Here is a 57,671-nt window from a genome sequence, read left to right as displayed (position 1 = left end):
AATGAACAAGCATTTTTAGATGCCCTTCAAGCTGATTTAGGTAAACCGGCACAGGAGGCATGGATAACCGAAGTATCCTATGTCACCGGTGATGTTGATCATGTTTGTAAACGACTCAATCGTTGGGCAAAAAAACGTTCAGTGGCAACCCCAATTGTTGCCCAGCCAGGACGTTCTTACATTCAACCTGAGCCGCAAGGTAGTATCTTGATTATTGGTGCTTGGAACTATCCAATGCAACTGATACTGGCACCGTTGGTAGCCGTAATAGCAGCCGGTAATTGTGCGATGGTGAAACCGTCCGAACTTGCGCCAGCAACATCACAACTTTTAGCCAAACTCATTCCACAATATTTAGATAAGCAAGCATTTTCCGTTGTCGAAGGTGCTGTCGAAGCAACAACAGCATTACTTGCCTTGCCGTTTGATCATATTATGTATACGGGTAATGGTCAGGTCGGGCGTATTGTTATGGCCGCAGCAGCAAAACATCTTACCCCAGTAACATTAGAGTTAGGCGGTAAAAGTCCTGTTTATGTTGACGAAAGTGCCGATCTCAATATTACCGCGCAAAGAATTGCTTGGGGAAAATGGATGAATGCAGGACAAACTTGTATTGCACCAGATTACATCATTACTTCAAAAAACATGATTGCACCATTAGTAACGGCGCTGAAAAGCCAAATAACAAAAATGTTTGGTAAAAATCCCCAAGCAAGCAAAAGCTATGGCCGTATCGTGAATGAACGCCATGCTAAACGCATTAGCGACTATTTATCAGATCTTATCATCGAAGTGGGCGGCGAATTTGACATTGAACAGCGTTACATTGCGCCAACCATAGTGGTTAATCCTCCACTTGATAGCGCCTTAATGACCGATGAAATATTTGGCGCTATTCTGCCTATTATTGCTATTGAAGACTTTGACAGCGCTAAAGCTTTTGTGAAAGCACGTGACAAACCGCTTTCGGCTTATATTTTTAGTAAAAATAAAACGCAGTGCCAAAGCTGGGTAAATGAAATAAGTTCAGGTAGCCAATGTATTAATGATGTCATTATGTTTAATGCCGTTCCTGAGTTACCTTTTGGTGGTGTCGGTCCCAGTGGTATGGGGCAATATAGTGGTCAAGCCGGTTTTGATAATTTTAGTCACTTAAAATCAGTATTAGTTCGACCATTTATCAAGGATTTACCTGTTAGGTTTGCACCATACAGTAAGTTAAAGTTTAAGTTTCTTCGTTGGATCCGCTGAGCGAGATTCAATAATAACAATGGTTTGTTGAAAGTGTATTTTTATCAACTCAATAGGCCTTGGTTATTAACTCCTTGCTATTAATTTTTTACTCTTAAATATTAGAAATTGAGAACCGTGTGATGAAATATGTAAAATTAGGTAGCAGCTCATTAGAGGTGTCGGCTATTTGTTTGGGCAGTATGACTTGGGGTTTACAAAATAACCAGTCCGATGCTGATGCCCAGCTCGATTATGCTCAACAACAAGGTATTAACTTTATTGATACCGCCGAAATGTATGCTGTGCCACCGACGAAAGAGACCTATGGAGCAACAGAGGCCATTATTGGTAATTGGCTCAACGCCAAACCCTCTCGTCGCGAAGATATTGTTTTAGCCTCTAAAATTGCAGGACCTGGATTTTCTTATATTCGCGATGGTAGCAAAATTTCAGGCGCCAATGTTATTACTGCGGTTGAAACCTCGTTAAAGCGTTTACAAACTGATTATATCGATCTTTATCAGTTACATTGGCCTAATCGTCAGTCTCCACATTTTGGTGAACATTGGCCAAATAAAATTAACTATAGCCAAGTCGATGCCGAGCAACAAAATGAAGAAATGCTTGATATCCTTCAAGGCTTAGAGCATTGCGTTAAAGCGGGAAAAATTCGTTATTGTGGTTTGTCAGATGATACCCCTTGGGGCATTAATCAGTACTTGCGTCTCAGTGCTGAACATAACTTACCGCGTATGGTTTCAATACAAAATGAATTTAGCTTATTACATACCAAAGATTGGCCGTATCTTATAGAGAATTGTATTCACGAAGATATCGCTTACTTGCCATGGTCACCTTTAGCAACAGGTTTATTGACGGGTAAATATCTAAATGGACAACGTCCAGAAGGTAGTCGTTTTACCCTGATGCAACGTAATGGGCTGTTTCGAGATACCCAACATACCAACGCAGCAGTTCATGCATATGTAGCGTTAGCCAAAAAACATAATATCTCGCCAGCACATCTAGCGTTAGCTTGGTGCGATCAAGTCGACGGAGTCACGTCTACCATTATTGGCGCAACCAACATGCAACAGCTCAAGCAAAATATTGCTGCTTTTAAACAGCCCTTAACAGCTGAAGTGCTTGAAGATATTAATCAAACCTTAAAACAGCACCCATGCCCTTTTTAAAAACTAATACCAATTCTACTAAGCGCTGAGAGAGAAGAAACTTAGTAAAATTGCTATAAAAATATTGCTTGGCTAGCTAGCAACATGGCTTTACTTATCTTGCGAATAAACAAAAAGGCCATACTTGAAAAAGTATGGCCTGATAATACATCTTAAATGCTATTTAGTACTATGATACTATTTAAGCCACTGATTTATAAGAAAGATAATAACTCTTCATCTAATTGCATTAAGGTTTTAGGATCTGCCATCATAGTCACAGCTAATGATTTAGTACGCGGTAATAAACGTTCAAAATAAAACTCTGCTGTTTTGATTTTTGCGCGATAGAAATCTCTATTCTCAACATCAGTGGCTAGCTTTTCGTAAGCGGCCTGTGCCATTTGTGCCCAAAAATAAGCCATAACGATATAACCTGAATACATCAAAAAGTCGACTGACGCTGAACCAACAACATCACGATCTTTTTTAGCTTTAAGTCCTAAACGAATGGTGTATTGTTGCCATTTCGCTACTGTGGTACTTAATGGCCAAATAAACTTATTCATCTGACGCTTATGCGGGTTGCTCGATATCATGCTTTGATCTTTACAGAAAATGAGCACCTCTTTGGCAAAAGCATTTAATGATTTACCACGGGTCATTAAAATTTTACGACCTAATAAATCAAGTGCTTGAATGCCAGTAGTTCCTTCATATAATGTTGAAATACGGGTATCACGAACAATTTGCTCCATGCCCCATTCTTTAATGAAACCATGACCACCAAATATTTGTAAACCATGGTTAGCACTTTCAGAGCCTAACTCAGTTAAAAAGGCTTTTAAGATTGGGGTAATAAAGCCTAAACGGTTATCCGCTTTTTTACGCTCTTTATCTGTTTTTGCATTTTCAATTTCATCAACTAATTTTGCTGTATAGTAAATCATGGCTCGGCCACCTTCACTAATCGCTTTTTGCGTCATCAGCATTTTCCGAACATCAGGATGACAAATAATAGGGTCAGCCACTTTATCAGGATGTTTAGTGCCTGATAATGAACGCATAGATAAGCGCTCTTTCGCATAAATCAATGAGTTTTGATAAGCTAATTCAGCAGCACAAACCCCCTGTAAAGCCGTACCAACACGTGCGGTATTCATAAAGGTGAACATACATTCTAAACCTTTATTTTCAGGACCAATCAACACACCTTTAGCATTATCAAAATTAAGTACCGCAGTAACAGAAGCCTTGATACCCATTTTATGTTCGATAGAGCCACAAGATACATTATTGAACTCGCCAATAGTGCCTTGCTCATCAGTTTGCATTTTTGGCACGATAAACAATGAAATACCTTTAGTGCCTGCTGGTGCACCCGGCAATCTTGCTAATACAATATGTATAATATTGTCGGTTAAGTCGTGCTCACCAGCCGAGATGAAAATTTTCGTACCGGTAAGATTATATGTACCATCACCATTTGGCTCAGCTTTAGTTTTTACTTGCCCTAAATCTGTACCACATTGTGGTTCAGTTAAACACATAGTACCGGTCCACGAACCTTCAATAAGGCGTGTTAGGTAAAGCTCTTTTTGTTCATCCGTACCGTGAGTATGAATAGTATTCATTGCACCATGACTTAAACCTGGGTACATCGCCCAAGACCAGTTAGCTGTGCCCATCATTTCAGACATCACCATACCCAATGACGCAGGTAAACCTTGACCACCATGCTTAACCGCATGTGGTAAGCTCGGCCAACCACCTTCAACAAATTTTTGATAAGCTTCTTTAAAGCCTTTAGGTGTGGTCACAACACCATTATCAAAGGTACAACCTTCTTCATCACCGCTTTGGTTTAATGGTAGTAGTTCATTTTCACTAAATTTTGCACATTCTTCCATAATGGCGTCAACCAAATCTGGTGTCGCTTCTTCAAATTCAGGATGCTTTTGGTAGTGCTCATAATAATTAAATACATCTTCAAACAAAAATTTGATGTCTGCTATCGGTGCTTTATAACTTAGCATGGTTAACTCCTAACACTTTTAATAATAATTTTTTTGCATTGCTGCATAAGTGCTAACGAGTATACACAGATATACACACTGGTCCAACCACTATTTTTAATCTTAATGCAATTAACGACAAAAGAAAGACATTCAACTTTAGAAACAATCACTTGGAATGCATTAGATATAACTAAACAACGCTACAACACTACTTTTTATATTAATATATTGATAAAAATACCGCTAATATTAATATAAACAAGAAAAAATCATTTTGCCATAAAGCTTAAATAATGCCTTTTAAGTGATTAACTTTGATTCTATTAGCACCATAGCCTTGTGCTTTAGAAAACTATTTTATCGGTAAATAAATATCCGTTATCGTCTCTGCTTCACTCACATCAGGATATAAGCTCACCCGTTCTAAAAATAATGGAAAATCTCTCAGCGCTTTACCTGAGCCCTGTAACCAGCGAGTATATAAATACTGAATGGCCGGCGCTAAGCTATCATCACTGCCTTGATGTCGTATCTTCACACATTGCCCTGCCGGTATAACATGATGAATAACACCTTGTTGATTTTCTGTCACCTCGGTATATATTTCACATGCAATATCAAAGCGATAGCTATCTGGCGCAGTAGTAATAGGGTCATCGTAAATAAGATTAAACGTTTTACTTTTATTGGCTGGTAAGCCGTTTGCTTTGCGCCAAAGAATGAACTGGGCAATGCTATTACCTAGCAAACTCGGTGAAGCCCTATGTTGCAAAACAGCTATTGACGTTTCCGGGAAGCTTACTAGCGTCACTTGAAAGTTCTCATCTTTTGGCATTATTTTGTTCCTTATCGTCAATACACTTTGATAATGTTCGTGCCATGGTGCCCAATTAGGCGCTTGCCTAAACTTCATCGGGCTTTGCAGAAAAACACGTTTAAATGCTCACGAAAAGGCTGCCGCACTGTCATAACCGGCCATTAGCGCTATACGCTGGTCACCTCCTCGTCTTGATGATGCTCAAGGTGTTGTAAAATAATCTTAAACTTAGCTAAATATTTTTCCACTAATCTAGTTCCATACCGTTCTTTGAAAACAATTTTATCTAAGCAGAACAATGATTACTTGATATATATTGCTAATCTTCAATCAGCCAATCTTGGTAACATTGCATAAACAGTTGCCAAAAATGCTCAGCACCTGAGATGTCACTCAATTCTTGCTATAATTTTGCTAAAACAACTTTATCAACAATACTATTGTGATCTGGAACAAATTGCGCCTGCATTTGTGTGCCATAATTTGATAACAGTTGCAGGCATAAAATGTACGCCTCAAGGCTTTGCGCTACTAAGCTTTGCTCCCAACCTTCATCACCTAAAAACCCAGTGTAAACAGGAAGTTCATCCTGCAAAGTATCGACAAAATACGGATCACCTAACTCGGTATCACGGGCAAAAACCTGCCATGAGCTTTGCCACCTGCCCTTACTTTCGGCTGTTGATTCATTCACTACCAATTGATCTGATGCATTAGTACCAAAACCTAACTGTGCTGCCACTAATTCATCTAGCGATGTTATGTGTTTAAAACCTTGAGGACCAAAAAAAACCTCAGCATTATCTAAAGTATCTAACATACTTACGAGTTTCTGTGCTGTCATAGCTACCTGATTAATATATAAAAAGAAACGATACACAAATTTACTTATTCTAAAATCAACCAGTATAGTTGCGCAATTAAAGTCATATTATCTCACAGCCAGGGACATTATAAAAAACTGTATATTTGGTTTGGATCTTGCTTAAAGGTAATATCTCCGTCAATTTTTTGAAATAATCATATGATTAACAACATAAATTCTTACAATTCGCTAGTCAATACGTCATCAACAAGCACCAGTACATCTGAAATTGATAGCATAATAGCGCAACATAAAGAAAGCACGGCAGAGCAAACAGCAACGGTTGCTACCGATCAAAGTAGTTTATATTTATCAAGCCGAGCCCAAAAAATAAATGCGCTGAGTAAAGAGTTCTTTAGTGGTGACACTTTAAAATTTGACGACGTAGAATCACTAAAAGAACGTGTTTATCAACTAGGGTTAATTTCAAAAGACGAATATGGCAAGCTGACTAATACTTCATCAGATATTGATACAAGCTCTCTTAGCAATGAAAATTCGAGCTTAGGCCTAACTCAGTATATGGGCGATTTGATCACCCGTTTACAGTCAGATGATAATAACGAGACATCAGATGCTGAGTCCGAAGCACAAAGAAGCGAAACATTATCCATATTAATAAAAGCGCTAGAGTCGGCAAAAGAAGTAATATCCAATGTAGAAGAGGCAAAGCGTGAAACCGACTTTAAAGCAAGTTTACAAGCAACCTTAGCGACGCTTAAAGATACCATTGAAGATCCCGCTTTTGAAAAAATTCCTTTAGACGATAAAGTTGGCTTAACTAAGGTTTATCAAACATTAGAGATAGTTGACCAACTTTCCCCTCAACGACTCAACAATGACAGGCTTAACAAGTACATTGATTTATCATTTAGTTAACCTCAATATTGAATAGCAGTAAAAATTGATAAACCGCTACAATGCGCCGGTATGGTTTCAATGAAAAACTATCATGGCTCGTGATAAATCTACAGTCATAAGTAAGACGACTTACATTTCATTTAAGCAACGAAAGTGCTTAACATCATAGCTCTAATATTTTAGCCCCTAGTATATTTCACTCATTATTTTTAAAAACACTTAACACGCGACCAATCACTTGCGCTTTATCTATTGGGCCAATTTGCTCGACTGATATACTTCGAGCATCTTCCCCTTTTAACCAAATAAAGCCATGATGATCAACCAAAGCAACCGTTTTCACGATTAAGCCATAAGTGCGGTGCTGAATTAATATTTTCTTCCCTTCACCTAAAAAAAAACCAACAAACCAACGACTAGCAAAAATATAACTTTCATTGGGAATATTCGGCGACATACTATCACCTTGCACCTTAAAGAATGTAAAACCTAACATTTTGCCATCTCCTTACTATCCTTAGACTTAACAGTTCACTTTTTCAGCGTTTAAGTGTCAAAAGAATAGGCGAACGCACAACTAAAATTGTAAAAATCATCGAACTTTTTAATAAATTTATATGCCATTGGCTTATGCCTTATCAGGTTTTGATAAAAAGAGTTAAGATACTGTTAATGTAAAGTTTGTACTTCAAACTCTGCGGTTTTTTGCAAATGCTCAAGCTGTGCTAAACAATGTTCACAGCTGGGATGTTTTTGGGTAAAAAACATAATAGCCTGCAAAGTGGTTTTTAAAGCAGTAAAGGCCAACGTTCTTAATGAGTCACTTGCACTTTCATCTTGGCTGGTACGATGAACTTCTTGATAGGCTTGTAATAAATACCCGATAGCTCTTTCATGATCCCCCTGTGTTTCAAATAATGTTCCTAAGTTATGGCAAGCACAAACCCATGCCATTAATAAAGACTCGTGCTTTTCACCACAGTCCCATCGCCCTGCTAATTGGCTATAAGCCGATTTATAGTAAAGTTCAGCTTTGACCCACTGCTGTTTATCAAAGTAAGTATTACCCTTTGTCAGTAAATTTTGCCAATTCATCGATAAATTCCTACTGTAAGGTTAAGTTAACTTTAAATTAAAGTAAATGATAATCATTACCATTAACATAATCAAGATAAATTTTTCGATATAAAATAATGTTAAATACTGAACTCCGTGTAATATTTTGTAATTTATGAAGCCACTATAATAAAAAAAATGTCAATAAATCATAATCGTGACTATAATTTTCAGGAGATGAATAGTTAATGGAATAACTTTGAAAAGATTTAAGCTAAACCAGCAGATTGTCTACCTTATGTTTTTAGTATTAATCATGACTAATACCTTATCTTATGCCAACAATAAAACACTTTATGCCAGTGTACCTGCCTTTCCTCCTTTTAATGGTTTTGTTGAAAGTAAACATTGTGCTGGTGTAAATATGCTAGCAATTCAAGCAGTAATAGAAGGGTTGCCAGTAAATATTGAATTTTCTTCCTATCCATACGCAAGAATTCTGCATTCATTGAAAACCGGTGAATTAGATTTAGCACTCATTTTAAAAAATAGCGGGCTTAAAAAAAATGTTGTCTATATTGGTCCACTTTCTTACATAAAAATTGTCTTGGTCACTCCTAGTAATATCACTATTGAGCGCTACGAAGACCTTCATCAACTCAAAAATATTGCGGTGATAAGAAACACACAATTTAATAAAATATTTGATCAAGACAAAAAATTGAAAAAAATCAAAGTCGATAACTATAAACAAGCCGTTAGCTTGCTAAAAATGAATCGTATTGATGGTATCATTGGTTCAAAGATAGGCCTTGAATACAGCTTACGCCTACAAGGTATGGATAGCAGCTTAGTCACTAATACTTTCGATTTAGACCGTCATGAATTAGGTTTACACTTAGCAAAAAAGTCACCTTTTATCACCTTGCAACCTTTATTGACAGCAGCTGTAGAAAGACTTTATCAAGAAGACTTTCTTTATCAGATTTATCAATATCAGATTAACCATTGCTTGCCTTCAAAAGGCAAGTCACACTCGGGTAACTAATCTAATACCAATTTTACTAAGTTTCTTCCCACTCAGTGAAATTTAAAAGCTTTAGCGGCACAGGTTCATCGTTCCAGACTGAAGCTAAGTACCTACATCCATGCAGGTAAGGCATTGGTTGAAGATAAGGGTTACTCTCGACAACTGCTCCTGCGTTGTTCTAATGACTCACATCCCTGTGAGAACCTTATCGAAATCAATAACACGGCCTGTAAAGCTTTTAAAATCAGCCTTCGGGAGCTTCCTTAATAAACTTGGTATAAGCTCCAGATTGTAAAAATAACGGTAAACCTTGTTGACAATATTGGGCTATCATTCAGCGATAAAAAAAGACCGCAAAGCGGCCTTTTATTTAGCAAAGTGAGAGATTAATTAGCTAATGTATCGGCAATATAGCGATCAACAAAGCGCTCTAAGATATCTAACGGTACAGCACCATTTTTTAGCACTACATCATGAAAATCACGTAAATCAAATTTATTACCTAAAGCGGTTTTAGCTTTTTCTCTCAACGCTAAAATTTTCATCATCCCCACTTTATAGGATGTTGCTTGCCCCGGCATCACAATATAACGCTCAATCTCAGAAATAACATCAGATTGCGCCATGCCCGTATTGCTTTTCATGTAATCAATAGCTTGTTGTCGAGGCCATTTTTTATAATGAATGCCGGTATCAACAACCAATCGTACCGCTCGAAATAATTCAGCTTGTAAGCGGCCAATATTATCAAAGGAATCATCTTGAAAGCCCATTTCCCATGCTAAGTACTCACTATAAAGTGCCCAACCCTCAACATAAGCGGTAAATGGTGAAAACATTCTAAATAGCGGTAATCCTTCTAGCTCCATCGCCACCGCAATTTGAAAGTGATGTCCAGGAATGCCCTCATGATAAGCCAGTGTTCTCATGGAATATTTTGGTGTTGCTTTAATATCATACAAGTTTGCAAAGAAACGTCCCGGACGGCTGCCATCGATCGCTGGCTGTTGATAATAAGCACCCGGGGCTGTTTTCTCTTTAAACTCAGGAATACGGGTGACTTCCATACCTGCTTTAGGACGAATTCTAAAAACGGCATCCAAGCCGGTGTCTATTTCATCAAGAATAACTTGATAATCTTTCAATATTTGCGCTCGTCCTTCATCACTATCCGGATAATAAAAGCTATCTTGTGCCGCCAAAGATTCAATCGCTGCAGAAAAGCCTTGTGAAGTGTCATAACCTTGCTCAACTAAGATAGTCAATATTTCATTTTGAATACGCTCAACTTCTTTTAAACCAACATCATGAATATATTGCGGCGTATAATTTGTTGTGGTGAAAAACTGTAATGCACTGGCATACGCCTTATCACCATCAGGTAAACGCCAAAAGCCATCATCGTTTGTTGCCTTTGCCTGCAAATTACTAAAGTAGGTAATTAGCGACTGATATGCTGGGTGTACGAATGTCTTGATGTTATTTTTTGCTTTCGCTAATAACTGCTGTTGTTCATCAGCTGAAATATTTTCACTATCTGACATTTTCTTTGCCAATGAACTATAGAGAATATTTTCTTCGATAGGCTTATCAACAAAGTTATTCATCTCTTCTAACACGCGTTCAATAACAAACGCTGGAGGAATAATGCCTTTTTCTTCTCTAAGCCTTATGCCTTCTAGTTCTTGGTTAAATTTATGTTTAACTTTTTCTAAACGAGATAAGTAGTTTTCAGCATCTGCAACACTATTGACTTGATGTTGAGCTTCCATAAAGCTTGGATAGCCGTTTTGAATACCAAACAATTGATTTACCGGGTAGTTATGATAACGAAATTGCTCGGAATCTTTGGCAAAATCTAGCAAATATAAGGCAATTTTTTTTGAAAGACGGTCAGCCTCAGTTAAATTTTCATCGTCATAGGCATTTAGCGTTTTGTGTACGGTCTTCAGTTTGACATACATCTCATCAGCTTTTGCCAAACTTGCATCATCTAACTCTGCATTATGCCCGGTGATACCTATAGATTCTAGGAAGCCTAGCGAGGTTAAAGTTTCAGGACTTTCAAAGGCCATTTTTAAAACTTCACGATCAACAAATGAGCGAAACCTGATAGGTTTATCAGCATTCCACTCATAAGCAGCAAAACTGCCAGCAAGTACGGTAATGATTAGTAGTAAAAACCCTAGCCATTTAAATATTTTTTTTATCATAATTTCCTCAAATTAAACTAGTGATTTAGTTTTGAAATTAGATGCTTATTATCAGCATGTTATTATTATACTTTTGACGTTAACAAACTAATAACAACAAGTAAAAGAAAATGGAAAAATAGTGATGTTGGTTCGCAGCGGCTCAACTACTTATTGTTGCGCCTTTGACATAACTGACTTTATTTCAAAGTAGGATGTGAACTAAGCTCGGAAGAGGCTAAGTAACTTTTTGCAATAGTAACAAAAACCCATGTTAAGGTTATTGGAAACAGCAGGATAAATAAATATTTTCCGTACATTAATGGCACAACAACAGCAAAGGCTAAGTAAAAAGCATAAACCGCCAGCTGTAATTTACATTGTTTAGCAAATTGAAAAGCTGAGACAAAATTACCGACTACCCCCAAATTTTTCAAACGGGCAATTAAACACGGTAATAAACCAAGAGTCAGTGATAATAATGAGAAAAACCAAGCCAAAAACACATTAAACCAATAGAACTCTTGACTAAGACTGGTCGTTTTTTGACTGTTAATATTAAAAGCTTTGGCTAAAAATGAATTGCCATCAACATAAATGCTATAAATCGCAATCGCATCTGTCATCCAAATTAAAAAGAACGCCCCTTGTACAACAGCAACTAAGCCAACATTAACAATTAAGCCTGTCGCTTTGATTTTATTACTTTTATCCGAATTAACGCTTAATAATGGATGTAATGCTAGGCTTACCAAAGGAGTAAATAAGATAAAACCGGCACAAAAAGAAATATACATCGACGCGAGTTCATAGCTATTCAAAAAACGCTCGATAACTTGTGCAATAGCAAAAATAATAATCGACGCCAATAAAATTAAAAAACCACTCAGTAGGCTATTATTTAGTGTTTGCTTTGTTGGTGACATGCAAAAGACTCATAGGAAACATCTCGCTATGATAACGGATAATTAGGCTAAATTTATTGATTTAAATCGTAAATATACCGGTATAAAGATTTAATACCGAATAGACATAGCTGGCGTAGATTAATACCAAGTTTATTAAGTTTGTTCCCCACTCAGAGCTTAGTAAAATTGCTATAACTTATTTCGCTAGTGATGCTGACAACCATGAATTTCAATTTGTAGCACACTGGTACTGACATCAAATTGCTCTTTCAACACTCGTTCAACTTGAAAGCGGCAAATTTCATCATGTTTTTCTAATGTACATTTATGTTTAAGGACAATATGAGCACCAACTACCACCTGACCATTATCACTTTTTACAATTAAGTTATGCACATTATCAATGTGTTCAATAGCTTGTAAAGCCGCTTCAATTTTTTTCAATGCCGGCAACCGTATCCCGTTGAAAAATAAACCTTTAACACATTTATAAAGCAGTTTAGAGCCAGTATAAAGCACAAAAAATGAAATTAATATACTTGATAGTGAATCAACAATCGTCCAGCCCGTCACATGAATAACAATACTGGTAACAAAAGTCACTATGGTCGAGAGGAGATCAAAAAAGGTATGCAAAAACACCGCATAAACATTAACACTGTCTTTGCGGCCCTTATATAAAACATAAGCCGATGCGGCATGGAATAAGAAACCTAACGAGGCAATTGCTGACATAACAAAGGTGTTAATTTCATGCTCATCATGGTGCTCATGACCAAACAGTCTTTCCGCACCTTGCAATAAAATCCAGCAACTGATCAATAAATACAGACAACCATTGATCAAACCACCTGAGAGCTCTAAACGACGATAACCATCGCTAAAGGTTCGTCCAAACTTTATCGCTAATGTCGAAGCAATTAAAGCAATAAACAATGAACTATTGTGAACAAATAAATGCCCTGCATCCGCATAAACAGCTAAAGAGTTTGCGTAAAAAGCGCCGACAAGTTGTAACACCATAAAGGCACTAGTGATAGCAAGTGCAATAAGTAAACGGCGTTGTGATGATTTATGCGTGGTTAAAGTCGTCATGGAAAAGCTTAAAATTCTCATTAAAGGGGATGAATTACCGAGCAGTTACTTTTCTCAGCTAAAAAGCGCTGTCATTGTAGTCTTAATTGCACTAATTAAATAGTCACCACAATAACAATGCTAATCCACTGGCATTTTATAATGCTTAATAGATAAATTACTGAGCCCAATAAGCTTGATCTAAGCTATCTTCTCGCTCGGGTAAGCCACGAGACAAACGTGGTGAATGCTGCACTAATACTTCATAACTGGCTCGGTTAGCATATTTACTCATTTGTGATAGCGAGGAGTAAGTTAAAGCCGGTTGCTGGTGTTTGCTTGAATTTGCCACAGTATTTTTATGATAAACATTAGCACTTAAGTCATGCAATATCGCGGCAAGTGCAGCATCGCCAGCACCATTAGTATTTTTAATGCGTTCAGGTCCGCCCATATACGGTGCTGAGTGGGTATATATTCGCATTGGCTTTTGGCAATCTTTCAATAACATAGGGCGAGAATATTCATAACGATTAAATTCTTCAATTTCAGCTGATATTAGCGGATATTCACTTTCGCGTTTAAACGGCTCATCAACATAACCAGCCATATATAAACCATCTTTACCGGCAGTACAGATAACCATATCAACCCAATCAAGACATTTATTGGCCGCAAGTAGTGGCTCTTCTATCCCGGTGATCGCTAAGGCTTCTTCTTCATTCATGGTCAGTATGTTGACATGTTTTTGTACAAAATCACGCCAAAACTCAGGTTCTTCTTCAATGAGGAATTTAGTCCCTAAGGTCAATACCACGGGGACGCCAGCCGCATTAGCACATTTCACTGCTTTAATTGCGGCTTCAGTCATGGTATCACCTGGTTGTGTACGCATTAAGTACGAACTTATCACCAGTGCTGATGCACCTGAAATTAACGACTCGTCAATAGAGTCAGGACGTAAGCGGTTAATCAAGCCCGCATTAATACCAAACGTGCGCTCTCCGGTATCATCAATCAACGTAAAACAACGACCAATAGGGCCATCAACCGGCTGCAGGTAATTCAGATCAACACGTGAAGAGGTATTACTAATAAAGCGATAAGCGTAATCACCAACATGAATATTTTCAGACATCACGCCAAGTAACACCGAGCGATCATCTGCTAAGACAGAATAATTATGCATGGTGTTGCCTATGGTACCACCGGCAAATTCGTAATTAATTAACGCCTCATCTTTTAAGCGTTTGTATAAGCGTTGCGTTACTTCGTCTGAAATGACCTGTGACATGCCTCGTTGTAGATCAAACTCATCCAAAAACGCTTGCTCAACTTTGGCTTCAATATCCACTAAAACCTGATCGATACCGACAATATAGTTTTTATCAGCTTGTGAGCTAGGGTTTACTTGGTTTGTTAACGGGTTTTTATTATCTACAGGGAAATAATGTCTATGCTGACGGCGTCCGGGGAACTTCATGAAGTAATACACGGTTAATGACAAAAAACGGATTATAGCGCAATGCGATTTGGTTTGACCAGAAAACATCGCCTGAAATTACCGAGAAATACTGAGAAATAGTGAAAAGTTAAGCTTAATGGTTATTCATCAGCGTTATCTGTGCTCAAAATAGCGTTTAAAAGCGCAGTGTAATAATAAAATAAGTCAGCATTATTGCTATCACATGCGCTTTACACAACGAAGGTTCGGGTCTTAATGCATTAAATAGTCATCATACGACTGCATTTCTTGCTGCATTCTTCTTTGCTCCTTAAAAGCCTCTATTTCACGCCATTTACGCTTAGATTGCTTGTTATTTTTTCGCTGCTGATTATCAAAATAATCATCGAAGTCATTAACATTTTCTTCCGGCCATTTTTTAGTTTGCATAACAAATACTCATATTGATCTTGATAATTTGCTATAAACTAATAAATTTATATGACGGTTATTTGAATGAAAAGTGACAATTTGATTAAGCAACTCAGCTTTTGTTGCGAGTTCGCAATAGCTATAACGTGTTGGACTGCTGATTTGGGCTAGTACTAAAAGCACAGAAAGTTTATGCTAATAATGAAGTCAAAGCAAAACGACTTTATTTAACATTAAATTTGATCTTATCCTGAGTAATCAGCCGTTATTATGCTTAAAATGACTCATGTAACTTGGACTTGGGATAATGGATATGCGAAACACAAGAGTACGGCAAATTTTACAGTGACTTAAACTATCTTTATAAAAAATAAATGCCTAGTTTATTATCAATGCTATAAGTTTTATCTGTATCAAGAAATATTTGTCTACCTAATAGCGAGCTATGAGTAGCAAATTTAACGTAAAAACAGGCAAAAGCTATAGTATTTAAGCGCTGAGCTAAGCCTTAGCTCAGCTTGTATAATGTTAAATAATAAGAAAATTAAATCTAATGGAGACAATAAATGTCGGATAATAAACAATACCGTTTAGTTACTCGCAGTGATTTCGATGGCTTGGTTTGCGCTATTTTACTCAAGCATATTAATTTAGTTAACGACATTCTCTTTGTTCACCCCAAAGATATGCAAGACGGAATTATTGCCGTAGGAGCTAACGATATTTCCACCAACTTACCTTTCGTTGATGGCGTTCATATTGCTTTTGATCATCATCACAGTGAAACCTTGCGTAATGAAAAGAAAGACAATCATATTATCGACCCAGAAGCGCCATCCGCTGCCCGCGTTGTTTATGATTATTACGGCGGTACAGAAACTTTTCCTGCTAGCTGGGAAAGCATGATGAAGGCAGTTGATAAAGGTGACTCAGCTCAGTTTGATATGGAAGAAGTACTACATCCTAAGCGCTGGGAATTACTGAATTTTATTATGGACTCGCGCACAGGTTTAGGACGTTTTAGAGATTTTCGAATCTCAAACTATGAACTGATGATGGATTTAATTGAGTTTGGTAAAGATCACAGTATTAATGAGTTACTTGAACTGCCAGACGTAAAAGAGCGTACTGAACTTTACTTTGCTCATGAAGAAAAATTCAAAGCACAAATTAAGCGTTGTGCAACGGTGCATGGCAACTTAGTGGTATTAGACTTAAGAGATGAGGAAATTATCTATTCTGGTAATCGTTTTGTTATATACGCCCTATTTCCACAGTGTAATATCTCAATTCATATTATGTGGGGATTGAAAAAACAAAATACTGTTTTTGCCACCGGAAAATCAATTTTTGACCGTAGTTCAACAACCAATGTTGGCGAATTAATGCTGAAATATAATGGTGGTGGTCATAATGCTGCTGGTACTTGTCAGGTACCACATGAGCAAAATGAAGCATGCCTAGCTGAACTCATTTCAGCGATTAACGCTGACAGCTAACAGTAATTAATAACTCATCATAAAAAGCCTTCGAGACATTCACCATTGTTGTGTCTCAAAGGCTTTTATATTGCAAGGTTAATAACTTACCCTGATTAAACAGTAACTTTAACGATAATTAAAAGCGATAAGTTACGTAAGCACCGGCGACATGGTCAAAGCTATGATCAACTCTATAGCCATTTTCTAAGGCATCAAAATTAGAATAACCAGTAAATACCCCAACATCAGTACTTTTACTGTAAGCATAATTTAATCCAACACTAACTTCATGAGCACTATTTTGAGTAAAGTCGATTAAATCACGATACGTATAGTTTGCACTCGCGGTCCAATTTTTTGCGACATTTGCTTGCACACCGACAGAGTAACGATATTCATCTTTATTTTTTAGCTGCTCTTCATCCCACTTGACGTAACCTAAAGAGAATGTCATCGCGATATTTTTATCAAAAACATACTTAGCATTTAAATCCACGCCATAAGCGATTGCATCACCATTAACATGTGAGTCTTGATAACCTCTGACGCCTAATCCTACCGCCAATTCCAAGCCCAAATTATTATCAGGGCGAGCCAATACTCGATAATTCAAGCCGTCTAAACCTAGGGTTAAATCGTCGGTTAGACCGTAAGCGGCATTTAAGCTAAGTGCACCACGACTATCGTCTTTTTCTTCACCCCACAATAATGCACCACCAACTGCGATAGTGCCATCGGTTAAGGTAAGTGGTCTTAATACTGGGTTTTTGGGATACTCTGTTTCAGCAAACGCCGATGAAGACGCTAAAAGCAATGCCATGCTGATAAATGACTTACTGATAAGGTTATTGTAAATTAATCGTTTGTTCATGAGTGTTATTCCCTGAGTTTAATGTCTTGTTTATTTATACCGCCATAATAAAGTCTTGTTGCGTTCGATTCTTTATGGCTTTTGTCTGGGAAATGTATAGCAACGTCAGAAACTGTAAGCAGGATGTGTTTTTGTGTTGATTGTCTTTATAACGGTAATGAAGAATTTGCGCAGAAGGCTACTAAACTGCCTGACATGATGGCGCGACTACACTCATAGTCGCATCATACAATTAATGAATTTAACACAGAGAAATAATGTCAATTAAATTCATATCTACCGGTATTTATTATGAAAGCATCAAGGAACAAATCAGGCAGCTATGATGCCTGTGATTTTAGATAAAGTTATTATGGGTAGACTGATAGGTTATAAAATATGGAGAATTTAAGCTTCAATCCCCCAACCATCGGTATAACCTTTAAACTGAGTGACTATTTCTTCAAACTGAGCTTCTAGCGCAATAATGGCATCATAAAGAGGCAATACTTTTATTGAACAAGCTAAAGCCCACACTTTTGGATTGTCATCAATATGAACATCAGAAATAATAGCAGGCTCTACTTCAGCAAGATGGGCTGCCATAGCCTCCGCTTGTTCTTGTGATCCGAATAAGTGATAAAAAACAACCGTATGAATTACCGTTAAATCGATACCTGCCTTTTGCATTTCAAACAATACTTTACCTGTTTCATCTTTTGGGAACTTCATATTACTCTTCAAGGGTATAAAATTAATGACGGCATTATAAACGGCAATGATTAAAATGAATAGAAAACAAAATCTATTTAATGGTTGTAGTCGGCACGCCGATGCCAAACCAGTTAGCTGACTCCAAAGGCTAAGTTAGTGTAAGTGGGCTCTAATTTAATAAATTGAACAGCTCGGAGTTTAATTTATCTGCTTGGCGTAGCGGTGGCGACAACACCCAGAGGGCCGTTACACGCCAAAAGCCCCTCTGGACTCCCCGTGGCGCCCTGCTCAACTAAAGCTGAAATCGTAATTTTTGCCGTTATCGATTCTTGACGAATGCTCGTCCCTGCGCGACGTCAGTTCCAGCCATCCATGGCTGTCATCGATTAACAGCTATTAAAAATTACAATTTCAATGCTGAGATGGGACTCAGAGATCGTTGATAAGACAGAAACTCATCTACCATGTAGAGCAGCACAAAAGGTTGACACAAACTCTTAGTCTACTTTGGGAAAATGCTGAGTAAATAATCAATATCAGCTATTGCTGGCAGGACGCCAGCAAAGTGAAGTAGCACATTGATTATGTTCAAGGATAAACGGTAACGTGCGGTGCCATGGATGGCAAGGAGCGCAGTGCCATCAGCACTGGTACGTCGAAGAATATTGGTCGTCATGGAGGCAACACGTTTAATGTTGCAGCGCCAAGGGAGTCCAGAGCCAAAGAAGTATGAGCGGCGCTAGTCTCACTTTTCTTTTTTGGTGTCGTCGCCACCGCGACAACTGTCGGTTAGCGTGCATGAAGCCTTAATGTGTATCTGACCCTACTTATACTTGAGCTTATGAACTATGAGCAGGCAGATTAAATTTATCATAAACATATTGCCGATTAGAGATTGGATAGCCCTGTTCTTCTAGCCATTGAATGGCCATTTCGGCATTGGTAAAAACGCATCTTTCATAGCCAGAATCGGTATGCGGGATAATACGCTCTAATTGCGATGTTTTTAGAAAACTTGGAGAGTAGACATGGCAATCCTTAACACAGCCATTATCTTTAAACCACTGACAAAGCTCTGCAACATGAAATTCTATTGCTGGAATACCGAGTTGCCATTGCTCAAAAATTGATATTATTGCCCACTGCTTATTTATAAGGGGTAGCGTTACCTGTTTAAATTCTTTGCAAAAAGTAACGATAGCCTCTTCATTCCAAGCGTCTGCAAACCAAATAATGACAACATTATTATCAATTTTTATTTCCCATCGTCCGTGTACTGAAAGCATAATTTGACTATAAAATAACCCTATAATGTTAATTTCTAGCACGCTAAATGATATTTTTCAAGTGACAGTAACTCTTAATTTGATGCCATTAGAGACGCTAATCTTGCGCTAACCTATAGATAAAATTCTTACTAGACCATTAAAAAGCTACCGATAGTGGGGTAAACAGGGATCCTGCTAAAAACTTTCCAACTGAGAAGGGCTCTAGCGATCATTGCAGTTTTGTTACCTAAATAAGCAAGAGGAGAGCTTCGTACGATGAAACAAGCGCCAAGTCTGCTTCATTAAACGCCGGAATGATGAACGGTAAAGCGCGATGCCATGGATGGCAAGGAGCGCAGTGCCATCAGCACTGGTACGTCGAAGAATATTGGACGTCATAGAGGAAACACGTTTAATGCTACAGCGCCGAGGGAGTCCAGAGCCAAAACAGTAAACAAACTCCACCCCATTAATTTAGAGTGAGTGTTCGTTTAATTTTTTCCCCAAAAAAGGCTAAATTAGAATAAGTGGGATCTAGTTTTATAAATTGAATAGCCTGGAGCTTAATTTTTCTGCTTGGCGTCGCGGTGGCGACAACACCCAGAGGGGCGTTACACGCCAAAAGCCCCTCTGGACTCCCCATGGCGCCCGACACAGCAAGACATTCCAACAGAATTTAGGCACGAAGTTTATACCTGCCGAAAATCGTCCCTTCACACGGCAGTCTACGCCATCCATGGCTCCGATAAACATCGTACTTATCTAAATTCAATTTCCATTGCTGAGATGGGATCAAGAGTTTGTGAGTTCTATGGTGTAGTTATTTAGCAAACCGGTTTATTGAAATATTAAAGAATAAACTCTACAGATAAACCAAACGCTAAGTCTGCTTCATTAAACACCGGAATGATGACCAATATTCACGTATCACTGGCATGGATGCCAGTGAAAGCGCTGTAGTGCCGGGATGCACGTTCAGCGCTGGTACGTCGAAGAATATTGGACGTCATGAAGGACACACGTTTAATGTAGCAGCGCCGAGGGAGTCCAGAGCCAAAGAAGTATGAGCGGCGCTAGTCTCCCCTCTCTTTTTTGGGTGTAGTCGGCCCCCCGACGCCAAACCAGTATGCGCCCCCCAAAAGGCTAAATTAGAATAAGTGAGATCTAGTTTTATAAATTGAATAGCTTGGAGTTTAATTTTTCTGCTTGGCGTCGCGGTGGCGACAACACCCAGAGGGGCGTTACACGCCAAAAGCCCCTCTGGACTCCCCATGGCGCCCGACACAGCAAGACATTCCAACAGAATTTAGGCACGAAGTTTATACCTGCCGAAAATCGTCCCTTCACACGGCAGTCTACGCCATCCATGGCTCCGATAAACATCGTACTTATCTAAATTCAGTTTCCATTGCTGAGATGGGATCAAGAGTTTGTGAGTTCTATGGTGTAGTTATTTAGCAAACCGGTTTATTGAAATATTAAAGAATAAACTCTACAGATAAACCAAACGCTAAGTCTGCTTCATTAAACGCCGGAATGATGACCAATATTCACGTATCACTGGCATGGATGCCAGTGAAAGCGTTGTAGTGCATGGATGCACGTTCAGCACTGGTACGTCGAAGAATATTGGACGTCATGAAGGACACACGTTTAATGTTGCAGCGCCGAGGGAGTCCAGAGGGAGGCCGGCGATAGCCTCCCTCTGGGTGCAGTCGGCACCCCGGCGCCAAACTGATGAACAAACTCCAAGCCGATCAATTTACAGTGAGTTACAGTGAGTGTCCCTCTAATTTCTAGAGTTAGAGTGGCTGTCCCTCTAATACTTTTTGGGTGTCGTCGCCACCGCGATAACGGTAGATAAGAGAATATAGACATGATGGTATTTAAATGAAAATCAAATGTACCTGACCCCTTTGATTACAAGCAATTAATTTAGAATGGGTGATGAGATGGACGCTCCCAATTACGGCGTCAATGCGCCAAACTGGTTAAAAACAATCAGTTAATTTAAGGAACGTCCGTCATGAAAGTTAGCACAATATCAATTGATTTAGCAAAAAACGTTTTTCAACTCATGGGGTTTACTGAGGCTAATAAAGGCGTTTTTAATAAGCGCTTGAACCGCGCTCAACTGAAGCATTTTATGCAAATGCAACCCCCATGTCGTGTTGTGATGGAGGCCTGTTATTCTTCTCATTATTGGGGCCGGTTGTTTGAATCCATCGGTCACACTGTGCACTTAATTCCTGCGCAACACGTGACACCTTTTGTGCGAGGAAACAAGAATGACAGTAACGATACACTGGCCATATTCGAAGCAAGTAGGCGACCTTTCATTCGGTTTGTCCCCATCAAAACCCAAACTCAGCAAGAAACGTTAATGCTACATCGCTTGCGAGAAAGGTTACTTAAAAACACGTACAGCGGTCACTAATCAACTACGTGGTTTATTAGCTGACATTGGCCTTGTTTTCCCGTTAGGCATACCTGCTTTTAATGAAAGTATGCAAGCATTATCACTTGATACCACGTTATCGGTATCAGTTCAGTGGCTAGTTAACGATGTTTATCAAGAATTCAAAACCTTAAACCTACGTATTAAAGCGATTGAAAAACAATTAAAAACTGACATTGAAGCCAATTCATTAGGGCAAATACTATTGAGTATCCCTGGCATTGGTTACCTCAATGCTTCTGCCTTTATTGCCTCTATAGGCAGTGGACAAGCCTTCACCAGTGCACGCGACTTTGCTGTTTGGCTAGGCATTACACCCAAACAATTTGCCTCAGGCAATAAAAGCGTGATGGGCGGCATCAGTAAACGTGGAGACCAATACCTGCGTAAACAGCTTATCCATGGTGCGCGTGCCATCATCGTTCATGCCAGAAAGAAACACGATGCATTGAGTGTGTGGATAACCCAGTTAAGTGCACGAAAACCGTTCAATTGTACCGCGGTTGCCACTGCGCACAAGTTAGCACGCATCATGTGGACATTGTTACAAAAGCAATGCCATTACACGCCTCAACCGGTTAAGGTAATCACATGATTGACGACCCGTTTTACCCTCTAGTAAGCCTGTGCAGGACAAAGGCCATGAGTCTGTGTGGGTGTTTAGGCTGCTAGAGGGGACTTAATTTATCCAGAAAACTTTTCAAGACTGTTGTTGATAAGATGAAAAAAAGGCACTAGCCAACTAGAACAAAGCCTGTGAGAGGACAAGTGTATCTATCACGTTTGGGTGAACAATGTTTTAAGGTATTTCTAGTTCGCAACTTATCTGGAGCATGGATAACAAACCATAGCTCGAATATATGTCAGTACAGTTTGCTTTAAGCAAGCGAAAGCGCCTGTCATCATGAACAAAAGTATGAAAAGAGTAATGCTCAGTAATCAAAAACATAAGCCCGTTTTGTTATGTTTTCGTATTCACTTGGGTTGACATCAAGGAAGCGTCCATATATGTCCGTCTAATTTTTTTCTAACTGAAAAATCAAATGTACCTGACCCCTTTGATTTTACGCACTTGAAGTGCCTTGATTTAGAAATGTGTTTAAGGCAATGTAATGAATATTAGGCTTATTAAATGGAATTAAACATGAGTACAATAAAAAAATTTTATAGAAATAGTGCTTGGTTTGAGTTTGCAGATAAAGTTAAAGCTAGAGATAGGTATACTTGTTTAAAATGTCAAAGATCAAATCATGAGGTAGTGCTGCAAGCTCACCACACCAACTATTTAGAAGGTAAATTACCTTGGGAGTACGCAATTAGCGATTGCATATCATTATGTAAAGGTTGTCATGCCCGTGAGCATGGACTAATAGAACCGAATACTGGCTGGAGCCTGTTATCAATTGATGATCTAGGTGACTTGGCTGGTGAATGTGAACGAGCAAACTGCGGAACTGCCATTAGGTATGAGCATCAAACTTATCACCCTAATTGGGGCTATAAAATTGTTGGAAGTACTTGTATTGAACATTTAACCAAAAAAGATCAAGAACTAAGTGGAAAAATACTTAACTTATATAAGGTTATAAGCAATTTTGTTCATAGTGAGAAATGGGTAAGAGGCAATACGAAAAATAATAAACCTTTTATTGAGAATAAGTATAACCATCATAAAGTCAGAATTTATGGTGAGAGTAATAACTACTCATTTCAAATTGCGATTAAAGAAAATGGAATTAGATGGTACGACTATAAAGATATTATTAGTGTTCGTGGTCATTCACTGGAAGAAGCCAAAGAGCTAGCGTTCATAGCATTAAAAGGTACATTAGTAGAGGATGCAACAGAGAAGAACCTTTTTAGATCTCTTTATAAAAATATAAAGTGATACTCTAAAAAAAACCCGCGCGCTCTATTAGAGCAGACGGGTTTTTATTAAGAATTACAAGCTATAAGCGAATCGCTTACCAACCTGTTTTCTCTTTAAGTGCTTTACCGATGTCCGCTAAAGAACGTACAGTTTTAACACCAGCCGCTTCAAGAGCAGCGAATTTCTCATCAGCTGTACCTTTACCACCAGCGATAATCGCACCAGCGTGACCCATACGCTTACCTTCTGGTGCAGTAACACCAGCAATGTAAGATACAACAGGCTTAGTAACGTTTGCTTTGATGTATTCTGCCGCTTCTTCTTCAGCTGTACCACCAATTTCACCAATCATTACGATTGCTTCAGTTTGTGGATCGTTTTGGAACATTTCCAATACGTCGATGAAGTTAGTACCAGGGATAGGGTCACCACCAATACCTACACAAGTAGATTGGCCAAAGCCAGCATCAGTTGTTTGTTTAACGGCTTCGTACGTAAGCGTACCAGAACGTGAAACAATACCTACTTTACCAGGCTTGTGAATGTGACCAGGCATGATACCAATCTTAGTTTCGCCAGGAGTAATAACACCTGGACAGTTAGGACCGATCATACGAACGCCAGATTGATCAAGCTTAGCTTTAACGTCAACCATATCTAAAGTTGGAATACCTTCAGTGATAGTAACGATAAGCTCGATGCCGGCATCAATAGCTTCTAAAATTGCATCTTTACAAAATGGTGCAGGAACATAGATAACTGTAGCTGTTGCGCCAGTTGCTTCTACTGCATCACGTACTGTATTGAATACTGGAAGGCCTAAATGCGTTTGACCGCCTTTACCTGGGCTTACGCCACCCACCATTTGTGTACCGTACTCAAGTGCTTGTTCTGAATGGAATGTACCTTGACCACCAGTGAAACCTTGACAGATTACTTTAGTATCTTTGTTAATTAAGACAGACATTATTTGCCCTCCGCAGCTGCTACAACTTTAGTCGCTGCATCAGTTAATGACTCAGCAGCAATGATATCTAAGCCAGAGTTTTTAAGAACTTCACGACCTAATTCAGCATTAGTACCTTCTAAACGTACTACCACTGGTACTTTAACGCCTACTTCTTTAACCGCGCCAATAATACCTTCAGCAATCATGTCACAACGAACGATGCCACCAAAGATGTTAACTAAAACAGCTTTAACGTTGTCGTCAGAAAGAATGATTTTGAATGCTTCAGAAACACGTTCTTTAGTCGCCCCGCCGCCAACATCAAGGAAGTTAGCTGGCTTGCCGCCGTGTAAGTTAACGATATCCATTGTGCCCATTGCAAGGCCAGCACCGTTAACCATACAACCTACATTGCCGTCTAAAGCTACGTAGTTTAATTCATATCTTGCTGCATGTGCTTCACGCTCATCTTCTTGAGATGGATCGTGAAATGCGCGCATTTTAGGTTGACGGTATAAAGCATTACCATCGATACCAATTTTGCCATCTAAACAGTGAAGATTACCTTCGTCAGTGATTACTAACGGATTGATTTCTAATAAAGCGAAATCGAAATCTTCAAACATTTTTGCAAGACCTAAAAAGATCTTAACAAATTGCTTCATTTGCGTTGGGTTTAAACCTAACTTGAAGCCTAATTCACGTGCTTGGTAAGGTTGAGCGCCAACCAATGGATCGATTTCAGCTTGGTGAATTAACTCAGGAGTTTCTTCAGCAATCTTCTCGATGTCAACACCGCCTTCAGTAGACGCCATGAATACTACTTTACGACTTGCACGGTCTACAACAGCACCAAGGTATAATTCGTTAGCAATATCTGTACAGCTTTCTACTAAGATTTTAGCTACTGGCTGACCATTTTCGTCAGTTTGGTAAGTAACTAAGTTTTTACCTAACCAGTTTTGAGCGAAATCTTTGATTTCTTGTTTAGTTTTAACTAGCTTAACACCGCCAGCTTTACCACGGCCACCCGCGTGTACTTGAGTTTTAACAACCCACATATTGCCGCCGATTTTATCAGCTGCTTCTGCCGCTTCCTGAGGAGTATCGCAAGCGAAACCTTCAGAAACTGGTAAACCATATTCAGCGAATAATTGTTTCGCTTGATATTCATGCAAATTCATGGTGTTTTATCCATTTATCTGTAGATGAAGATGGCAATCATCATAAAAATTATTACCATCGAAAAAAGTCGATCGATTATAGTACAAAAGCTCTAAAGAACCTAGTCCTTAGAGCTTAATACTATAGTCTACATCGAACAAAAGATTTTAATAACATGCTGAGTAAATGTTTAACTAAATGTTAAGTAACAAGCGTGTTGGATCTTCTAACAATTCTTTTATTGTTACTAAGAAACCTACTGATTCTTTACCATCAATTAAACGATGATCATAAGAAAGTGCTAGGTACATCATAGGTAAAATTTCAACTTTTCCGTCAACAGCCATTGGGCGGTCTTGGATTTTATGCATACCCAAAATAGCTGCTTGTGGCAAGTTAAGAATAGGTGTTGAAATTAATGAACCAAAAACGCCGCCATTAGTGATAGTAAAGTTACCACCTTGCATTTCGTCCATGGTCAATTTACCGTCACGGCCTTTAATCGCTAACGAACGAATACCGTTTTCGATACCCGCCATGCTAAGTTGGTCAGCATCACGTAATACCGGTGTTACTAAACCACGTGGTGTAGATACCGCAATTGAGATGTCGAAAAAGTTATGATAAACGATATCGTCACCGTCAATTGATGCATTTACCGCTGGGTAGCGTTTAAGTGCTTCAGTAACCGCTTTTACGTAGAAAGACATAAAACCTAAACGGGTATCATGGGTTTTCTCAAATACGTCTTTATACTGCGCACGAAGATCCATAATTGGTTTCATGTTAACTTCGTTAAACGTGGTTAACATGGCGGTAGAGTTTTTCGCCTCTAACAAACGTGTCGCGATAGTTTTACGTAAACGCGTCATTGGAACACGTTTTTGCGTACGTTCACCTAATGCGGCAGCAGCTTGTGCTGCTGGCGCTGACGCCGCGGCTTTTGCCGGTGCTGCTTTTGGCTTGTTCAAAGCAGTTTCAACGTCTTCTTTAGAAATACGACCGCCTTTGCCAGTACCAACAACGTCATTTGCGGTTAAGCCTTTTTCGGTCATTAAACGTCGTACTGATGGGCTAGCTAGCTCATCTGAACTAATCGCTTCTTCAGCTGAGGCAGCAGGGGCAGCGCTTGCTGATGCGCCAGCGTTAAGTTCACCCAATTTTTGGTCACCTAATACTGTATCGCCTTCAGCGTGAATTATTTTACCAATTATACCATCAGCTTGTGCTACCACTTCTAAAACCACTTTGTCGGTTTCAATATCAACTAAGTTTTGGTCAACAGTAACGGTATCGCCTGCAGCAACATGCCATGTTGCTACCGTTGCATCAGCAACTGACTCTGGTAATACCGGTACCACAATATCAATCACTTTTACTGAGCCTTTATCAGCAGGAGCTTTAGTTGCTGCAGCTGAATCTTCGCTTTTGTTTTTTGCAGAAGTATCTTCGCTTTTACTTTCAGATGCAGGAGCTTCTCCCTCACCTTCTGAAAGAATAGCAATAACTTGCTCGCCTAAAACCGTAGCACCTTCAGCTTGTGATATTTCAGTCATCACACCATCAGATAATGCTTGTACTTCTAGCACTACTTTATCAGTTTCAATATCTACTAATACTTGATCACGAGACACTTTATCGCCTACTTGTACATGCCAAGTCGCTATTGTTGCATCTGCAACTGATTCAGGTAAAACGGGAACCTTGATTTCGGTTGTCATTTATAATATTCCTTACACACTCTTAATTAATCTCTTTATAAAAAAGAGGGTCTATTCTACATTAAGCGCGTCATGAACTAGCGCCTGTTGTTCTTTAACATGAACCGACATATAACCTACCGCAGGAGCTGCAGAAGCATTACGACCTGCATATGTCAAATACGTATTGCCAGGGATTGCCGCTCTAAAGTGATGCTGTGAACAGTACCAAGCACCCTGATTTTGCGGTTCTTCCTGACACCAAACGAATTGCTTAACATGCTGATATTTTTCAATTTCAGCTTTTAGCTCTTCTTCTGGGAATGGATACAATTGTTCGATACGAATGATAGCAACATTGCTTTGCTCATTCTTACGACGCTGATCAAGTAATTCGTAGTAAACTTTACCACTACAGAACACCACGCGTTCAACACCATCGGCATCAAGCTCATCCACTTCACCAATAACATTATGGAAGACCCCCGTTGATAGCTCTTCTAACGAAGAAACCGCTAACGGGTGACGTAATAATGATTTCGGTGACATAACCACCAATGGACGACGCATAGGACGAACGACTTGACGACGCAGCATATTAAATACTTGCGCAGGTGTCGAAGGTACACAAACTTGCATGTTGTGATCAGCACAAAGCTGTAAAAAGCGTTCTAAACGTGCTGATGAATGCTCTGGACCTTGACCTTCATAGCCATGAGGTAACAACATAGTCAAGCCACATAAACGGCCCCACTTTTGCTCCCCCGAACTGATAAATTGATCAAATACTACTTGTGCACAGTTAGCAAAATCACCAAATTGTGCTTCCCAAATAGTTAAACCACTCGGCTCAGCTGTTGTGTAACCATATTCAAATGCTAATACGGATACTTCAGATAACACGGAATCATGAACATCAAACGGGCCTTGACCTTCGCGAACATTTTGCAAAGGTAAATAACGGCTGCCGTCATCTTGAGCATGTAATACTGCATGACGATGGAAGAAGGTACCACGACCTGAATCTTGACCGGTAATACGTACACGTTTACCTAAATCAACAATTGACGCATAAGCTAAGTTTTCTGCCATGCCCCAATCAAGTAGTTTTTCACCATTAGCCATTTTTTCACGATCATCGTAAATTTTCTTTACACGATTATGTACGGCATGATCGGCTGGAATATGGGCGACTTTTGCCGCTAATTCTTTCAGCTTTTCAAGTGAGATTTCTTTCTCGTAATCATCATCCCAGTTATGACCAATATAAGGTGACCAGTCAACAGAATGCTCAGTCATTGGACGCCATTGCTCAACGGTACATTGGCCTTCATCAAGCAACTTACGATAATAAGCGGTTAACTCATCAGTTTTTGCTTTAGTGAGAGAGCCTTCCGCATTCAATTGATCAGCGTAAAGTTGACGAGGCGTAGGATGTTTTTTAACTTTTTTATACATAAGGGGCTGTGTCGCGCTAGGCTCATCAGCTTCGTTATGTCCATGACGTCGGTAACAAACAAGATCAATAACCACGTCACGTTTAAATTCGTTACGGTAATCAAGCGCAATTTGTGTTGCTAAGATCACAGCTTCTGGATCGTCACCATTAACATGAAGAATAGGTGCTGAAACCATTTTAGCGACTTCAGTACAATATTCACCACTGCGGGTATCCTCAGAGCTGGATGTTGTAAAACCCACTTGGTTATTCACCACAATGCGAATAGTACCGCCGACTTTAAACGCCCGTGCTTGCGACATGTTAAAAGTTTCTTGTACCACACCTTGACCAGCAATCGCTGAGTCACCGTGGATAGTAATAGGTAAGACTAAATCACCCTCATTACAATCTCGACGGTCTAAACGTGCACGCACACTACCGATAACCACAGGGTTAACAATCTCAAGATGCGATGGGTTAAACGCTAAGGCTAAATGCACATTACCGCCCGGCGTGACAAAGTCAGATGAATAACCTTGGTGATATTTAACGTCACCTGAAGATAATATTTCATCGTGTTTACCACCGAACTCATCAAATAATTTTGATGGATTCTTGCCCATAACGTTAACCAGCACATTTAAGCGACCACGATGAGCCATACCCATAACCACTTCTTTGGCGCCTTGCGTACCGGCACGAGTGATCAGTTGCTTCAACATTGGGACTAGGGCATCACCGCCTTCAAGCGAGAAACGTTTGGCACCTGGAAATTTAGCTCCTAGATACTTTTCAAGACCATCAGCCGCAACTAAGCCCTTGAAAATTTCTTCTTTCTCTTCAACGCTAAGCACGGCTTGTGACTGTACTGATTCAAGACGTTGTTGTAACCAACGTTTTTCATCAGTCGAGGTAATATGCATATATTCAGCACCAATAGAACCACAATAAGTAGTTTTAAGCGCTTTATATAACTCACCAAGTTTCATTGTTTCTTGGCCAATAGCCAAAGAACCTATTTTAAACTCACGATCGAAATCATTTTCCGATAGTTCATGATGAGATAATTGCAGGTCACGTACTTTTTCACGTTGCCATAACCCTAAGGGGTCAAGGTTAGCATTTTGATGCCCGCGAAAACGAAAAGCATTGATAAGCTGTAAAACTTTTACTTGCTTAGCATCGCTACCACCTGAAACAACCACGGTTTTTTGTGTTTGTTGGGCTAGCGCTTTATATTCGTCACGGATTTCAGAATGCCGATATTCAACGTCAGCACCTTCAATTTTAGGAAGTTGTTGGAAAATATCTCGCCACTCTGCTGAGACAGATTGCGAGTTATCCAGATAAGATTCGTATAATTCTTCAATATAAGCAGCGTTCGCACCACTTAAATGGGAAGACTCTATCCAAGCCTTCATATCACCTTCGGGCATTGCCTGTTCCTTTATGGGATAAAAGCAATAAAAACAAATTGTCTAATAAAAATAGCAGAGTACATCAGTTGTGCTCGATATACTCTACTGTTTTAGTTAAACCGCTCTGGTTAGCAACATTGACTTAATATGGCCAATGGCTTTTGTTGGGTTCAATCCTTTCGGACAAACGTCAACACAGTTCATGATGCCGTGACAACGAAATACGCTGTAAGCATCCTGTAAATCATCTAAACGCTCTTCTGTTGCTGTATCACGGCTATCAATAAGAAAACGATAAGCATGTAATAAGCCGGCAGGACCAATAAATTTATCAGGGTTCCACCAAAAAGAAGGACAAGATGTTGAACAACACGCACATAAAATACATTCATACAGACCATCTAATTTTTCACGTTCTTCGATAGATTGCAAATGTTCACGTGCTGGTTGTTCTTTACCATCATTGATCAGGTAAGGTCTGATTTTTTCATATTGATTATAAAACTGTGTCATATCAATAATTAAATCACGTACTACTGGCAAACCTGGTAATGGACGTAAGACGATTTTATTTGCTGGAATTGCAGATAAAGGCGTTATACAGGCCAAACCATTTTTACCATTCATGTTCAAGCCGTCAGAGCCACAAACACCTTCACGACATGAACGACGAAATGACAGGCTAGAATCTTGCTCTTTCAGCAAAATTAGCGCATCTAATACCATCATGTCTGAGCCTTCGGGAACTTCCAGCTCATAATCTTTCATGTAAGGTTTGTTATCAACATCAGGGTTGTAACGGTAAATAGAAAAAACTTGTTTCATCACAACGCTCCTAGTAAATTCTTGCTTTCGGTGGGAAAGCTTCACGGTGAACCGGTGCCATATTAACGGTACGCTTGCTCATTTCTTCGCTATCTGGTGTGTAAACAGAATGACATAACCAGTTTTCATCATCACGCTCCGTGAAATCTTGACGGGCATGAGCACCACGAGATTCAGTACGGAAGTTAGCAGCTTTAGCTGAACAAAAAGCAGTTTCCATCAAGTTGTCTAATTCTAAACACTCGATACGCTGTGTATTGAACTCGCTAGACTTGTCGTCTAGATGAGCATCTTTAAGACGTTCACGAATTTCCGTTAACTCTTTCATGCCTTGAGCCATTGCTTCACCTTCACGGAATACCGAGAAGTTAAGTTGCATACACTGTTGCAAATCTTTACGGATTTGCGTAGGTGATTCACCTTTAGAAGATGACTCCCAACGATTAGTACGTGCTAAAGCAGCTTCAAGATCAGATTCTGATGCATCTTTTGCTGATTGCGTATCGCTTAAATAAGTTCCTAAGAAGTTACCGGCTGCACGACCAAATACCACTAAATCAAGCAGTGAGTTACCACCTAAGCGGTTCGCACCATGAACTGATACACAAGCGATTTCACCAACAGCGAATAAACCTTCAACAATCGTTTCTTTGCCATCAGCAGCAATATTAAGTGCTTGGCCGTTAACGTTACATGGTACACCACCCATTTGGTAGTGACATGTTGGGATAACTGGAATAGGTTCTTCAGCTGGATCAACATGAGCAAATGTTTTCGATAAATCACAAACACCTGGTAAACGTTTCTCTAAAGTTTCGCGACCTAAATGATCAAGTTTAAGCTTGATGTGTGGACCCCAAGGACCGTCACAACCACGACCTTCACGGATTTCAGTCATCATTGAACGAGCAACAACGTCACGACCCGCTAGATCTTTAGCGTTTGGCGCATAACGTTCCATAAAACGTTCGCCATCTTTATTCAATAAGTAACCACCTTCACCACGACAACCTTCCGTCACTAGTACACCAGCACCTGCGATACCTGTCGGATGGAACTGCCACATTTCCATGTCTTGCATTTGCACGCCAGCACGCAGTGACATACCAACACCGTCACCAGTATTGATGTGAGCATTAGTCGTTGAAGCGAAGATACGACCTGCACCACCGGTAGCCAGTACAGTTGCACGGGCTTTAAAGTAAACAACTTCACCGGTTTCAATACAGATAGCGGTAGTACCAACAACAGCGCCATCGCTGTTTTTGACTAAATCTAAAGCATACCACTCAGAATAAACGTTAGTTTTGTTTTTAACGTTCTGTTGGTATAAACAGTGCAATAATGCATGACCGGTACGGTCAGCTGCAGCTGCGGTACGAGCAGCTTGCTCACCACCAAAGTTTTTAGATTGACCACCAAATGGACGTTGGTAAATTTTACCTTCTTCGGTACGAGAGAAAGGTAAACCCATTTTCTCAAGTTCGATAATTGATTCAGGACCGGTTTTACACATATATTCGATAGCGTCTTGGTCACCGATATAATCAGAGCCTTTCACGGTATCGTACATGTGTTGTTCCCAGTGATCTTCATGGGCATTACCCAAAGCAACAGTGATGCCGCCTTGTGCAGAAACCGTATGAGAACGAGTAGGAAATACTTTTGAAATCAAAGCACAAGATTTGCCAGATTCCGATATTGCTAAGGCAGCGCGCATACCTGCACCACCAGCGCCAATGACAATGGCGTCGAATTCACGAATAGGAACGCTCACTTACACACCCCACACAGTTAATAGGCCTGTTGCAAAGTAAACGAGCAACAAAACAGAAAAGAAAAATTGTAAACCACCACGTAATAATGCTGGTTTGATGTAATCCGAAAGCACCTGCCATACACCAATCCACGCATGAATTAGTAAAGCGATTAGCGCTAAAATGGTGAATATCTTAGTACAAATATTACCAAAAAATGCTTGCCAAATTTCAAACGTTACAGCGGGTGTTATAACGAAAAAACCAACCAGAAATAAGGTATACAGTGCTAAAATTATTGCGCTGGTACGAAGAAGAATAAAGTCATGTACGCCACTACGGCCTACTGTTGCTGCGTTATTTACCATAATCTAACTCCTACTACTACAGTAAGCACCAACCAAAGTGCAATAATTAGCTTTGCCGTAGCATTACCCGATGCGAGCTCTTCAAAATGACCTAAATCCATAAACAAGTGGCGAATACCACCAAGCAAATGATAAATAAGTGCAGAAAGTGTACCCAGGATAATAATTTTAAAGAATAACCCGCTAAGTAGTGACTCTACTTGCGCGAAACCTTCAACAGAAGATAGAGATAAAGAAAGCGTCCACAATAAAATACCAATAGCGAATACCATGATGACACCTGATACACGGTGTAATATAGAGGCATTGGCTGCCGCATGCATTTTAATTGTTGACAAATCTAGGTTTACAGGACGTTGTTTTTTCACGATTGTTGCCTAAGGAGCTCTTGGAGCCTTCAACTTATTTTTACGTTACCTAGCCAAATTATACTGGTAGATAACCCCCCTCCGATGTGAATTATATTTTTACACTTACAATATGAAAATGACATACGAATGCAAAAACAGAATTCAGATCGGCTTGATTATATAGGTGAAAATCATTAATTACAATTTTCTTCACTGACAAGTTGCAGCCAATTTTCAAGGCTTACGACTAATTAATAACCATACTTTACTAAAATAGATCCTGACATTTGACTTTAGTCTAAGAGGTTAACAAACGAATTGACTTTTAGGGGGTGATCTGAAGTAGAATACACGCAGTTTAATATTCACAAAAATTGACTAAACATTTAGTTTAGAGATATTTTCAAGATAAATAAATTTTAATGGGGACGAAACATATGGCTGACTCAAAAGCCTCTCTTAGTATCGACGGTAATGTAGTTGCAGACTTGCCAATTCTTAAAGGCACTGCCGGTAACGATGTAATAGATATTCGTACACTAGGCGGCGCAGGCTATTTCACCTATGACCCAGGTTTTTTAGCAACCGCCTCATGTGAATCTGAAATTACTTTTATCGATGGTGATAAAGGTATTTTACAACACCGCGGTTATCCAATTGATAGCCTTGCTAAACAAGCTGATTACTTAGAAGTTTGTTATATTTTGTTAAATGGTGATGCACCAACTAAAACACAATATGATGAATTTACTAATATTATTACCAACCACACTATGGTTCATGAGAAATTAGTACATTTTTTCCATGGCTTTTTACCTGACGCACATCCAATGGCGATGTTATGTGGTGTTGTTGGCGCATTATCTTCATTTTATCACAGCGATTTAGATATTCACGCACCTGATCAACGTATGCGTAGTGCGCATCGTTTAATTGCGAAAATGCCAACTATCGCAGCAATGGCTTACAAGTACAGTATCGGTCAACCTTTTGTTTATCCACGTAATGACTTGAGCTACGCCGAGAACTTTTTACACATGTTATTCTCAGTACCTGCTGAAGAATATGTGGTTAGTCCGACGGTTGCTCGTGCAATGGATCGTATTTTTACACTACATGCTGACCACGAACAAAATGCTTCAACGTCAACAGTACGTTTAGCCGGTTCATCTGGTGCTAACCCTTATGCTTGTATCGCAGCGGGTGTTGCTTCACTTTGGGGCCCTGCACATGGCGGCGCTAACGAAGCTTGTTTAACTATGCTTGAACAAATTGGCTCATTAGACCGTGTTGATGAGTTTGTTGCGAAAGCAAAAGATAAGTCAGACCCGTTCCGTTTAATGGGCTTTGGACATCGTGTCTACAAAAACTTTGATCCTCGTGCCACGGTGATGCGTGAAACTTGTCATGAAGTATTAACTGAATTGGGGATTCAAGATCCATTGCTTGATGTTGCTATGGCGCTTGAAAAAGTAGCACTTGAAGACCCTTACTTCATTGAGAAAAAATTATACCCTAACGTTGATTTCTATTCAGGAATTATCCTTAAAGCCATAGGCATTCCAACCAATATGTTCACGGTGATTTTCGCTATGTCACGTACTGTTGGCTGGGTTGCACATTGGGATGAAATGCTGGGTCAAGCAGGACAAAAAATCGGTCGTCCTCGTCAAAAATATACTGGTGAAATTGACCGTAAATTTATCCCATTAAGTGATAGATAGTGTTATAAATTAATACGGCTGAATTTATTAGCTATATCAAAAAAGGCAACCTTAGTGTTGCCTTTTTAAATTTCAGACTCTGACCTCCTAACAACAGCAATAGCAACAATAATTCATCACTTATTCGAGCCGCTATTTAAACTTCAGTACATTAACGTTACAATCCTTATATTATTAAACTTATTGTAAAAACAGTGGTATTTTATTTGTGCTTGACCATATTTTAATTGTTGATGAAAGCCGATTAGTTCGCGAAGCGCTCGCTAAAATATTACTCTCCTGTGGTGTAAAAAAATCAGCAATCGCTTGCATCGAAAGTGTTGACGATGCTTTAGAATATGCTCAATTTTCAACCATAAAATTATTGATTTGTTCGGACACATTAACAAAAACAAGCATCTTTTCTTTTCGCGATGAATTAGCAAAAGTATCGAACACTAAGCAATTGCCATTATTGATACTTGCACATCAACGAGCACAATCCGACACAAAGACGCATTGTGCTGATAACAATAAAGCCCCCGCTCAACAGAGTATTTATCTACTGCCTCCATTTAAAAAGAAGTCAGTTATTGTCGCCTTATTTGAACTGACACAAGCTGATATCTTCGCCGACAGTCTGAAAAAATCAGCGCTAAATGACTCATCGATTCAAGCCTCGGTTAGTCAGAACTCAAGCCTAGCTACAGAAAAAGCCACGATATTGGTCGTTGACGATGAAAGTAGTAATATCGACGTTGTGGCTGGAAATTTACGTGAACACTACCGCGTGATGGCAGCGAAGTCCGGCGAACACGCCCTTCGGATAGTGGCCAGTAATAAGTATAATATTGCCTTAATTCTGCTTGATATTATGATGCCTGATATGGACGGCTACCAAGTCTGTAGAAAACTTAAAGAAAGCCCGGTTAGCGCTAATATTCCGATCATATTTCTGAGTGCTAAAGCATTGATTGATGATATTAAATATGGCTTTGATTTAGGTGCAGTTGATTATATTACCAAACCATTAAATGGCGACTTACTACGTGCCCGCGTTGCCACTCATATCCGTTTACAGCAGCAACAGCTCGCTTTGTCTGCTCAGGTAGCAACGCTGGAAGATAATGCTAAATTACGCGAAGATATTGAAAAAATCACCCATCATGACTTAAAGGCTCCACTGAGTAATATCTTGTTTGAGACCTATCGCTTAGCAGATAAAAGTGCAGCAAAATCAATTAATCGCGCAGTAAACAATGTCATCAGCATGATAAATAACTCGCTCAATTTATATAAAATTGAACAAGGTATTTATCCCCTTATGCCGCAAGTAACAAACTTAAATATATTGGTCAATGACGCCATTAATGCGGTACTAAAAGACAGTCAGGATAAAAACCTGACATTTGAGCTTAACGGCTTTGACAACGAGCATTTTATTTTAGCCGAGCCATTACTTTGCTTATCAATATTCAACAACCTAATAAAAAATGCCGTAGAAGCCTCACCAACAGAGCAAAAAATAGTAATTTCATTAGCTTATGAGGATAAGCAAGTAAGCTTTAGATTAACTAATCAAGGTGCTATTCCACAGGGCATGCGTGCAAGTTTATTTGAAAAATATAGCAGTTCAAATCATCGCTCTGGGACAGGCTTAGGTACATATTCAGCTAAGTTGATGACACAAGTTCAACGAGGTGAAATAGCCTTTAATATTATCGATGAACAACAAACCGAATTTACCGTTAAACTGCCTGCTGCGACAGCACCGTAAGACCAATATAAAGTGTTAAAGCCTATAATATAAAGTTAACTCACAAATATTTCTGCCGGTACTCTTTTGGTGTTACACCGGTGAAACGTTTAAATAACTGTCGAAAACTACTGACGTCTTCATATCCGCTCGTCCATATAATTTGATTAATGGCTTCAGTGGTTTTTTCCAATCGCACCTTAGCATGTTCAACTCTTATCCTTTGTAGGTAACTAATCGGGGTTTCATCGGTAGCTTGCTTAAAACGTCTTTTAAAGGTTCTCGCGCCCAGCCCAACTAACACCGCTAAGTCATCAATTAAAATCTCCTGACTAAAATGAGATTCAATCCACTCTTGCGCTTTTAATATAGCCTGATCATCATGCGATTTTTGCGCCTGAAACGTAACATAAGGCGATTGCTTTTGTCTAACCGGATCAAAAACCAATAACTTTGCACAATCAGAGGCAATATCTTGACCGATACTTTTAGCAATTAAGTGTAAGGCGAGATCAATATAAGACATTGAACCTCCTGAACAAACCACGTCACCATTATCAATGAGCATGCGATCACAGTCGAGACGAACCGATGGAAATAATCGCTTAAATAAATCGGCACTGCGCCAATGTGTAGTCGCCACTTTACCCTTTAATAAACCACAAGAAGCTAATAAAAAGCTACCTGTACAGTAACTTGCAACGGTAGTACCTTGTGTATGATATTCGTTAAGCCAGTGCTTAACCAAGGGTATATTTTCAACCATAATATCATCTGCACAGCATTCAATAACGGCACGAACCGAAGAGGAAACAATAATAATATCCGGTTTTTCTATCTCACTAAGCCGGACATTAGGACTAATGCTGACACCGTTATAACCCGTCACGGCTTGGTTATCAATTGTTACTATTTTACAGGTAATAGCGGTATGTTCACTATTGCTATAACGCTGTTCATAGCAATAATTAGCCGCATAAAAAACATCAACTAAGCCATAAACAGCCGACACTACACATTGATTTGTCGCCAAAATAACTACATTCATTCTATTTCACCTGAAACAACATGGCACAATCACCACTAATAATGTCAAATATGCCACCCCTTTTTACTCAACACAAGCGTTAGAATAGAATTTCAACGAATAAAAACAGTCATTACGGAGATTAATTTTATGAAAACCATGATTCAATCGATAAAAATATTACATTTATTACTAATTGTTAGCTTAATATTGCTCATTTCTTTGTTGCCGATATTAATAAATGCTGAAATATTAACCAACTTACTTTATTTACCCCTAGCCTATCTTGCGCTAGCCATCACAAGCTTTAATATTGAAAATAAGTTAAATAAATACATAACACAAATAAATGCTCAATCCGCTAAGGGAGAAGCAAAAAAATGTCTTATTTATCGAGGTATTTGTTGTTTACATGCTTAGTATTACGGATCAGGACTGCTATAATGCGCAGCGAATTTTCAAGCTAGTGAATAAATAATGTCAGATTATCAATTAAGGTTCGGTGGTATTGCACGGCTGTACGGTAACAGTCAAAGTGCAGCTTTGCAGCAAGCACATTTCTGTGTGATAGGCATCGGTGGTGTTGGCTCTTGGGTTGCTGAAGCACTTGCGCGTAATGGTGTTGGCCAAATAACCTTAATTGACCTCGACGACTTATGTCTGACAAATATCAACCGACAAATTCATGCCTTAACCGAAACTGTTGGTTTAAGTAAAGTCGATGTTATGCGTGATAGAATAATACAGATTAATCCAGATTGTCGTGTTAACACTATCGAAGATTTTATCACCCTAGAAAATATTAAAGAATTACTTTCAAATTCATATGATTACGTTATTGATGCTATTGATTCCGTTAATGTCAAAAGTGCCATTATCGCGCATTGTAAACGTAATAAACTCCCGATTGTTACTATTGGCGGTGCTGGTGGACAAGTAGATCCTAGCAAAATCGCTATTGCCGATTTAAGCCAAACATTTCAAGACCCACTACTCGCTAAAGTTCGTAATCAATTGCGTCGTGAATATAACTTTTCACGTAATGTTAAGCGTAAGTTTGCTATCGATGCGGTATTTTCTAGTGAGCAGCTGCGCTATCCTGATCCTGATGGAAATGTTTGCCATGCTAAGCAATCAAATGACGGTGCAATGCGTCTAGATTGTAGTGGTGGTTTTGGTGCGGCAACGCATGTTACCGCATGTTTTGCATTTTTTGCAGTCGGCAAAGCTATGGATAAATATTTAAAAAAGGCCCTTAGTTAAGCCTTTTGAGCGCTTACAATTAAGCGTAAAACGCCCGCCATAACTAACAAGACTAATCAGCAACGAGTTGTTGAATTTTCTGCACAATGGCCCGTACACCATTGCCACGTGAAGGGCTTAAATGCTGCAACAAGCCGAGCTCAGAAAAATAACTATTCATATCAAAAGCGTGGATTTGCGCGGCTGTTTTATTATCGACAGCAGCTAAAATTATTGTTAATAAGCCTCGAATCACTTTAGCGTCACTATCCGCTTTAAAGCAGAACTTTCCGTCTGTATTTTCATTAGCTACTAACCAAGCATGACTTTCACAACCCGAAATTAGCGATAACGGGGTTTTATCTTTAGCAGCTAGAGGTAATTGCTTTTTACCTAGCATCATAATTTCTCGATGTTTACTATCCCAACTTTTTGCTTTAGCAAACAAACTAAGAATGTTATCAACGGTTAAGCGATCAGCTTGAGGGAAATTAGCCTCAGCTATTTCATTAACTGACGATGTGCTGAGTGACTGAGCATCAGTTTGAGTCAATTTTTCTAGTTGTTGTACAACAAAATCAACCTCTTGCATGCTATTGTAGGCTGATAAAGACAATCTTATACAACCGGTAATATTAAGATAATGCATTAATGGCATAGTGCAATGGTGCCCAGCACGTACCGCAATACCAACACTATCGAGTGCCGTAGCAATATCGTGATTATGATGCCCTGTCAGAGTAAATGAAAATATAGGAATATCAGGTTCTTCATCAACAATAAATTCAAGGGCTGGTATCGATGATAACTGCCTAAAACAATATTTTTTTAGCGCTGTTTCATAAGTAACAAGGCCAGAATAATCTTGTTGCTCAAGGAACTCGAGTGCCGCCCCCAATGCGATAACACCGGCAATATTAGGTGTGCCAGCCTCAAATTTATGCGGTAACTGGTTAAAGGTTGTTTGTTCAAAGCTCACGGTTTTGATCATTTCACCACCCGCTTGATACGGCGGCATTTGCTCTAATAACTCTTGCTTACCATACAAGACACCTATGCCGGTTGGTCCATACATTTTATGAGCAGAAAAAACATAAAAATCACAATCTAAGTCACTTACATCAACTTTTAAATGTGCGATGGCTTGTGCGCCATCAATCAATGTTAAAGCCTGATACTTTTTAGCCACTCGAATAATATTTTCTATCGGATTAATTCGACCTATGACATTAGAGATATGGCCTACGCAAACAATACGCGTACGTTCACCAATAAAGTCTTCTAGCTGAGCTATCGCTATTTGGCCTGCTTTGTTTAAAGGTAACACCTTTATTTTTGCTCCCGTTTGCTCTGCTACTATTTGCCAAGGCACAATATTAGCGTGATGCTCACTATAACTTAAGACGATTTCATCACCGGGTTGCAATGATGTGCGTCCCCAGCTTTGTGCAACTAAATTAATACTTTCAGTACTGCCTTTAGTCCAAATGATTTCTTCTTCGGCATTGGCATTGAGCAGTTTTTTGACTTTTTTTCGCGCACTTTCATAGGCAGCAGTGGCTCTGGCACTTAAGGCATGAGAAGCCCGGTGTACATTAGCATTGCTTTGTTGATAATAATTATTATGACTCTCAATCACACAAACTGGCTTTTGAGTTGTCGCCGCATTATCAAAATAAACTAACGAGTGCTCATTAACCAAGTTTTCTAAAATAGGGAATTGTCGGCGAAAATGGGTAAAAGAAAATTTTTCCATAGAAATATAATAGTGCTTTCATTAAGTTGCCATAATTATATCGTAACTTAGCATTGTTAGACTCAGGGAATGAATAAATATAGCAAAAAATATTCAACTTTAGTCTGCAAAAACAAACAATTTACGCTATAACTTAATGTAAGTAATTTGAGGAGCCCGTGGTATGAAACTATTTTCATGGTTTGTAAATACAACAAAAATTAACTCAGCGAAAAATGATAAAGCGTCATTAGAGCGAGAACTATTGATATTTAATAACAACACTATGTGGCCAATAGCGAAAGTTCGAAATAACATCGTCATACAGCAACAAAAATACGTAAATGCAGCATCAAATTTAAAGGAAATAACGCCAGTCAAGGCACTAAAAGAACACACTAATTAACGCCAACAAATAATGTTTAGTCAATTAATGTCAAATAAATGTAATTGGCTAAATGTTTACTCAAATAACGTTGATTGCAGCACTTCCCTCGCCTGACCATAATGTCCCTGAACGGCCAAATCTCGACTGATATTAAAGTGATAGCTTGGCATTAAAAAACGCTTCGGAGCCAATCGAAAAATATCAATATAAGCTGCAGGAAAGATCATTTCAAAATACTGTAATTTTGTACGCTGGGTCAAAGGTTTAAACGCTTGAATTTCACTGTGTTTATCACAAGACTTTGCCGGAAATAGCCCCACTTCATCTTGGTATTTAGTCGGTGTAAGTAATTGCCAGCCCTTTTGATGTCGAGATAATATCGCTGTGGTGTCTTTAATTAAACTACGCCAGGGAACTTGCGATAATACTTTTGCTCTCACGCTTGCACGGTCTCCTTGGTAATACTCCGGTAAAACAACCAGATTATGTGCAAAGGGGCTTTGTTGAAGTTGTTGGCACCTTTGATGTTGAGCGGGTAATGGGTACTCATCAACAAAGCCGATTAAATGACTTAGTTCATGAACTAAAACGTCAATATCATCATTTTGATCGAGATACAAAATTCCGTTATCAACATTAGCTCCTCCTTCAGCCACCACCAAAGCAAGATAACGTGCGTTGATAGCCTTTCGATTCATCCAAACAGTAGCCTTACAGGCTATTTTTTCATGTGCTAGATTCGAACATTTGACCGTATCAACGGCAATATACTTAGGTGCTTTCAAACAAATAAACTTAGCCAAACGATGCTGTTCAAAAACACTAATTAACTGCTCCGCATGTCTCAAGCCGGTTAAGTTCGTGGCAAAAAACTGCACATCGATAAAACATGATAACTTTGATACGCTATTTTCTGTATTTACCGATTGTACTGACTTCGAGTCAAATACAGAGAATTTTTTTAATTCAAGATAGAGTGCCGCACTATTGCCTTGTGCTAACTGTTTTTTATAATTTTCAATAAATGACACATCACCTTGATAGAGGGCAAGCTCATACAATAGTGCTAGTGCATCGGCATTAGCGATGATCGGTAATAATAATGGTTTTATAGCCGAGTATTGCTGCTGTGCAAAATAGCTACTCGCAAGTGCTATTCTTGCTGGGGTGTGGTGTTGGCGTATCGCTAGCCGGTACCAAAGTTGTGCTGCCTGAATTTGTTGATGCTGATGAAAATATTCTGCTAACTGGTAAGCAGTATCGGCACTATTATTGGCATGCAGCTTTGCTAAATGTAACCATGCCTGACGATTGCTATTATTTAATAATTGTCTTAATCGTTCATCAGTATTAGTGAAAATATCAAAAGTTTCGAGTAACGATAATTGTTGGCGAGTGATAGTGGCTTGGTTGATTTTATCACGATACTCAGCGATGAAAAAAAATAAGCTTAGCAATATAAACATCGCTAAGCTTATCAATGTGATAGTGATTTTTTTACCGCTAGTCATCTACTACTACGTATTTACGGTGTACTGTTTTGTTGTAAATTTTGACGCATGAGATCAAGCTCAAGTTTGGCGTATCTATGCTCGACAAATTCATAAACATTAGTGCTCATGGCAAGTTTAAAAAAGTTAATTGCCGCATTTACATCTCCCTGCATTTGACTATATTTGCCTAAATAAAAATACGCTTCACACAAACGCTCTGTTAGCGCTTGGTTGGTATGAATATTTTCCGTTAAAAGCTTAATAAAGAGCTCTTGACTCATTTTACCTAAGTAGAGATTAATAACATTTTTTGCCCAAACGCTGTCATCAATTAATTTTGCCGAAGCAATCAAATCTTGCTCAGCTTGTTGTTGATCTAACTCGACATTAGCTAAATATTGCCATAGCACACGGTAAGGATCATTGACTTGGTATGCTTTAAAGGCTTTAAAGTCATCTACCGCTAAGTTGGGTCGACCGCCATAATATAAAGCGACACCACGATTAAAATAAGCAAATTGATAATTAGGGTCCAATTCGATGACTGAGTCAAAGGCATCATATGACTGATTAAATTCTTGTAGCTGAATAAAGTGTATACCTAAAAAGTTATAAGCATCTACCATATCGGGCTTTAAATTAATCGCTTGGTTAAAGTCATTATGTGCCAATGCTCGCAAGCCGAATTTATCATATTTAATACCACGTTGATAATACAACTCAGCCCGCTGCTCGTCATTAATCTTAGCTCGCTGTAGCACTTGAGTTAAGCGCTCTAGCGCTATTTCATCTTTAACGTTAATGGCAATGGGTTCAGCAATGATCAGCTCACCTATAACTGAGTGTTGATCATTAGTGGTAGTACAACCTTGGGCGAATAATAAGCCTGAAACCAGTAATACTTTGGATAATATAGCCTGGGGAAATTTATTTTTAAGAAGTAAGCGCACGAAAAACAGAATCCTAGTGGGTATTTATGCTCATGAGTATATAAAAAAGGGAGCAATTAAGCTCCCTTTTTATCGACAAGATATTAGCTATATTTTAGTCATACAGCTAATGAACTTAATTTACAGCAGGCAAATTACTCTGCGTTGTCAGCTTCAGGCGCTGGTGTAGCCGGCTTTTCAGCAGCTTCTTTCATGCTTAAACGTACACGGCCTTGACGGTCAACTTCAAGTACTTTAACAGTTACGTCTTGACCTTCTGTTAATACATCGCTAACAGCGTTAACACGTTCTTCAGAGATTTGAGAAATGTGTACCAAACCATCTTTACCTGGTAAGACGTTAACAAAAGCACCGAAGTCTACGATACGTACCACTTTACCTGTGTATATAGTACCTACTTCAATTTCTGCTGTCAGTGCAGTAATACGAGCAATGGCATCTTTAGCTTGTTCGCCGTCAGTTGCTGCAATTTTAACCGTACCGTCATCTTCAATTTCAATGGTAGTGCCCGTTTCTTCAGTTAACTGACGAATTGTTGCGCCACCTTTACCGATAATGTCACGGATTTTATCTTGTGGAACTTTCATGGTATGAATACGTGGAGCAAATTGCGAGATATCATCACGATGTCCGCCAATCGCTTCATCCATAACACTTAAGATATGAGTACGCGCTGCTTTTGCTTGGTTTAAAGCAATTTGCATGATTTCTTGCGTAATACCTTCAATCTTAATGTCCATTTGCAGGGCAGTAATACCACCGGTAGTACCGGCTACTTTAAAGTCCATGTCACCTAAGTGATCTTCATCACCTAAAATGTCAGAAAGTACCACAAAGTTGTCACCTTCTTTAACTAGACCCATAGCAATACCAGCAACAGACGCTTTAATTGGTACACCAGCATCCATCAATGCTAATGACGTACCACAAACAGAAGCCATTGAAGATGAACCGTTAGATTCAGTAATTTCAGATACAACACGAACTGAATATGGGAAGTCTTCCGCAGAAGGCATAACAGCCAACATACCACGTTTTGCTAGACGACCATGGCCGATTTCACGACGCTTAGGTGAACCAACAAAACCCGTTTCACCAACACAGTATGGAGGGAAGTTATAATGCAGCATGAAGCTGTCAGTTTTCTCACCCATAATAGTATCAAGGCGTTGTGCATCACGTTGTGTACCTAACGTAGCTGCAACTAGGGCTTGAGTTTCACCACGAGTAAATACAGCAGAGCCATGAGTACGTGGTAGCACACCTGTCATGACGTCTAAAGCGCGGATCATTTCAGGATCACGACCATCAATACGAGGGTGACCTTGGGTGATACGGCCACGAACAACCGTTTTCTCTAAGTCGTGGAATAAGTCTTTTGCATCTTGTACGTCAAGTTCAGCGTCAGCTTCAAGCAATTGTGCAATTACACCGTTGCGAATTTCAGCAATTTTTTCATAACGCACTGCTTTTTCAGTAATTTGGTAAGCTTCGTTTACTGCTGCTTCTGAAAGCTCAGCAATTTTAGCAACTAAATCAGCGTTCTTAACCGGTGCAGTCCATTCCCATTTAGGGTTATTAACTTCAGCAGCCATTTCTTTAATCGCGGTGATAGCTGTTTGCATTTGCTCATGACCGTATACTACAGCGCCAAGCATAACTTCTTCAGAAAGCACATCAGCTTCTGACTCAACCATTAATACCGCAGAATCAGTACCAGAAACAACTAAATCAAGTTGTGAGCTAGCAAGTTCAGACTGTAATGGGTTTAAAATGTATTTGCCGTCAGTGTAACCAACGCGCGCTGCGCCAACAGGACCACTAAAAGGCATACCTGAAATAGCTAATGCTGCAGAGGTACCTAATAAAGAAATAATATCTGGGGCAATTTCTGGGTTAGCAGAAACAACCGTGATGATCACTTGAACTTCGTTAGTAAACCCTTCTGGGAATAATGGACGAATTGGACGGTCAATCAAACGAGCAATTAATGTTTCTTCTTCTGAAGGACGACCTTCACGTTTGAAAAAGCCACCAGGGATTTTACCAGCAGCGTATGTACGCTCTTGGTAGTTAACCGTTAGTGGAAAAAAGTCTTGACCCGGCTTTGCTTCTTTTTTACCAACAACTGAGACTAATACTGAGGTATCGTCCATGCTAGCCATAACAGCACAAGTGGCTTGACGAGCAATAACGCCCGTTTCTAAAGTAACGGTATGTTGACCGAATTCAAAAGTTTTAGTAACTGGTTTGAACATAAAGTAGTTCCTTAAATATTTTTAGATTTTAATCAATCTGTACAATTATTTATTCACTTAGTTAAAGACTTAAATATCCATTAAAATATTTAGCTGCTAACCGATAAGTTACGCACTAAGTTGAACAAAAAATTATACAGTTTGATTGATTAGTTTTTTGCAAATACAAAATTTGCACGCACATTATACTTAACAGTTATGTTTTTACTAGCGCGAAAGCAAAAATGTTGAATTTAAACGCCAAAAAGCACGATTCTCAGCCGTCATTTAGTGTTTACAGGGCCTGAACGAACAAATATTCATCGATAAGTCTTAACGGTAAAAACAGTATTTAAAGGGTATTATTTTTTATTTTTGCTAAGCACTGTCGATATAAGTATAAGCTGCGAAGCATTAGGAAAAGTAGCCAGCTAAATTCAACCAACATAGCTATTGCAAATAAAGCATAAAAACTTGCTATGGCAATCGTCAATATCAGGAAAAAACAAGAAATAACATGTAATTTAAACAACATTTGACCATGTTTTTTCAGCAATAATTCATGCATATGCGGTAAATAGCTCATCGCATTAAAATCTACTAAACATAGGTTTTGCAAATGCGTGTAGGTTAAAAAAGGCATTATTTTTAACAACATCGCCTCGATAATACTAAGCAGATAAAAATAGCTAAACACAGCACTAAGAGCCAAGGCCTTATTGCCAGCGAATATTTGCTGATAAAAAACATCCGGTAAAAAGTATAAACAACTCAAAGCCAAAAAACTGATGCCGGAAAATTGCCAAAAACTAACACTGGTATCCACAACTTTACGCTTTCGCTGCTTAAATAGTCTTAAAAAGGCTAGATTAAAAATACTGTACAGCACTAACACCAGTGCAATAATTAACTGGCCACCGGTACTATTGGGTTTAAAAATAAACAACAGTAATAACAATAGAACTAAAACGCTTGGTAGATATTTCCCCAGCCATTTAGGGAAATTTGGCGTAACATGAAACATCGGAATGATTTGTAAGCTTACCGCCAAAATCAATAGCCCTGCCCAACCAAAACCACCCAATAAAGCATGTATATCGGTATAATTTTTATCGGTCAAAAAACTGATGTTTACATCGAGTATTAAGCTACGTTGCGCAATAAAAAGTAAGCCTAACAGTACAACAGAAATTAACGATAACATCGCAAGCCTGATACCAATAATGGTCTGCCCTTGGCTCAGTTTTTTAACTAAGACTTGAATAACCGAAAAAATATAACCAGAAAAACCAAGGCCTAACGCTAACATAGCGATAATATGAGCTAAGGTACTTGGAAAAATAAAACTCCATGCCAAAACTAATGTGCCTAGGGTATGTAAACTATGAGATAGCGTAGCAACAATGCGGACATTAGCGATACCTACGCCACCAATAACCGGGAGAAATTGGTAGATAGCTCCCATCATCACCATTGAAACAGAGCCTAAGGTAAATAAATGGGTCACCGCTAACAAAGTTGGCTGCCATCGATTCAGCCAAATTGTCTCACCCGAAGTCAGTATCAAAAGTGCCGTTATCAGCAAAAAAATAACCGCACTAATGAAATAACGAAATGGTACGCTGATGGGTGGTAAGGCACTAAATGATAAATTAGCGATATTCATGAGTAATCTGCAAAGGTTAAATTTTCAGTAATGACAACAACAGCTCGATAAAGCGTTTACAACTCAATATCTGAGTCGATAAAAGCGCTAAACTGCTGTTTATCAATCTCTTTTGCGATATAAATAACAAAGTTCTCATCTAAGACTTGCTTACTATGGTACAACCAGCCATTAGCAACCAGTCGTTCATATAATGGAAACGGCTCTCGCCGATGGCTTACTTTCAGCACAGCGCCATTTGGTAACTGGGCAAGTGCAGATAAAATCACCTGCATTGGCTCAGGCGGCGCCAATGCACTGACATTTACTGCCATTATTTTCATCACGACTAATTAGCTATTTTCAGCTATTTGGCAATGCTCAATAACTTGAGTTAACAAGGCATCAGGCGCAGGTACACGCTGCTGTGTCATGGGATATAACATCATTTCTTCTTTCATATTATGCTGCTGCATTAATACCATAAGGGTTTCTGACGCACCAATATAAGCATCTTTATCTTCGACACTGAGTGCCTGTAATAAATCAGCCACTAAAGCACGCATTTGTTGATGTTCACCACGCATCACTTGCGTAGGTCCTTGAGTAATACCGGTGGCTTGTTCAAATTCAGGAAATAGAATATTTTCTTCTGCTTGAAAATGTAATGCTAATTCTTCAGAAAATTGCTGAAAGCTTTGGTTAGCTAATGGCCAATTATCTTCTGTAATTGCATTTTCGGCGGCAATAAAAAACTCATCACATTCACGGTGTTTAGCAGTCATAAATTCAGGGATAGATGTCATAAAAAAGTCCTCATCAGAAATTAATGAGATTTTAACTTAATCAGCAAATCATTCTTTGACTTAGCGTAATAATAGCGTTGGTTGCAATTTAGTAAGTGACCAAACTGAAGAATTATTTCAATATCTCTACACTGCTTCATCTTTGACAACATTTAACCAAGATAAAATCACCTTATTTGATACTTTTATGATTAATTCCAGATAAATTTACGTATCATATACATGACTGTTCACACATCAATTTTATCTGAATATTTATTCTCACGGTTTAGTTCATGCAATGAATGTGCAATAACGCTAATAATGCTAATAATGCTAATAACGGGAACATTATGACAATGAATACAGCATCGTCTTTCGACTTATTGCATCAAGCCAAACTATCAGAAGTTGCAGTTGCTGTTTGTTTTAATGGCATTAGTCAATCGGTAATGATGGTTTCTCCAAATGATTTACATGACTTCGCTTTAGGTTTTGCCCTGACGGAAGGATTAATTAATTCAACCGCAGAAGTGTTAGATATTGTGATTGAAAAACAATCCTTAGGTTGGCAACTCGATCTGCAGGTACTGTCTAGAACTGAGCACCGCTTAAAACAAAGACGAAGAACTATGGCCGGCCCGAGTGGCTGTGGCCTTTGTGGTCTTGAGTCGATTAATGAAGTAATGGCACTGCCTACTAAAACTCAAACTAGCGCTATTTTACCTTCTGTAGATATGATTATCAAAGCACGTGATACTTTATCACAAATACAAGAAAACCATAACGGTATCAAGGGTAACCACACTGCCGTGTACTTCGATCTACAGGCTAAAGTGATTGCCGTCAGAGAAGATGTTGGACGGCATTCCGCACTCGATAAACTTATTGGTAGCCTATACAGTAATAAGCAAGAAAGAGTTGCTGGCTTTGCATTATTAACCAGTCGCTGTAGCCATGATTTGGTCATGAAAGCTGCGCGAGCCAAAATTCCGGTGTTAATCACTTTATCTCAGCCAACAGATCTCGCCGTAACTTCAGCTGAGCAAAGCGGCTTAGTATTATTTAGCTTTCAACATCATCAACTTAAACGTTTTGCTTAAAAAGCAATCAAGAGAAGTCATGCCTAATTCAAATAACCATAAACCGCCTTATTCTTCACCAGCAGGGGGCTGGGGCGCCTTGAAAAGTTCAGCTAAACACCTAATTCGTAGTGAAGGTGCGATGAAAAGTGTCAAGGCATTACTTAAAGCCAATCAGCCCGGCGGATTCGACTGCCCCGGTTGCGCATGGGGAGATGATATTCATGCCGGTAAAATTGATTTTTGTGAAAATGGCGTAAAAGCTATTGCCTGGGAAGCTACAAGCAAGCGAGTGGATAGAGATTTTTTCAAGCAACATTCCGTAAGCCAATTACAGCAATGGGATGATCATTCACTGGAAAACAGTGGCCGATTAACAGAGCCGATGTTATATGATGGTCGAGACAATCACTATCATCCAGTAAGTTGGCAGCTTGCATTTGAGTTAATTGCAAAAAATCTGAAAAAATTACCTTCACCTGATCAAGCATTATTTTACACCTCCGGCAGAGCCAGTAATGAAGTTGCCTATTTATATCAACTTTTTGGTCGAACATTTGGCACTAACAACTTTCCTGATTGCTCAAATATGTGTCATGAAGCCTCTGGTGTGGGCATGACGCGCAGTATCGGTATTGGCAAAGGAACCGTCACAATGCAAGACTTTGAGCATGCTGACGCTATTTTTGTTTTTGGTCAAAACCCGGGAACCAACCACCCTCGTATGCTAGCAACCCTGCGTAAAGCCAGAAAACGTGGTGCTCGCATTGTGGCTATCAATAATTTAAAAGAGCAAGGGCTACAAAAGTTTGCCGATCCACAAAGCCCTAAAGAAATGATCTTGTTTTCAAGCACAGATATCAGTCAATACTATTTTACGCCAAAATTGGGTGGTGATATGGCAATACTGCGTGGTATTGCTAAAGGGCTATTTGAAAAATCGGTACATGATAGCAGCATATTAGACCAAACATTTATCAGCGAACATTGTCATGGCTTTGAAGATTATCAGCAAACAGTAATCGACAGCTCTTGGGATGAAATAACACAGCAAAGTGGTATAACTCGCGCAGAAATAGAACAGATGGTCGACATCTATAGTAATAGCCAAAAAGTCATTTTTACTTGGGCGATGGGGATCACCCAGCACCGACACTCGGTTGCAACGGTAGGTGAATTAATTAATGTCCTGTTATTAAGAGGTAATATAGGTAAAGTCGGCGCTGGTGCTTGTCCAGTAAGAGGCCATTCTAATGTTCAAGGAAACCGCACTGTCGGTATCGATGAGCAACCATCAATAGCATTTTTAGCAGCGCTTAAAGCAAGATACAATTTTGAACCACCAAAAGAATCAGGCTTTAATACCGTAGATTCTATTCATGCAATGCTGGCAGGAAAAGCGAAAGTATTCATCGGGCTTGGCGGTAATTTCGCAGCAGCAACACCAGATACTACGCGCACTTACCAAGCTCTACAGCAATGCGAATTGACCGTGCAAATCAGTACAAAGTTGAACCGAAGCCATGTAATAACCGGAAAATCCGCCTTGATTCTGCCTTGTATTGGCCGTACTGAAATAGATCAACAGTCCAGTGGTCCGCAGCAAATTACTGTTGAAGACTCTATGAGCATGGTGCACAGTTCACGTGGACAGAATGAGCCAGCCTCTGAGCAGTTGCGCTCTGAAGTCGCCATTATCACGGGTATTGCTACGGCAACATTGGGCGATGAAATCGTAGATTGGACTAAACTTAGCACTGATTATAGCTTGATTCGTGATGAAATTTCTGCCGTGATCCCTGGTTTTAAAAACTACAACCAACGTATTGAAACTGAACGTGGTTTTTATCTGCAAAATTCAGCGGCACAGCGTGAATGGAAAACACCTACCGGTAAAGCCACCTTTTCAAGCGCAATTTTACCCAGCCATTTATCTTCTCCGATATTAGAAAGTCCATCATCACACCCGATACTGACATTACAAACGTTACGCTCGCATGATCAATATAATACCTCGATCTATGGCCTTGATGATCGTTACCGAGGCATCCATGGGCAGCGGAAAGTGGTTTTTGCAAATAGTGAAGATATGGGAAGTCAACGCCTACAAGATGGTGACTTGGTCAGTATAATAACCGTATCAAATGATAATATAAAACGTTCTGTTTCTGGATTTAGAGTGGTGAGCTATCAAATACCTGCTGGTTGCATCGCGGCCTATTATCCAGAAACGAACCCACTCGTGCCATTAGAAAGTATTGCTGACGATTGCGGCACGCCAACTTATAAATCTATTCCGGTGATGTTGAAACTTGAGACTGAAGTATAAGTTTGTCAGCTCGCTTATAATCAAAGCAAAGTTCATTTAACCTCAGTTCGGGTTAATGGACTTTATAACCTGTTGATTCATAGCATTGTTGGGTAAAGTAGCTTAAGCCGAACTGGGGTTATTTATAGCTCGAATTTTATTACTCAAACCAGAGAATAAAAACTCAGTAGATAAAAAAGGAGCCATTAGGCTAATGCCAGTCAGTTAAGCTAACTGGCATTTTTCTTTTTATGAGGGTATTTAGATGGTTTGGGTTTCACCCAGCGGGGATATTTTCTATCTTCCCGCCTCGTCGGAAGTTTGAATAAGAGCAGGGTTTTAAGTAAATGATCCCAATGCATAGGAATATTACCGGGGCTCATTATTGATATTGACGAAAAATACTGAACCACTGCCATCGAACTACTCGAGAAACTCAGCTGATTTGGCCATATACCTGTTTCTTTCGCCGCCATCGTCATAATTCTTCGTATTAAATTATAGGCGAGTAATACGCCCCATAGCTCCTGGCGAACCATATCAGGACGCTTACTTCTCAAATGGTATGCACTATTAAGCATCGTTTGTTTTATTTCCCTAAACCCGAGTTCTATCTCCCATCGATGGCAGTATAACTCAACAATTTCGTTGCCAGGAAACCGCAATCTATCTGTCATTGACGTTAATATGCGATAGCTTTTACCCTTTATTGTTTTACTGATTAATCTGGCGTTAATGATTTCAGGTACATCTGGAAAATTCTTTTGTGCATGCTTTGTTGTTTTCAATGCAATGATATGGTCATTTTTACCAACCGATGTGATAATTTCATACTGTAAGTCCGGTCTTGCTGGGATCAACCAATGTCGATCACTCCCCGTTTGGTGCCAACGATTAAGCATCCCAAGTGAATAATATCCTTTATCAAACATAGTAAGAGAGTTATCAGGTGTGCGTTCAATCAAACGCTCAGCTAGCTTCATTTCATTCGTTTTGTAATTATCAAACTCACTACTGAGTAGTTGATGACTGGTAAGCTCCATATGGCAGACCATACGGATTTGTGGAAAGGCTGTGTCACCATATTGGTTGCTGCCAGAAGAAAATGCTTTACGATTATCTGGGGTGTCAGGTGTTCGCCAGACCACACCGTCCACAGCCAATAGGTTCAAACCATTCCATGTTTCAAATTCGTGTTGTTTATACATTGCTTGTGCAGATTTATTGAAGACTTGTTTAACCGAATCATCGCCTAAGCGTTGTCTGGCTTGAACCATAGCACTGGGAGCAACAAGCTGACTCTTGCCAGGTAACATGATGTCTAACTTAGTGGCAATATTCCAAACAGACTCTTTTTCTAAATAAAGCCATACCAATCACTGACCATAAAACCGCTTCCAGTGGTAGCCTACGTTTGCGAACCGTAGCAATGCCAGCCTTTTCAAAGCCTTGTTCAATGATTTCAGGAGAAAGGATTTCTGATAGTTTTTCGAAGGTATGGTATCGGTTACTTTCTTCAAGTGTCGTCTGTAGTGCTTGTTCAATATTCACAAAAAAATCCGTAGTTAGTTACCTAACTACGGATTTTGCATGATCTTTTGGATCGGTCAACCGATCGTTATCTTAACTGATCGGCATTAGCCATTAGGCTCCTTTTGAAAATCTTTGCTTTTATTTAATAAAGCTTGTCTTAACGACGTAGACCTAATTTACCGATCAAAGCAGTATAACGTGTAACGTTTTTGCCTTTTAAGTAATCAAGTAATTTACGACGTTGGCTTACCATGCGTAATAAACCACGACGTGAGTGGTGATCATGGATGTGCTGTTTGAAGTGACCTTGTAAGTGGTTGATTTGTGTAGTTAACAAAGCAACTTGTACTTCTGGAGAACCAGTGTCACCTTCAGCTTGTGCGTATTCTGCAACGATAGCAGCTTTTTCAGCAGCATTTAAAGACATAATATTTACCTTAATTTTAGTGTTTAAAAATCGCGTCGAGCCGAACACTAAATCAGCAAGACGTTCTAAAGAGCGCGTATTCTAGCAATAATAGCGACAATTGCAACTTTTACTACCCCAGCCTACGCATAGGCTTTAATTTAACTAACAACCGTGATTCGTTTCGGGGCAACTAAACCGTCATCATCAATAAAACCGATGCCAATAAACTCCCCGCTTTCCACATCATCACCAATAAATACTTGTACTAAACCGTCGCTTGGCGCATTAGAGCATTGTACTGGATTACCATGGCGTAAAAAATTTGCTGACATATCGTCGACAAATACCACGGGAATGCCATCACATGCCGATGTCATAGGTAATAGCAAAGGATCTAAATAAACTGATGGTGCAAGCTCTTCGCTTTCTGCTTGTGCAAGTAAAGCTTCTAATTGCGCCATGCTGACCATGCGATCAGTTGGATAATTACCTACCGCACTACGGTGCAATTGAGCAACATGCGCACCACAGCCTAACAACTCACCTAAATCATCAATAATAGTGCGAATATAAGTGCCTTTAGATACATGAATATCTAAATCAACTTCATCACCTTCAAAACGCAATAAATCTAAGCGAAAAACAGTAATATCACGAGACTCTCTCGGCACTTCAATACCTTCACGCGCATACTTGTAAAGCGGTTGTCCTTGATACTTTAACGCTGAGTACATTGATGGGATTTGTTTTGTCATGCCGCGAAATGAATCTAATGCTATCGCTAATTGCTCAGCACTAACATCTACAGCTCTTTCACTAACAACCTCACCATCGATATCACTAGTCGTAGTACGAACACCTAGCTTAGCCGTTACTTGATAAGTTTTATCTGTATCAAGTAAAAATTGCGAAAACTTAGTTCCTTCACCTAAACATATCGGCAACATACCCGTCGCAAGGGGATCTAAGGCGCCGGTATGGCCAGCTTTTTGAGCAAAATAAATGCGTTTAACTTTTTGTAAAGCACTATTCGATGACATATCGTATGGCTTATCAAGGAGTAAAACGCCGTTAATTGCACGACCTTTTCTTTTTTTCGCCATCGCTATTCACTCTCTGGAGCTTCGTCTACATCAGTTTCGCTTAGATCGCCTTCATGGTTTTTCATGTCTTGGGCAACCGCTTTATCAACTAAGTTACCCATGCGTACACCTTCAACCATAGAGCTATCATAAATAAATCTAAGTTCAGGCATAATACGCGCATTGATACGCTTAGCGAGTAACGTACGAATGTAACTTGCTGCTTCATTTAGTACTTCAATGGAAACATCAACGTTTTGACCTTCCAAAGTAAAGAAAGTAACAAAGATTTTTGCATAAGCTAAATCACGGGTAATTTCTACGGCATTAACCGTGACCATACCTAAACGTGGATCTTTCACTTCGCGTTGAATAATCATCGCGATTTCTTTTTGAATTTCTTGTGCAACTCGATCGGTACGAGCAAATTCTCTTGCCATGATGGCTACTCCTAATAACGCTATAAACCTATCAATAAGTTAGATAAATTTTATAGCAAAAAATGGAGGCCAAGCCCCCATTTTAATAAATCGATTGTGATTAAATATTGAAGCTGTTGATAACTAGAGCAAAGAAAAAGCACGCAGTTGACGCATGTCAATGAGTACTTTTGATGCAACTATCGTTAACAACAGTAATAATATTAATTACAATGTACGTTGTATTTCTACGGTTTCAAATACTTCAATTTGGTCACCAACGCGTACGTCGTTGTAGTTCTTAACACCGATACCACACTCAGTACCGTTACGAACTTCTGCTACATCATCTTTAAAGCGACGTAGAGATTCCAACTCACCTTCGTAAATAACCACGTTTTCACGTAGTACACGAATTGGTGCTGAACGTTTGATAAGACCTTCAGTAACCATACAACCAGCGATTGCGCCAATTTTAGGTGACTTAAATACATCACGTACTTGTGCCAAACCAATGATTTCTTGTTTAAATTCAGGAGCAAGCATACCGCTCATTGCTGATTTAACTTCATCAATCAAGGCATAGATAACACTGTAGTAACGTAAATCAATCTTCTCAGACTCAATTACTTTACGTGCAGTTGCATCAGCACGAACGTTAAAGCCAACTACGATTGCGTTTGACGCTGCTGCTAATGTTGCATCAGTTTCAGTAATCGCACCAACACCACTACCGATAATACGTACTTTCACTTCATCAGTAGAAAGTTTAAGTAGTGAGTCAGATATCGCTTCAAGTGAACCTTGTACATCAGACTTAAGTACAACATTTACTTCAGAAACTTCACCTGTAGCCATGTTAGCAAACATGTTTTCAAGTTTAGACTTCTGTTGACGAGCAAGTTTCACATCACGGAATTTACCTTGACGGAATAAAGCAACTTCACGCGCTTTCTTTTCATCTTTAACAACTGTTGCTTCATCACCTGAAATGGGTACACCACTTAAGCCAATAATTTCTACTGGAATAGATGGACCTGCAGATTGAATTTCTTTGCCGTTTTCATCACGCATGGCACGAACACGACCGTATTCTAAACCACAAAGTACGATATCACCTTGGTTCAATGTACCTTCTTGAACAAGAATAGTCGCTACTGGACCACGGCCTTTATCAAGTTTAGATTCAACCACAACACCGTTTGCCATTTTATCAACAACAGCCGTAAGCTCTAATACTTCAGACTGAAGTAAGATAGCGTCAAGTAGTTCATCAATACCAAGACCTGTTTTAGCTGAAACGTGACAGAATTGAACGTCTCCGCCCCACTCTTCAGACAATACGTCATGTTGTGATAATTCACTCTTAACACGGTCCGGATCAGCACCTTCTTTATCCATTTTGTTAACAGCGATGATAATTGGCGCTTCAGATGCTTTAGCATGCTGGATAGCTTCAATTGTTTGTGGCATTACACCATCATCAGCAGCAACAACAATGATAACGATATCAGTTGCTTTAGCACCACGTGAACGCATAGCTGTAAACGCAGCATGACCTGGAGTATCAAGGAATGTAATCATTCCGTGACCTGTTTCTACATGGTATGCACCAATATGCTGAGTAATACCACCGGCTTCGCCAGCAGCAACTTTCGCTTCACGGATGTGATCAAGTAATGACGTTTTACCGTGATCAACATGACCCATAATAGTAACAACAGGGGCACGAGTAATCGCTTCACCAGAATGACCACGATCAGATAATACCGCTTCTTCAAGGGCATTTTCTTTCACTAAGACCACTTCACGACCCATTTCTTCTGCAACCAGTGCGGCAGTTTCTTGGTCAATCACTTGGTTAATGGTTGCCATAGCACCCATTTTGAACATAGCTTTTACAACTTCAGCGCCTTTAACAGACATTTTATTGGCTAGCTCTGCAACCGAAATGGTTTCACCGATGCGTACTTCATTAAGCTTAATTTCAACTGGTTTTGTAAAACCATGTTTTAAACTTTGAGGAGAAGATAAGCCTAACTTGCCTTTGCCTCTTGCATTACGTCCGCGGTTATTTCTGTCTTGACCGGCTGGTTTTTTCTTCTTACGACGACGGCCACTTTCATCCGCTGAATCACTTTTATCTTCAGCTTCTTGAG

At 39.3% G+C, this 57,671-nt stretch carries 47 protein-coding genes and 2 pseudogenes (2 of these 49 only partly in view); 14 read left to right on the top strand and 35 right to left on the bottom strand.

What is annotated here, in order from left to right:
• Both FGD67_RS01110 and FGD67_RS01105 read left to right on the top strand, forming a co-directional pair.
• Positions 1-1,254, top strand: partial view of an aldehyde dehydrogenase family protein gene (locus FGD67_RS01110; protein ID WP_257173293.1) — the 3' portion only. The gene continues 114 nt to the left of window position 1, outside the view; only the last 1,254 of its 1,368 coding nucleotides appear in the window; its start codon lies off the left edge, out of view; it ends in the stop codon at positions 1,252-1,254.
• 122 nt (positions 1,255-1,376) lie between these two features.
• Positions 1,377-2,429: an aldo/keto reductase gene (locus tag FGD67_RS01105; RefSeq protein ID WP_257173292.1), complete on the top strand. Its 1,053-nt coding sequence runs from the start codon at positions 1,377-1,379 to the stop codon at positions 2,427-2,429.
• Positions 2,430-2,623: 194 nt separating this feature from the next.
• Here FGD67_RS01105 and FGD67_RS01100 read toward each other — a convergent pair whose 3' ends face one another.
• The 3 genes from FGD67_RS01100 to FGD67_RS01090 form a co-directional block, all read right to left on the bottom strand.
• The gene (locus tag FGD67_RS01100) at positions 2,624-4,444 is read right to left on the bottom strand and encodes an acyl-CoA dehydrogenase C-terminal domain-containing protein (protein ID WP_257173291.1); all 1,821 of its coding nucleotides are present in this window, start codon (positions 4,442-4,444) and stop codon (positions 2,624-2,626) included.
• Positions 4,445-4,778: 334 nt separating this feature from the next.
• Entirely contained in the window at positions 4,779-5,261 is a 483-nt protein-coding gene (locus tag FGD67_RS01095; RefSeq protein ID WP_257173290.1) for a GyrI-like domain-containing protein, read from the bottom strand.
• A gap of 385 nt (positions 5,262-5,646) precedes the next feature.
• Entirely contained in the window at positions 5,647-6,087 is a 441-nt protein-coding gene (locus tag FGD67_RS01090) for a hypothetical protein (RefSeq protein ID WP_257173289.1), read from the bottom strand.
• A gap of 180 nt (positions 6,088-6,267) precedes the next feature.
• On the opposite strand from FGD67_RS01090, the gene FGD67_RS01085 reads away from it, so the two are divergent.
• Positions 6,268-6,987, top strand: a complete 720-nt coding sequence (locus FGD67_RS01085) for a hypothetical protein (RefSeq protein ID WP_257173288.1) — start codon at positions 6,268-6,270, stop codon at positions 6,985-6,987.
• Positions 6,988-7,165: 178 nt separating this feature from the next.
• Here the strand turns inward: FGD67_RS01085 and FGD67_RS01080 are convergent, their stop codons facing one another.
• Positions 7,166-7,465, bottom strand: coding sequence for a S24/S26 family peptidase (locus FGD67_RS01080; RefSeq protein ID WP_257173287.1), 300 nt, complete (start codon positions 7,463-7,465; stop codon positions 7,166-7,168).
• Positions 7,466-7,638: 173 nt separating this feature from the next.
• Positions 7,639-8,064, bottom strand: coding sequence for a hypothetical protein (locus tag FGD67_RS01075; protein WP_257173286.1), 426 nt, complete (start codon positions 8,062-8,064; stop codon positions 7,639-7,641).
• Positions 8,065-8,341: 277 nt separating this feature from the next.
• Between FGD67_RS01075 and FGD67_RS01070 the strand changes: the two genes are divergently transcribed.
• The gene (locus FGD67_RS01070; protein ID WP_257173285.1) at positions 8,342-9,073 is read left to right on the top strand and encodes an ABC transporter substrate-binding protein; all 732 of its coding nucleotides are present in this window, start codon (positions 8,342-8,344) and stop codon (positions 9,071-9,073) included.
• A 368-nt stretch (positions 9,074-9,441) separates the two neighbouring features.
• On the opposite strand, the gene FGD67_RS01065 is transcribed toward FGD67_RS01070, so the two are convergent.
• The 5 genes from FGD67_RS01065 to FGD67_RS01045 form a co-directional block, all read right to left on the bottom strand.
• Entirely contained in the window at positions 9,442-11,268 is a 1,827-nt protein-coding gene (locus tag FGD67_RS01065; protein ID WP_257173284.1) for a DUF885 family protein, read from the bottom strand.
• 179 nt (positions 11,269-11,447) lie between these two features.
• Positions 11,448-12,173 (bottom strand): hypothetical protein, encoded by a 726-nt coding sequence (locus FGD67_RS01060; RefSeq protein WP_257173283.1) that lies wholly within the window; start codon positions 12,171-12,173, stop codon positions 11,448-11,450.
• Positions 12,174-12,359: 186 nt separating this feature from the next.
• Positions 12,360-13,250, bottom strand: coding sequence for a cation diffusion facilitator family transporter (locus tag FGD67_RS01055; RefSeq protein WP_257173282.1), 891 nt, complete (start codon positions 13,248-13,250; stop codon positions 12,360-12,362).
• Between the two features lie 157 nt (positions 13,251-13,407).
• Positions 13,408-14,712, bottom strand: coding sequence for an inosine/guanosine kinase (locus FGD67_RS01050; protein WP_257173281.1), 1,305 nt, complete (start codon positions 14,710-14,712; stop codon positions 13,408-13,410).
• A 234-nt stretch (positions 14,713-14,946) separates the two neighbouring features.
• Positions 14,947-15,123 carry a DUF3545 family protein gene (locus FGD67_RS01045; protein ID WP_257173280.1) on the bottom strand — a complete coding sequence of 59 codons (177 nt, stop codon included), beginning with the start codon at positions 15,121-15,123 and terminating at the stop codon, positions 14,947-14,949.
• 548 nt (positions 15,124-15,671) lie between these two features.
• Between FGD67_RS01045 and FGD67_RS01040 the strand changes: the two genes are divergently transcribed.
• The gene (locus FGD67_RS01040; RefSeq protein WP_257173279.1) at positions 15,672-16,604 is read left to right on the top strand and encodes an exopolyphosphatase; all 933 of its coding nucleotides are present in this window, start codon (positions 15,672-15,674) and stop codon (positions 16,602-16,604) included.
• Positions 16,605-16,722: 118 nt separating this feature from the next.
• Here FGD67_RS01040 and FGD67_RS01035 read toward each other — a convergent pair whose 3' ends face one another.
• From FGD67_RS01035 to FGD67_RS01020, 4 genes are all read right to left on the bottom strand, one after another.
• The gene (locus tag FGD67_RS01035) at positions 16,723-17,457 is read right to left on the bottom strand and encodes a porin (RefSeq protein WP_257173278.1); all 735 of its coding nucleotides are present in this window, start codon (positions 17,455-17,457) and stop codon (positions 16,723-16,725) included.
• A gap of 387 nt (positions 17,458-17,844) precedes the next feature.
• The gene (locus FGD67_RS01030; RefSeq protein WP_257173277.1) at positions 17,845-18,168 is read right to left on the bottom strand and encodes a ribonuclease E inhibitor RraB; all 324 of its coding nucleotides are present in this window, start codon (positions 18,166-18,168) and stop codon (positions 17,845-17,847) included.
• 484 nt (positions 18,169-18,652) lie between these two features.
• Positions 18,653-18,826, bottom strand: a complete 174-nt coding sequence (locus tag FGD67_RS01025; protein WP_257173276.1) for a hypothetical protein — start codon at positions 18,824-18,826, stop codon at positions 18,653-18,655.
• Positions 18,827-18,989: 163 nt separating this feature from the next.
• Positions 18,990-19,436, bottom strand: a complete 447-nt coding sequence (locus tag FGD67_RS01020) for a hypothetical protein (RefSeq protein ID WP_257173275.1) — start codon at positions 19,434-19,436, stop codon at positions 18,990-18,992.
• A 2,008-nt stretch (positions 19,437-21,444) separates the two neighbouring features.
• On the opposite strand from FGD67_RS01020, the pseudogene FGD67_RS01015 reads away from it, so the two are divergent.
• A pseudogene (locus tag FGD67_RS01015) lies at positions 21,445-22,471 on the top strand (IS110 family transposase).
• A 549-nt stretch (positions 22,472-23,020) separates the two neighbouring features.
• Positions 23,021-23,764: an HNH endonuclease gene (locus tag FGD67_RS01010; protein WP_257173274.1), complete on the top strand. Its 744-nt coding sequence runs from the start codon at positions 23,021-23,023 to the stop codon at positions 23,762-23,764.
• A gap of 76 nt (positions 23,765-23,840) precedes the next feature.
• On the opposite strand, the gene sucD is transcribed toward FGD67_RS01010, so the two are convergent.
• The 8 genes from sucD to sdhC all read right to left on the bottom strand — a co-directional run bounded on the left by sucD (position 23,841) and on the right by sdhC (position 33,736).
• Positions 23,841-24,713, bottom strand: a complete 873-nt coding sequence (sucD, locus tag FGD67_RS01005; protein ID WP_257173273.1) for a succinate--CoA ligase subunit alpha — start codon at positions 24,711-24,713, stop codon at positions 23,841-23,843.
• On the bottom strand, positions 24,713-25,879 hold the full coding sequence (sucC, locus tag FGD67_RS01000) for an ADP-forming succinate--CoA ligase subunit beta (protein WP_257173272.1): 1,167 nt from the start codon (positions 25,877-25,879) through the stop codon (positions 24,713-24,715). The genes sucD and sucC overlap by 1 nt, the downstream gene beginning before the upstream one ends.
• 174 nt (positions 25,880-26,053) lie before the next feature.
• Positions 26,054-27,580 (bottom strand): 2-oxoglutarate dehydrogenase complex dihydrolipoyllysine-residue succinyltransferase, encoded by a 1,527-nt coding sequence (gene odhB / locus FGD67_RS00995; RefSeq protein WP_257173271.1) that lies wholly within the window; start codon positions 27,578-27,580, stop codon positions 26,054-26,056.
• Between the two features lie 51 nt (positions 27,581-27,631).
• On the bottom strand, positions 27,632-30,436 hold the full coding sequence (locus FGD67_RS00990) for a 2-oxoglutarate dehydrogenase E1 component (protein WP_257173270.1): 2,805 nt from the start codon (positions 30,434-30,436) through the stop codon (positions 27,632-27,634).
• A 96-nt stretch (positions 30,437-30,532) separates the two neighbouring features.
• Positions 30,533-31,243, bottom strand: a complete 711-nt coding sequence (locus FGD67_RS00985) for a succinate dehydrogenase iron-sulfur subunit (RefSeq protein ID WP_085330918.1) — start codon at positions 31,241-31,243, stop codon at positions 30,533-30,535.
• Positions 31,244-31,253: 10 nt separating this feature from the next.
• A complete protein-coding gene (gene sdhA, locus FGD67_RS00980; protein WP_257173269.1) occupies positions 31,254-33,020 on the bottom strand; it encodes a succinate dehydrogenase flavoprotein subunit in 1,767 nt (588 codons plus the stop codon).
• Complete coding sequence (gene sdhD / locus FGD67_RS00975; RefSeq protein WP_257173268.1) at positions 33,021-33,368, bottom strand: succinate dehydrogenase, hydrophobic membrane anchor protein; 348 nt, start codon at positions 33,366-33,368, stop codon at positions 33,021-33,023. It lies immediately after the preceding gene.
• Positions 33,362-33,736, bottom strand: a complete 375-nt coding sequence (gene sdhC / locus FGD67_RS00970) for a succinate dehydrogenase, cytochrome b556 subunit (protein WP_257173267.1) — start codon at positions 33,734-33,736, stop codon at positions 33,362-33,364. The genes sdhD and sdhC overlap by 7 nt, the downstream gene beginning before the upstream one ends.
• Before the next feature lie 419 nt (positions 33,737-34,155).
• Here sdhC and FGD67_RS00965 point away from each other — a divergent pair, with 419 nt between their 5' ends.
• Together FGD67_RS00965 and FGD67_RS00960 are read left to right on the top strand one after the other, a co-directional pair.
• Entirely contained in the window at positions 34,156-35,442 is a 1,287-nt protein-coding gene (locus FGD67_RS00965) for a citrate synthase (RefSeq protein WP_257173266.1), read from the top strand.
• A 208-nt stretch (positions 35,443-35,650) separates the two neighbouring features.
• Positions 35,651-37,198 carry a hybrid sensor histidine kinase/response regulator gene (locus FGD67_RS00960; protein WP_257173265.1) on the top strand — a complete coding sequence of 516 codons (1,548 nt, stop codon included), beginning with the start codon at positions 35,651-35,653 and terminating at the stop codon, positions 37,196-37,198.
• 40 nt (positions 37,199-37,238) lie between these two features.
• Here FGD67_RS00960 and FGD67_RS00955 read toward each other — a convergent pair whose 3' ends face one another.
• Positions 37,239-38,225 carry a GlxA family transcriptional regulator gene (locus tag FGD67_RS00955; RefSeq protein ID WP_257173264.1) on the bottom strand — a complete coding sequence of 329 codons (987 nt, stop codon included), beginning with the start codon at positions 38,223-38,225 and terminating at the stop codon, positions 37,239-37,241.
• 129 nt (positions 38,226-38,354) lie between these two features.
• Here FGD67_RS00955 and FGD67_RS00950 point away from each other — a divergent pair, with 129 nt between their 5' ends.
• Positions 38,355-38,624 carry a hypothetical protein gene (locus tag FGD67_RS00950; protein ID WP_257173263.1) on the top strand — a complete coding sequence of 90 codons (270 nt, stop codon included), beginning with the start codon at positions 38,355-38,357 and terminating at the stop codon, positions 38,622-38,624.
• Between the two features lie 57 nt (positions 38,625-38,681).
• Entirely contained in the window at positions 38,682-39,467 is a 786-nt protein-coding gene (gene tcdA / locus FGD67_RS00945) for a tRNA cyclic N6-threonylcarbamoyladenosine(37) synthase TcdA (RefSeq protein WP_257173262.1), read from the top strand.
• A gap of 52 nt (positions 39,468-39,519) precedes the next feature.
• Here tcdA and FGD67_RS00940 read toward each other — a convergent pair whose 3' ends face one another.
• Positions 39,520-41,202: a SufS family cysteine desulfurase gene (locus FGD67_RS00940; RefSeq protein ID WP_257173261.1), complete on the bottom strand. Its 1,683-nt coding sequence runs from the start codon at positions 41,200-41,202 to the stop codon at positions 39,520-39,522.
• 163 nt (positions 41,203-41,365) lie between these two features.
• Between FGD67_RS00940 and FGD67_RS00935 the strand changes: the two genes are divergently transcribed.
• Entirely contained in the window at positions 41,366-41,587 is a 222-nt protein-coding gene (locus FGD67_RS00935) for a hypothetical protein (protein ID WP_257173260.1), read from the top strand.
• Positions 41,588-41,643: 56 nt separating this feature from the next.
• On the opposite strand, the gene FGD67_RS00930 is transcribed toward FGD67_RS00935, so the two are convergent.
• The 6 genes from FGD67_RS00930 to FGD67_RS00905 all read right to left on the bottom strand — a co-directional run bounded on the left by FGD67_RS00930 (position 41,644) and on the right by FGD67_RS00905 (position 48,700).
• Positions 41,644-43,080 (bottom strand): hypothetical protein, encoded by a 1,437-nt coding sequence (locus tag FGD67_RS00930; RefSeq protein ID WP_257173259.1) that lies wholly within the window; start codon positions 43,078-43,080, stop codon positions 41,644-41,646.
• A gap of 14 nt (positions 43,081-43,094) precedes the next feature.
• Positions 43,095-44,012, bottom strand: coding sequence for a lipoprotein NlpI (gene nlpI / locus FGD67_RS00925; protein WP_257173258.1), 918 nt, complete (start codon positions 44,010-44,012; stop codon positions 43,095-43,097).
• 134 nt (positions 44,013-44,146) lie between these two features.
• Positions 44,147-46,270, bottom strand: a complete 2,124-nt coding sequence (gene pnp, locus FGD67_RS00920; RefSeq protein ID WP_257173257.1) for a polyribonucleotide nucleotidyltransferase — start codon at positions 46,268-46,270, stop codon at positions 44,147-44,149.
• Between the two features lie 331 nt (positions 46,271-46,601).
• The gene (locus tag FGD67_RS00915; protein ID WP_257173256.1) at positions 46,602-47,915 is read right to left on the bottom strand and encodes a hypothetical protein; all 1,314 of its coding nucleotides are present in this window, start codon (positions 47,913-47,915) and stop codon (positions 46,602-46,604) included.
• Positions 47,916-47,971: 56 nt separating this feature from the next.
• Complete coding sequence (locus FGD67_RS00910) at positions 47,972-48,238, bottom strand: DUF2249 domain-containing protein (RefSeq protein WP_257175192.1); 267 nt, start codon at positions 48,236-48,238, stop codon at positions 47,972-47,974.
• Positions 48,239-48,247: 9 nt separating this feature from the next.
• On the bottom strand, positions 48,248-48,700 hold the full coding sequence (locus FGD67_RS00905) for a hemerythrin domain-containing protein (RefSeq protein ID WP_257173255.1): 453 nt from the start codon (positions 48,698-48,700) through the stop codon (positions 48,248-48,250).
• Between the two features lie 332 nt (positions 48,701-49,032).
• Here FGD67_RS00905 and fdhD point away from each other — a divergent pair, with 332 nt between their 5' ends.
• Together fdhD and FGD67_RS00895 are read left to right on the top strand one after the other, a co-directional pair.
• On the top strand, positions 49,033-49,782 hold the full coding sequence (fdhD, locus tag FGD67_RS00900) for a formate dehydrogenase accessory sulfurtransferase FdhD (protein WP_257173254.1): 750 nt from the start codon (positions 49,033-49,035) through the stop codon (positions 49,780-49,782).
• Positions 49,783-49,801: 19 nt separating this feature from the next.
• Complete coding sequence (locus tag FGD67_RS00895) at positions 49,802-52,090, top strand: FdhF/YdeP family oxidoreductase (RefSeq protein WP_257173253.1); 2,289 nt, start codon at positions 49,802-49,804, stop codon at positions 52,088-52,090.
• A gap of 209 nt (positions 52,091-52,299) precedes the next feature.
• Here the strand turns inward: FGD67_RS00895 and FGD67_RS00890 are convergent.
• The 5 genes and pseudogenes from FGD67_RS00890 to infB all read right to left on the bottom strand — a co-directional run.
• Positions 52,300-53,620 (bottom strand): annotated as a pseudogene (locus FGD67_RS00890) (IS4 family transposase).
• A gap of 139 nt (positions 53,621-53,759) precedes the next feature.
• Positions 53,760-54,029 carry a 30S ribosomal protein S15 gene (gene rpsO, locus FGD67_RS00885; protein ID WP_257173252.1) on the bottom strand — a complete coding sequence of 90 codons (270 nt, stop codon included), beginning with the start codon at positions 54,027-54,029 and terminating at the stop codon, positions 53,760-53,762.
• Between the two features lie 140 nt (positions 54,030-54,169).
• Positions 54,170-55,114, bottom strand: coding sequence for a tRNA pseudouridine(55) synthase TruB (truB, locus tag FGD67_RS00880; RefSeq protein ID WP_257173251.1), 945 nt, complete (start codon positions 55,112-55,114; stop codon positions 54,170-54,172).
• Positions 55,115-55,116: 2 nt separating this feature from the next.
• The gene (gene rbfA, locus FGD67_RS00875; RefSeq protein ID WP_257173250.1) at positions 55,117-55,533 is read right to left on the bottom strand and encodes a 30S ribosome-binding factor RbfA; all 417 of its coding nucleotides are present in this window, start codon (positions 55,531-55,533) and stop codon (positions 55,117-55,119) included.
• A 207-nt stretch (positions 55,534-55,740) separates the two neighbouring features.
• Positions 55,741-57,671 carry the 3' portion of a translation initiation factor IF-2 gene (gene infB / locus FGD67_RS00870; RefSeq protein WP_257173249.1) on the bottom strand. The gene runs 754 nt beyond the window's last position, so 1,931 of the gene's 2,685 nt are visible here — the last part of the coding sequence; the start codon falls outside the window, past its right edge — the gene reads right to left on this strand; its stop codon occupies positions 55,741-55,743.

Source organism: Colwellia sp. M166, from assembly GCF_024585285.1.
In the GTDB taxonomy this organism is placed as follows: domain Bacteria; phylum Pseudomonadota; class Gammaproteobacteria; order Enterobacterales; family Alteromonadaceae; genus Cognaticolwellia.
Note: the sequence above shows the minus strand (reverse complement) of the source record. Positions and strands in the feature narration are given on the sequence as shown.

Coding starts and splice junctions, on each gene's coding strand:
- FGD67_RS01060 (WP_257173283.1), bottom strand. CDS start 12,173: ATGTCACCAACAAAGCAAACACTAAATAATAGCCTACTGAGTGGTTTT.
- FGD67_RS00990 (WP_257173270.1), bottom strand. CDS start 30,436: ATGCCCGAAGGTGATATGAAGGCTTGGATAGAGTCTTCCCATTTAAGT.
- FGD67_RS01085 (WP_257173288.1), top strand. CDS start 6,268: ATGATTAACAACATAAATTCTTACAATTCGCTAGTCAATACGTCATCA.
- FGD67_RS01030 (WP_257173277.1), bottom strand. CDS start 18,168: ATGAAGTTCCCAAAAGATGAAACAGGTAAAGTATTGTTTGAAATGCAA.
- FGD67_RS01105 (WP_257173292.1), top strand. CDS start 1,377: ATGAAATATGTAAAATTAGGTAGCAGCTCATTAGAGGTGTCGGCTATT.
- FGD67_RS01075 (WP_257173286.1), bottom strand. CDS start 8,064: ATGAATTGGCAAAATTTACTGACAAAGGGTAATACTTACTTTGATAAA.
- FGD67_RS01010 (WP_257173274.1), top strand. CDS start 23,021: ATGAGTACAATAAAAAAATTTTATAGAAATAGTGCTTGGTTTGAGTTT.
- FGD67_RS00940 (WP_257173261.1), bottom strand. CDS start 41,202: ATGGAAAAATTTTCTTTTACCCATTTTCGCCGACAATTCCCTATTTTA.
- truB (WP_257173251.1), bottom strand. CDS start 55,114: ATGGCGAAAAAAAGAAAAGGTCGTGCAATTAACGGCGTTTTACTCCTT.
- FGD67_RS00950 (WP_257173263.1), top strand. CDS start 38,355: ATGAAAACCATGATTCAATCGATAAAAATATTACATTTATTACTAATT.
- sdhD (WP_257173268.1), bottom strand. CDS start 33,368: ATGGTAAATAACGCAGCAACAGTAGGCCGTAGTGGCGTACATGACTTT.
- FGD67_RS00895 (WP_257173253.1), top strand. CDS start 49,802: ATGCCTAATTCAAATAACCATAAACCGCCTTATTCTTCACCAGCAGGG.
- odhB (WP_257173271.1), bottom strand. CDS start 27,580: ATGACAACCGAAATCAAGGTTCCCGTTTTACCTGAATCAGTTGCAGAT.
- FGD67_RS01095 (WP_257173290.1), bottom strand. CDS start 5,261: ATGCCAAAAGATGAGAACTTTCAAGTGACGCTAGTAAGCTTCCCGGAA.
- FGD67_RS01080 (WP_257173287.1), bottom strand. CDS start 7,465: ATGTTAGGTTTTACATTCTTTAAGGTGCAAGGTGATAGTATGTCGCCG.
- FGD67_RS01040 (WP_257173279.1), top strand. CDS start 15,672: ATGTCGGATAATAAACAATACCGTTTAGTTACTCGCAGTGATTTCGAT.
- FGD67_RS00965 (WP_257173266.1), top strand. CDS start 34,156: ATGGCTGACTCAAAAGCCTCTCTTAGTATCGACGGTAATGTAGTTGCA.
- rpsO (WP_257173252.1), bottom strand. CDS start 54,029: ATGTCTTTAAATGCTGCTGAAAAAGCTGCTATCGTTGCAGAATACGCA.
- FGD67_RS01035 (WP_257173278.1), bottom strand. CDS start 17,457: ATGAACAAACGATTAATTTACAATAACCTTATCAGTAAGTCATTTATC.
- FGD67_RS01025 (WP_257173276.1), bottom strand. CDS start 18,826: ATGACGACCAATATTCTTCGACGTACCAGTGCTGATGGCACTGCGCTC.
- FGD67_RS00915 (WP_257173256.1), bottom strand. CDS start 47,915: ATGAATATCGCTAATTTATCATTTAGTGCCTTACCACCCATCAGCGTA.
- FGD67_RS00930 (WP_257173259.1), bottom strand. CDS start 43,080: ATGACTAGCGGTAAAAAAATCACTATCACATTGATAAGCTTAGCGATG.
- FGD67_RS01055 (WP_257173282.1), bottom strand. CDS start 13,250: ATGACGACTTTAACCACGCATAAATCATCACAACGCCGTTTACTTATT.
- FGD67_RS00905 (WP_257173255.1), bottom strand. CDS start 48,700: ATGACATCTATCCCTGAATTTATGACTGCTAAACACCGTGAATGTGAT.
- sucD (WP_257173273.1), bottom strand. CDS start 24,713: ATGTCTGTCTTAATTAACAAAGATACTAAAGTAATCTGTCAAGGTTTC.
- FGD67_RS00985 (WP_085330918.1), bottom strand. CDS start 31,243: ATGAAACAAGTTTTTTCTATTTACCGTTACAACCCTGATGTTGATAAC.
- FGD67_RS01100 (WP_257173291.1), bottom strand. CDS start 4,444: ATGCTAAGTTATAAAGCACCGATAGCAGACATCAAATTTTTGTTTGAA.
- FGD67_RS01050 (WP_257173281.1), bottom strand. CDS start 14,712: ATGAAGTTCCCCGGACGCCGTCAGCATAGACATTATTTCCCTGTAGAT.
- FGD67_RS01070 (WP_257173285.1), top strand. CDS start 8,342: ATGACTAATACCTTATCTTATGCCAACAATAAAACACTTTATGCCAGT.
- rbfA (WP_257173250.1), bottom strand. CDS start 55,533: ATGGCAAGAGAATTTGCTCGTACCGATCGAGTTGCACAAGAAATTCAA.
- FGD67_RS01045 (WP_257173280.1), bottom strand. CDS start 15,123: ATGCAAACTAAAAAATGGCCGGAAGAAAATGTTAATGACTTCGATGAT.
- FGD67_RS01065 (WP_257173284.1), bottom strand. CDS start 11,268: ATGATAAAAAAAATATTTAAATGGCTAGGGTTTTTACTACTAATCATT.
- tcdA (WP_257173262.1), top strand. CDS start 38,682: ATGTCAGATTATCAATTAAGGTTCGGTGGTATTGCACGGCTGTACGGT.
- FGD67_RS01090 (WP_257173289.1), bottom strand. CDS start 6,087: ATGACAGCACAGAAACTCGTAAGTATGTTAGATACTTTAGATAATGCT.
- FGD67_RS00910 (WP_257175192.1), bottom strand. CDS start 48,238: ATGAAAATAATGGCAGTAAATGTCAGTGCATTGGCGCCGCCTGAGCCA.
- pnp (WP_257173257.1), bottom strand. CDS start 46,270: ATGTTCAAACCAGTTACTAAAACTTTTGAATTCGGTCAACATACCGTT.
- FGD67_RS00935 (WP_257173260.1), top strand. CDS start 41,366: ATGAAACTATTTTCATGGTTTGTAAATACAACAAAAATTAACTCAGCG.
- FGD67_RS00955 (WP_257173264.1), bottom strand. CDS start 38,225: ATGAATGTAGTTATTTTGGCGACAAATCAATGTGTAGTGTCGGCTGTT.
- fdhD (WP_257173254.1), top strand. CDS start 49,033: ATGACAATGAATACAGCATCGTCTTTCGACTTATTGCATCAAGCCAAA.
- FGD67_RS01020 (WP_257173275.1), bottom strand. CDS start 19,436: ATGCTTTCAGTACACGGACGATGGGAAATAAAAATTGATAATAATGTT.
- sucC (WP_257173272.1), bottom strand. CDS start 25,879: ATGAATTTGCATGAATATCAAGCGAAACAATTATTCGCTGAATATGGT.